The organism is Caballeronia sp. INML2 (genome assembly GCF_023631365.1).
Lineage (GTDB): Bacteria > Pseudomonadota > Gammaproteobacteria > Burkholderiales > Burkholderiaceae > Caballeronia > Caballeronia turbans.
The window spans coordinates 113,084-161,089 of the sequence record NZ_JALQDH010000002.1; the positions used below are offsets into that span (position 1 = coordinate 113,084).

At 63.4% G+C, this 48,006-nt stretch carries 45 protein-coding genes, 2 pseudogenes, 1 CRISPR repeat array and 1 riboswitch (1 of these 49 running past the window's edge); of the genes and pseudogenes, 25 read left to right on the forward strand and 22 right to left on the reverse strand.

Going from position 1 to position 48,006, the window contains the following annotated elements:
- Positions 1-121 carry the 3' end of a hypothetical protein gene (locus tag NCT32_RS00565; protein ID WP_250476168.1) on the forward strand. 122 nt of this gene lie to the left of the window's left edge, so the window shows 121 of its 243 coding nt (coding positions 123-243); its start codon lies beyond the left edge, outside the window; it ends in the stop codon at positions 119-121.
- 73 nt (positions 122-194) lie between these two features.
- Here NCT32_RS00565 and NCT32_RS00570 read toward each other — a convergent pair whose 3' ends face one another.
- From NCT32_RS00570 to NCT32_RS00585, 4 genes are read right to left on the reverse strand one after another with little or no spacing between them, the layout of a single operon-like run.
- A complete protein-coding gene (locus NCT32_RS00570) occupies positions 195-1,388 on the reverse strand; it encodes an acetyl-CoA C-acetyltransferase (RefSeq protein WP_061116778.1) in 1,194 nt (397 codons plus the stop codon).
- Positions 1,381-2,163: a carbonate dehydratase gene (gene can, locus NCT32_RS00575; protein WP_250489840.1), complete on the reverse strand. Its 783-nt coding sequence runs from the start codon at positions 2,161-2,163 to the stop codon at positions 1,381-1,383. Before can ends, NCT32_RS00570 begins: the two co-directional genes overlap by 8 nt.
- A 29-nt stretch (positions 2,164-2,192) precedes the next feature.
- Complete coding sequence (gene aceK / locus NCT32_RS00580) at positions 2,193-3,995, reverse strand: bifunctional isocitrate dehydrogenase kinase/phosphatase (protein WP_250476169.1); 1,803 nt, start codon at positions 3,993-3,995, stop codon at positions 2,193-2,195.
- A gap of 32 nt (positions 3,996-4,027) precedes the next feature.
- A complete protein-coding gene (locus NCT32_RS00585; protein WP_061116781.1) occupies positions 4,028-4,450 on the reverse strand; it encodes a MerR family DNA-binding transcriptional regulator in 423 nt (140 codons plus the stop codon).
- Between the two features lie 105 nt (positions 4,451-4,555).
- Between NCT32_RS00585 and NCT32_RS00590 the strand changes: the two are divergent.
- A pseudogene (locus NCT32_RS00590) lies at positions 4,556-5,228 on the forward strand (MBL fold metallo-hydrolase).
- 11 nt (positions 5,229-5,239) lie between these two features.
- On the opposite strand, the gene NCT32_RS00595 reads toward NCT32_RS00590, so the two are convergent.
- Positions 5,240-6,835, reverse strand: a complete 1,596-nt coding sequence (locus NCT32_RS00595) for an ABC transporter substrate-binding protein (RefSeq protein ID WP_250476170.1) — start codon at positions 6,833-6,835, stop codon at positions 5,240-5,242.
- Between the two features lie 208 nt (positions 6,836-7,043).
- Positions 7,044-7,219: riboswitch (yybP-ykoY riboswitch) on the forward strand.
- A gap of 88 nt (positions 7,220-7,307) precedes the next feature.
- Between NCT32_RS00595 and NCT32_RS00600 the strand changes: the two genes are divergently transcribed.
- A complete protein-coding gene (locus NCT32_RS00600) occupies positions 7,308-8,318 on the forward strand; it encodes a sodium:calcium antiporter (RefSeq protein ID WP_061116783.1) in 1,011 nt (336 codons plus the stop codon).
- Between the two features lie 79 nt (positions 8,319-8,397).
- Positions 8,398-9,585: direct repeats of the CRISPR family, unit length 28 nt; unit sequence GGTTCCTCCGCGTGTGCGGAGATAGACC.
- Positions 9,586-9,896: 311 nt separating this feature from the next.
- On the opposite strand, the gene NCT32_RS00605 is transcribed toward NCT32_RS00600, so the two are convergent.
- The 7 genes from NCT32_RS00605 to NCT32_RS00635 all read right to left on the reverse strand — a co-directional run bounded on the left by NCT32_RS00605 (position 9,897) and on the right by NCT32_RS00635 (position 18,913).
- Positions 9,897-10,748, reverse strand: coding sequence for a hypothetical protein (locus NCT32_RS00605; RefSeq protein ID WP_250476171.1), 852 nt, complete (start codon positions 10,746-10,748; stop codon positions 9,897-9,899).
- Positions 10,745-11,866 (reverse strand): hypothetical protein, encoded by a 1,122-nt coding sequence (locus NCT32_RS00610; protein WP_250476172.1) that lies wholly within the window; start codon positions 11,864-11,866, stop codon positions 10,745-10,747. The genes NCT32_RS00605 and NCT32_RS00610 overlap by 4 nt, the downstream gene beginning before the upstream one ends.
- Positions 11,867-11,899: 33 nt before the next feature.
- A complete protein-coding gene (gene vioA / locus NCT32_RS00615; RefSeq protein ID WP_061116787.1) occupies positions 11,900-13,048 on the reverse strand; it encodes a dTDP-4-amino-4,6-dideoxy-D-glucose aminotransferase VioA in 1,149 nt (382 codons plus the stop codon).
- Between the two features lie 2 nt (positions 13,049-13,050).
- A complete protein-coding gene (locus NCT32_RS00620) occupies positions 13,051-15,405 on the reverse strand; it encodes a tetratricopeptide repeat protein (protein ID WP_250476173.1) in 2,355 nt (784 codons plus the stop codon).
- Positions 15,406-15,668: 263 nt separating this feature from the next.
- Entirely contained in the window at positions 15,669-15,968 is a 300-nt protein-coding gene (locus NCT32_RS00625; RefSeq protein WP_061116788.1) for a flagellar protein FliT, read from the reverse strand.
- Between the two features lie 18 nt (positions 15,969-15,986).
- The gene (fliD, locus tag NCT32_RS00630) at positions 15,987-17,549 is read right to left on the reverse strand and encodes a flagellar filament capping protein FliD (RefSeq protein ID WP_061116789.1); all 1,563 of its coding nucleotides are present in this window, start codon (positions 17,547-17,549) and stop codon (positions 15,987-15,989) included.
- A gap of 203 nt (positions 17,550-17,752) precedes the next feature.
- Complete coding sequence (locus NCT32_RS00635) at positions 17,753-18,913, reverse strand: flagellin (protein ID WP_061116790.1); 1,161 nt, start codon at positions 18,911-18,913, stop codon at positions 17,753-17,755.
- A gap of 245 nt (positions 18,914-19,158) precedes the next feature.
- Between NCT32_RS00635 and NCT32_RS00640 the strand changes: the two genes are divergently transcribed.
- A complete protein-coding gene (locus NCT32_RS00640; RefSeq protein WP_250476174.1) occupies positions 19,159-20,109 on the forward strand; it encodes an aldo/keto reductase in 951 nt (316 codons plus the stop codon).
- Positions 20,110-20,457: 348 nt separating this feature from the next.
- Complete coding sequence (rpsU, locus tag NCT32_RS00645; protein WP_008351904.1) at positions 20,458-20,670, forward strand: 30S ribosomal protein S21; 213 nt, start codon at positions 20,458-20,460, stop codon at positions 20,668-20,670.
- Between the two features lie 114 nt (positions 20,671-20,784).
- Here rpsU and NCT32_RS00650 read toward each other — a convergent pair whose 3' ends face one another.
- The 3 genes from NCT32_RS00650 to NCT32_RS00660 form a co-directional block, all read right to left on the reverse strand.
- A complete protein-coding gene (locus tag NCT32_RS00650) occupies positions 20,785-21,162 on the reverse strand; it encodes a hypothetical protein (protein ID WP_250476175.1) in 378 nt (125 codons plus the stop codon).
- 16 nt (positions 21,163-21,178) lie between these two features.
- Positions 21,179-21,604: a hypothetical protein gene (locus tag NCT32_RS00655; RefSeq protein ID WP_061116938.1), complete on the reverse strand. Its 426-nt coding sequence runs from the start codon at positions 21,602-21,604 to the stop codon at positions 21,179-21,181.
- A 464-nt stretch (positions 21,605-22,068) separates the two neighbouring features.
- Complete coding sequence (locus NCT32_RS00660) at positions 22,069-22,674, reverse strand: DNA-3-methyladenine glycosylase I (protein WP_250476176.1); 606 nt, start codon at positions 22,672-22,674, stop codon at positions 22,069-22,071.
- Between the two features lie 114 nt (positions 22,675-22,788).
- On the opposite strand from NCT32_RS00660, the gene NCT32_RS00665 reads away from it, so the two are divergent.
- Positions 22,789-23,706, forward strand: a complete 918-nt coding sequence (locus NCT32_RS00665; protein ID WP_250476177.1) for a BadF/BadG/BcrA/BcrD ATPase family protein — start codon at positions 22,789-22,791, stop codon at positions 23,704-23,706.
- A gap of 33 nt (positions 23,707-23,739) precedes the next feature.
- On the forward strand, positions 23,740-24,579 hold the full coding sequence (locus NCT32_RS00670) for a Cof-type HAD-IIB family hydrolase (RefSeq protein ID WP_061116794.1): 840 nt from the start codon (positions 23,740-23,742) through the stop codon (positions 24,577-24,579).
- A 46-nt stretch (positions 24,580-24,625) separates the two neighbouring features.
- On the opposite strand, the gene NCT32_RS00675 is transcribed toward NCT32_RS00670, so the two are convergent.
- The 3 genes and pseudogenes from NCT32_RS00675 to NCT32_RS00685 form a co-directional block, all read right to left on the reverse strand.
- Positions 24,626-24,913 carry a hypothetical protein gene (locus NCT32_RS00675; protein ID WP_061116795.1) on the reverse strand — a complete coding sequence of 96 codons (288 nt, stop codon included), beginning with the start codon at positions 24,911-24,913 and terminating at the stop codon, positions 24,626-24,628.
- A 339-nt stretch (positions 24,914-25,252) separates the two neighbouring features.
- Positions 25,253-25,950, reverse strand: a pseudogene (aqpZ, locus tag NCT32_RS00680) (aquaporin Z).
- 261 nt (positions 25,951-26,211) lie between these two features.
- Complete coding sequence (locus NCT32_RS00685) at positions 26,212-27,276, reverse strand: glycosyltransferase family 4 protein (RefSeq protein WP_061116797.1); 1,065 nt, start codon at positions 27,274-27,276, stop codon at positions 26,212-26,214.
- A gap of 654 nt (positions 27,277-27,930) precedes the next feature.
- Between NCT32_RS00685 and flhD the strand changes: the two genes are divergently transcribed.
- The 15 genes from flhD to NCT32_RS00760 all read left to right on the forward strand — a co-directional run bounded on the left by flhD (position 27,931) and on the right by NCT32_RS00760 (position 42,232).
- Positions 27,931-28,248, forward strand: coding sequence for a flagellar transcriptional regulator FlhD (gene flhD, locus NCT32_RS00690; protein ID WP_250476187.1), 318 nt, complete (start codon positions 27,931-27,933; stop codon positions 28,246-28,248).
- Between the two features lie 17 nt (positions 28,249-28,265).
- Positions 28,266-28,841 carry a flagellar transcriptional regulator FlhC gene (flhC, locus tag NCT32_RS00695; RefSeq protein ID WP_061116799.1) on the forward strand — a complete coding sequence of 192 codons (576 nt, stop codon included), beginning with the start codon at positions 28,266-28,268 and terminating at the stop codon, positions 28,839-28,841.
- A 139-nt stretch (positions 28,842-28,980) separates the two neighbouring features.
- Positions 28,981-29,841, forward strand: coding sequence for a flagellar motor stator protein MotA (motA, locus tag NCT32_RS00700; protein ID WP_061116800.1), 861 nt, complete (start codon positions 28,981-28,983; stop codon positions 29,839-29,841).
- Between the two features lie 13 nt (positions 29,842-29,854).
- Positions 29,855-30,850, forward strand: a complete 996-nt coding sequence (gene motB, locus NCT32_RS00705; protein WP_250476178.1) for a flagellar motor protein MotB — start codon at positions 29,855-29,857, stop codon at positions 30,848-30,850.
- A gap of 67 nt (positions 30,851-30,917) precedes the next feature.
- Complete coding sequence (locus tag NCT32_RS00710; RefSeq protein ID WP_061116802.1) at positions 30,918-31,295, forward strand: response regulator; 378 nt, start codon at positions 30,918-30,920, stop codon at positions 31,293-31,295.
- Positions 31,296-31,356: 61 nt separating this feature from the next.
- On the forward strand, positions 31,357-33,627 hold the full coding sequence (gene cheA, locus NCT32_RS00715) for a chemotaxis protein CheA (RefSeq protein ID WP_061116803.1): 2,271 nt from the start codon (positions 31,357-31,359) through the stop codon (positions 33,625-33,627).
- An 82-nt stretch (positions 33,628-33,709) separates the two neighbouring features.
- A complete protein-coding gene (cheW, locus tag NCT32_RS00720) occupies positions 33,710-34,192 on the forward strand; it encodes a chemotaxis protein CheW (protein ID WP_086960815.1) in 483 nt (160 codons plus the stop codon).
- Positions 34,193-34,214: 22 nt separating this feature from the next.
- Complete coding sequence (locus NCT32_RS00725) at positions 34,215-36,047, forward strand: methyl-accepting chemotaxis protein (RefSeq protein WP_250476179.1); 1,833 nt, start codon at positions 34,215-34,217, stop codon at positions 36,045-36,047.
- A gap of 157 nt (positions 36,048-36,204) precedes the next feature.
- Positions 36,205-37,128, forward strand: a complete 924-nt coding sequence (locus NCT32_RS00730) for a CheR family methyltransferase (protein WP_061116940.1) — start codon at positions 36,205-36,207, stop codon at positions 37,126-37,128.
- The gene (gene cheD, locus NCT32_RS00735) at positions 37,125-37,847 is read left to right on the forward strand and encodes a chemoreceptor glutamine deamidase CheD (RefSeq protein WP_061116806.1); all 723 of its coding nucleotides are present in this window, start codon (positions 37,125-37,127) and stop codon (positions 37,845-37,847) included. The genes NCT32_RS00730 and cheD overlap by 4 nt, the downstream gene beginning before the upstream one ends.
- On the forward strand, positions 37,844-38,965 hold the full coding sequence (locus NCT32_RS00740) for a chemotaxis response regulator protein-glutamate methylesterase (RefSeq protein ID WP_061116807.1): 1,122 nt from the start codon (positions 37,844-37,846) through the stop codon (positions 38,963-38,965). Before cheD ends, NCT32_RS00740 begins: the two co-directional genes overlap by 4 nt.
- A 51-nt stretch (positions 38,966-39,016) precedes the next feature.
- A complete protein-coding gene (cheY, locus tag NCT32_RS00745) occupies positions 39,017-39,412 on the forward strand; it encodes a chemotaxis response regulator CheY (protein WP_035497920.1) in 396 nt (131 codons plus the stop codon).
- A 2-nt stretch (positions 39,413-39,414) separates the two neighbouring features.
- Complete coding sequence (gene cheZ / locus NCT32_RS00750; protein ID WP_061116808.1) at positions 39,415-40,119, forward strand: protein phosphatase CheZ; 705 nt, start codon at positions 39,415-39,417, stop codon at positions 40,117-40,119.
- Positions 40,120-40,370: 251 nt separating this feature from the next.
- On the forward strand, positions 40,371-40,901 hold the full coding sequence (locus NCT32_RS00755; protein WP_061116809.1) for a DUF2844 domain-containing protein: 531 nt from the start codon (positions 40,371-40,373) through the stop codon (positions 40,899-40,901).
- Positions 40,902-40,918: 17 nt separating this feature from the next.
- Positions 40,919-42,232, forward strand: coding sequence for a DUF3443 domain-containing protein (locus NCT32_RS00760; protein ID WP_250476180.1), 1,314 nt, complete (start codon positions 40,919-40,921; stop codon positions 42,230-42,232).
- 87 nt (positions 42,233-42,319) lie between these two features.
- Here the strand turns inward: NCT32_RS00760 and NCT32_RS00765 are convergent, their stop codons facing one another.
- The 4 genes from NCT32_RS00765 to argS all read right to left on the reverse strand — a co-directional run bounded on the left by NCT32_RS00765 (position 42,320) and on the right by argS (position 46,577).
- Complete coding sequence (locus NCT32_RS00765) at positions 42,320-43,093, reverse strand: SDR family oxidoreductase (protein WP_061116811.1); 774 nt, start codon at positions 43,091-43,093, stop codon at positions 42,320-42,322.
- Positions 43,094-43,107: 14 nt separating this feature from the next.
- Positions 43,108-43,755: a thiol:disulfide interchange protein DsbA/DsbL gene (locus tag NCT32_RS00770; RefSeq protein ID WP_250476181.1), complete on the reverse strand. Its 648-nt coding sequence runs from the start codon at positions 43,753-43,755 to the stop codon at positions 43,108-43,110.
- 151 nt (positions 43,756-43,906) lie between these two features.
- Positions 43,907-44,656: an SPOR domain-containing protein gene (locus NCT32_RS00775; RefSeq protein ID WP_250476182.1), complete on the reverse strand. Its 750-nt coding sequence runs from the start codon at positions 44,654-44,656 to the stop codon at positions 43,907-43,909.
- 136 nt (positions 44,657-44,792) lie between these two features.
- Positions 44,793-46,577, reverse strand: coding sequence for an arginine--tRNA ligase (argS, locus tag NCT32_RS00780; protein WP_250476183.1), 1,785 nt, complete (start codon positions 46,575-46,577; stop codon positions 44,793-44,795).
- 286 nt (positions 46,578-46,863) lie between these two features.
- On the opposite strand from argS, the gene NCT32_RS00785 reads away from it, so the two are divergent.
- The 3 genes from NCT32_RS00785 to NCT32_RS00795 form a co-directional block, all read left to right on the forward strand.
- The gene (locus tag NCT32_RS00785) at positions 46,864-47,190 is read left to right on the forward strand and encodes a DUF1840 domain-containing protein (protein ID WP_061116941.1); all 327 of its coding nucleotides are present in this window, start codon (positions 46,864-46,866) and stop codon (positions 47,188-47,190) included.
- Positions 47,191-47,286: 96 nt separating this feature from the next.
- Complete coding sequence (locus tag NCT32_RS00790; protein WP_061122038.1) at positions 47,287-47,814, forward strand: IS3 family transposase; 528 nt, start codon at positions 47,287-47,289, stop codon at positions 47,812-47,814.
- A partial coding sequence (locus NCT32_RS00795; RefSeq protein ID WP_250489841.1) for an IS3 family transposase occupies positions 47,814-48,006 on the forward strand: 193 nt, incomplete at its 3' end. The genes NCT32_RS00790 and NCT32_RS00795, both read left to right, overlap by 1 nt.

Sequence of the window (48,006 nt, forward strand, 5' to 3'; positions counted from 1 at the left end):
GCCGGACGATGACGATAACGCAGGCTTCATCAGAGCCCTCATGAGTTTTCCGAAAATCGACTGCGACGATTCCATTTTCGATCGTCACGCCAGCACCGGAGATTCCGATGTTTCTGGCTGATACGAACGTCATCAACTAGCAACCGCGCCGGCCCCGGCACCCGACACCCAACACCCGGACCGGCCCGCGGCACTCAAACCAGTTCCACGCCCATCGCGGTCGCTTCGCCGCCGCCGATACACAAACTCGCGACGCCACGCTTCAGCCCGCGCGACTTCAACGCGCCGAGCAACGTCACCAGAATCCGCGCCCCCGAAGCCCCGATAGGATGCCCGAGCGCACACGCGCCGCCATTCACGTTGACCTTGTCGTGAGGCAGATCGTGCTCGCGCATCGCGGCCATCGTCACGACGGCGAACGCTTCGTTGATTTCATACAGATCGACATCGCTCGCGCGCCAGCCGTTCTTCTCGAAGAGCCTGTTGATCGCACCGACGGGCGCCGTCGTGAACAGCGCGGGCTGCTGCGCAAACGTGCTGTGCCCGACGACGCGCGCAATCGGATACACACCGAGACGTTTCGCCGTCGACTCGCGCATCATCACGAGCGCCGCCGCGCCATCCGAAATGGACGACGAATTGGCAGCCGTCACCGTCCCGTCCTTGGCAAACGCGGGCTTGAGCGACGGAATCTTGTCGATGTTGGCCTTGAACGGCTGCTCGTCGCGATCGACGACCGTATCGCCTTTTTTGCCCGGCACGGTGACCGCCGCGATCTCCCACTTGAACGAGCCGTCTTCGTTCGCCCGTTGCGCGCGCCGCAGCGATTCGACTGCGAACGCATCCTGCGACTCACGTGAGAACGCATACGACGATGCGCATTGCTCCGCGAACGTTCCCATCAGGCGGCCCTTCTCGTACGCGTCTTCGAGGCCGTCGAGGAACATGTGATCCAGCACCTGACCGTGGCCCATGCGCATGCCGCCGCGTGCCTTCGGCAAAAGATACGGCGCGTTCGTCATGCTTTCCATGCCGCCCGCGACGATCGCATCGACCGATCCGGCGAGCAGCATGTCATGCGCGAACATCGCGGCGCGCATGCCGGAGCCGCACATCTTGTTGATCGTCGTGCAGCCGGTCGACAGCGGCAGCCCCGCGCCGAGTGCAGCCTGACGCGCGGGCGCCTGGCCCTGGCCGGCGGGCAGCACGCAACCCATGATCGCCTCGTCGATCTGCTCGGGTTTCACACCCGCGCGCTCGACTGCGGCCTTGACCGCCGCAGCGCCGAGCTCTGCCGCGGTCAGCGACGCGAAATCGCCCTGAAACGCCGCCATTGGCGTGCGCGCCGCCGATACGATGACGACGGGATCGGTTTGTGTCTCACTCATGTTTCAACTCCTTGATGACGCCTTGAATAACGGCGGGAATATCGCCCAGACGCGCCGCATCGGACGCGAGTACATCGTTCTCCGCGGAATGCGCGCCGCTTCGGCTCATCGCGGCAATGCACGACTGATACACCGGATCGATCACATCCGATGCGCCGATCATCATGCCCATGTTGCGCAGGCGGCCATCGTGCACGCCGTAGGTCCAGCCGTGCACGGTGAGTTCCTGACCGCGCGCCCATGCATCGTTGACGACGGTCGTGCGGCATACATTGATGGTCTGCTCGATCGTGTTCAGCTCCACGAGACGGCGATGCCGCGCGTCGCCCATCGGCCATTCGTCGAGCAGCCCGGCGTGCTTCTCGCGCACGTCTTCGACATGGCGCAGCCAGTTGTCCGCGAGACCGACGCGCCGCCCGACGAGTGCCGCGCCCACGCCTGAGCAACCGTAATGGCCGACGACCATGATGTGCTTCACCTTCAGCAGATCGACGGCGAACTGGATAACCGAAAGACAGTTGAGGTCCGAGTGCACGACCACGTTCGCGATGTTTCTGTGCACGAACACTTCGCCCGGCGGCAGGCCGATGATTTCGTTGGCGGGCACGCGCGAGTCTGCGCAACCGATCCACAGATATTCCGGCGTCTGCTGATGCGCGAGACGCTGGAAGAAGTCGGCGTCCTCGGCGAGCTTGCGCTGAACCCATTCCTGATTGTTGGCGAACAGGTGAGCAAGCGGAGTCGAGGTTTCGTTGTTGTCGGAAGTAGGGTTCATGTTCGAAAGTCAAAGCGGGACGGCGCGCGTCAGGCGGCGCGCGCGTCGTGTCGGCCGGACTCGTCGAAGCGCTCCGGATAACGGATGCAGAATCGGACGTCCCGGTCATAGGGAAAGAAATCGGCGAGTTCGCCGCGCTGCAGTTGTTCCTTGTAGCGCTGCCAGAGCGCGGGATCGAAAAAATCCGCGTGATGGCGCATGAACGCCTCGCGCACGCGCGGATCGCCGAGCAGAAATGTGCCGTACGTTTCGGGAAAGATATCGTGCGGCCCGACGGTATACCACGGTTCGCCCGACAGCTCGTCTTCCTCATTGCGCGGCGGCGGCACGCGGCGCACGTTGCAGTCGGTCAGATACTCGATTTCGTCGTAGTCGTAGAACACCACGCGACCGTGCCGCGTCACGCCGAAGTTCTTGTACAGCATGTCGCCGGGGAAGATGTTGGCCTGGATCAGCTGCTTGATCGCATCGCCGTATTCCTTGATGCCGTGATCGACTTCGTCATCGCTTCCGTCTTTCAGAAAGAGATTCAGCGGCACCATGCGGCGCTCGATATACACGTGCCGGATGACGAGATTGTCGCCTTCGTACTCGATCATCGACGGCGCTTCCTTCTCCAGTTCGCGGATGAGCGCGTCGTCGAGGCGCGCGACGGGCAGCGCGACGCTCGAATATTCGAGCGTGTCGGCCATGCGGCCCAGGCGATCGTGACGCTTCACGAGCTGATACTTGTCCTGGATCTTCTGCCGCGTGGTTTCCTTCGGCGGCGGAAACGCGTCCTTGATGAGCTTGAACACATAAGGAAACGACGGCAGCGTGAAGACGATCATCACGAGCCCTTTGATGCCGGGCGCGACGATGAACTTATCGCTCGAATGCGACAGATGATGCAGCAAGTCGCGATAGAAATCGTTCTTGCCCTGCTTCTGCAAGCCGAGCGACGTATAGATTTCGGCCTTCGGTTTGCGCGGCATGATCGTGCTCAGGAACTGCACATACGCCGATGGCACTTCCATATCGACCAGAAAATACGAGTGCGAGAAGCTGAAGATAATGAGCACCTGCTCGCGCGACAGCAGCACGGTGTCGAGCGCGAGCAGCCCGGGCGACGTGTGCCGGATGGCGATGGCGAAGGGCAGCAGCGCATCGCCGTTGATGACGCGCCCGACGATATACGCCGCCTTGTTCCGGAAGAACAGCGACGACAGCACATGAATCTGAAAATTCGGCGCGGGCGTGATATCGCCGAAAGCATCGCGCATCGCCTGTATCACGCATTGCACGTCGCGCTGCAAGTCTTCGAACGGCGGATCGAGCTGAAAATTCGTGACGATGCGCTCGAGCGTCGCGGCGAGGCCGTCCTTCTGCGGGTAATACGCGCGATAGGTGGGCTTCGCGGCGGGTTCATCGTTTTCGATGTATTCGGTCGAGATTGCCGGCCGGACGAAGATGAAATCGTTGTTGAAGTACGAGCGATGCAGGATCTTGCAGCACACGGAATTGAAGAACGTCTCCGCGCATTCGGGCTGGCGGTGCGTCGTCAGCAAGCCGATGTAGTGCAGCTTGATCTGCTGCCACACGTCGTCGTCGATGTTCTCGGCGTCGTATTCGTCTTCGAGCAGCGTCACGCATTCGGCGACGCGATCGTCATACGATGCAATGCGCTCGCGCGCCAGTTGCTGCACCGCGAGCCATTCGCCGCGCTCGAACAGGCCCTTCGCCTTGATCGCGGCGTCCCGGAACACGCGGTAGTGATGCTCGAAGCCTTCGAGTATCGTCTGCGCGACATCGAAGCCGATTTGCGACGAGAGCAGCTTGGGGAAATGATTCATGTCGACCCTGCGCTTCGGGTGGGGCAGTCACGTCATGCCGCTTTGGGTTTGCGCGCGCGCTTTTCCGTTCCTGCTGCGATCAGCGCGCGGCCTTGTTCCTCATACGCGGCGAGCTCGGTGAGCGTCGTGTTCAGGTCTTCGAGCTGACGTTCGAGCACCTCGCGATGCGCCGCGATCGTATCGACGAACGCTTGCAATTGCGTGGTCGAGCCGGTCGGCGAGTCATAGAGATCGAGCAGCGTGCGGATTTCCGACAGCGTGAAGCCGAGCCGCTTGCCGCGCAGCGTGAGCTTGAGGCGCGTACGGTCGCGCGGCGAATACACGCGCCGCAGGCCGTTCGAGCCTTCGCGCTTCGGCGCGAGCAGGCCCTGATCTTCGTAGAAGCGAATCGCACGCGGTGTGATGTCGAATTCGCGCGACAGTTCGGTGATCGTGTAGTGCGTCGGCTGAGTCATCGCGGGCCGGCAGCGCAAATGCGCGCGCAACGTTAGAATGGATGTTTACGTTATCGTCAACTTCGCTAAATTGCAACGCGGCGCAAACCCGGAGACACGGACCGAATGAACGCACTCGAACACCAGCTCGATTATGTTTTCGCCGACGCGCTGCCCGAATCGGGCGGTGTCAAGGAAGTGGCGCCGGGCGTTTTCTGGCTGCGCATGCCGTTGCCGTTCGCGCTCGATCACATCAATCTCTGGCTGCTGCGCGACGAGATCGACGGCGTGAAGGGCTGGACCGTGATCGACTGCGGCATTTCGAACGACACGATCCGAGCGAACTGGGAGCGTGTGTTCGACACCGTGCTCGATGGCCTGCCCGTGCTGCGCGTGATCGTCACGCATTGCCATCCGGACCATCTGGGCCTTGCCGACTGGATCTGCAACGGCGGCGACAAAAAGCGCTGGAACGTGCGCCTCTGGATCTCGCTGGGCGAATACGCGATGGGCCGCGTGATGGCCGCCGGCGACGGCTCCAACGCCGGCGGCGAAGACGCGCATCGGGCAATTACGCGAGCATCATCGCGCGCGGCTCGCGGAGGTGCGCGAGGCGTGCGCACTGAAACCGTGCAGCGCCGCGGATATCGTGCCGATCATGTTCAAGCGAAAGCTCGACATTCATCAGATGACATTCGCGCTCGGCGAAGCACTCGCGCATCTGAATCTGCTCTGGCTCGATGGCACGTTGAGGCGCGAAACCGGCGATGACGGCGTGATCCGCTTTTCGCCGGTTTGACATTGTGGTAGTTACTGCACGGAAACGCCGCCGAAGTTCACGCGCCCGAACGGACTCACGTTATAGCCGCTGACGTTCGCACGCGTGAGCGCCGCAGCCGTCGGATAGACGAGCGGAATCCACAGCGCCTGGTCGTGGATGATCTTCTGCGCATCGACATAGGCCTTGGTGCGCTGCGCGACATCGGGCGTCGATTTGCCGTCGGCGATGAGCTTGTCTAGCCGGCTGTCGCAGTAGCGCGCGAAGTTGATGCCCGACTTCACCGCATTGCAACTGAAGAGCGGCGACATGTAGTTGTCGGGGTCGCCGTTATCGCCGGCCCAGCCCATGAACAGCATGTCATGCTGACCTTGCTTCGCCTCCTTGATCAGTTCGCCCCACTCGATCACCTTGACTTGCGCCTTCACGCCGATCTTCGCGAGGTCGGCCTGCAGCAATTCGGCGCCGGCTTTCGGATTCGGATTCAGCACGCTGCCGTTCGGGCGCACCCAGATGGTCGTGTCGAAACCGTTCGGGAAGCCTGCGTCGGCGAGCAGTTTCTTCGCATCGGCGGATGAATACTTGTACGCCGCGATGGTCTTGTCGTAGCTCCACGTGTTGGGCGGATACGGATTCACGGCGGGCGTGGCCGTATTGTCGAACACGGTCTTCATGTACGTCGTGCGATCGAAGGCCATGTTGATCGCCTGACGCACCTTCGGGTTATCGAGCGGCTTCTTCTGCGTATTGAGCGCGACGAACGCCGTCATGAACGCGGGCGCTTCGCTGACTTTCAGCGACTTGTCCTTTTTCGCGTCGAGCACGTCCTGCGGCTTCGGCGAAAGCGCGATCTGGCATTCGCCCGCCTTGATCTTCTGCGCGCGCACGGACGCATCCGGCGTGATCGCGTAGATCAGGCGATCGACCTTCGGCTTCGGACCCCAGTACGTCGGATTGACGTCGTAGCGGATCACCGAATCCTTCGTGTAGCTCTTCAGCACGAACGGGCCGGTGCCGATGGGCTTGCTGTTCAGATCGTTTTGCTGGTTCGCCTTCAGCAGCTTGTCCGCGTATTCGGATGAATAGATCGATGCGAAGCCCATCGTGAGAATCGGCACGAAGGTCGCGTTCGGCTCGTTGAGCTCGAATTTCACTGTATGGTCATCGACTTTCGATACGGCCTTGATGAGCTTCACGAGGCCCATCGACTGCGCGTGCGGAAAGCCGCTCGCGCCCGCCACTTTGTGCCACGGATTGCTGTCCGACAGCATGCGCTCGAACGTGAAGACGACATCGTCGGCGCCGAGCGGGCGCGTCGGTTTGAAGTAATCGGTCGTCTGGAACTGGACGTTCGGACGCAGATGGAACGTGTAAGTCAGGCCATCGCTGCTCACGTCCCACTTTTCCGCGAGCGAAGGCGCGACCTTCTTCGCGGCTTCGTCGTAAGAGACGAGCGTATTGAAGACGACATCCGCCGACGCATTGGTCGTCACGAGCGAATTGAATTGCACGACATCGAAGCCGTCCGGGCTCGATTCGGTGCAGACGGTGAGCGGCTTGCTCATCGCGATTGTCGGCGCGGCGAGGATGGATACGGCCGCTGCCGCGGCGAGAAGTTTCAGGCGCATGAGATCTCCCGTGACCTTGCGGTCACACAACGTTTGGTTCTTGTTGCAGTCTTGTAGGATCGCTTGGGCGCGCAGCAAGCGACGCGCCCGGCGCGGCCAGATTACCGAATGCACTCGGCGCCGACAACGATTCGATCGGCATACGCATATTCATGACGGTTCTGTCCCGTGCATGCGCGGCTTGCCGAAATCGGGCGCAACGGGCTAAACTTGCGCCGTCTTTGGGGAGTAGCCTTCCTTCGCGAGCGAAGGAGAACGCGTCAACATCCTCGGCCCTGCTGCCGTGGCGCGTTCGACCGGAACGGTTTGGCGAGACCATCGATGCGCTATGTCGTTCTTGGTCGGACGGCGCGTGGCGCATCGTGGTTCGCTCGACGTCCGGCCGTGGAATTATCGTGTCCCTACAACTACAACATCCCTGTCTTTCGCGCACGCTTGCGCGCTTTTCGCATAGTTCGATGCGAGGTGCCGCATGACGATGCTCTTCCTCGAACTCGCGTTGATGCTTGCGATCATTCTGATCGCGTCAGAGCTATTCACGAACGCGCTCGAACATCTGGGCGAACGGCTCGGTATATCCGAAGGCGTGACCGGGTCGCTGTTCGCGGCGGTCGGCACGGCGTTGCCGGAAACGACGGTGCCTATCATCGCGCTGCTCGGCGGCACACCGAGCCGTGCGATCAATGAAGAGATCGGCGTCGGCGCGATTCTCGGCGCACCGCTCATGCTCGCGACGCTTTCCACTTGCCTGATGACGGTCGCGATTCTCAAGTCGCGCGGCTTGCGCGGGCGGATCACGCCGGAGCGCAGCGGGTTCACGCGCGATCTCAACTTCTTTTTGTTCGCCTTCCTGATTGCGTGCGCCGCGATGTTCGTGCCGCATCACGCGTGGCAGGTGCGTGCGGTGTTTGCGGCGGGTCTGGTCGGGGTGTACGTCGTTTATGTGATTTCGACGTTCAGGGCTTCGGCGAAGCTCGTCGAGGGCGGGCATGGGACGGAAGCGCCTGAGGCGCTGTTCGTGTCGCGTGCCGGGCTGAAGACGACATTCGGCACGATCATGCTGCAGTTTCTCGTCGGTATCGTGTTGCTCGTCGGCGGCGCGAAAGGGTTCATTCACGGCGTTGAAGGCGTGTCGCATGCGTTGGGGATTTCACCGCTGTTGCTGTCGCTCATCATCATTCCGATTGCCACGGAATTGCCCGAGAAGGTGAACAGCATTCTCTGGGCGCGCAGAGGGAAAGACACGCTCGCGTTCGGCAACATCACCGGGGCGATGGTGTTTCAAGGGACGTTGCTGCCGGGAATCGGCATCATGCTGACGCCGTGGGAGCCGCGGGTCGAAGTGCTGACTGGTGTGCTGATCACGCTCGCGGCGGCGGCGTGGCTGCGGTTCAATGCGAAGGAGAATGGGGTGGTGTTGTGGGCGTTGCTCGGCAATGGGGTGCTGTATGCGGCGTATCTCGTGCTGACGCTTGGGCGCTGATGTTCGTGTCTTTCGGCGATGCGCGCGCGGATGGGAGTTTTCGGGTTTTTCCTTTCGGGTCATGCGGTTATGATCGAGGGGTTCCTCCGCGTGTGTGGAGATAGACCGCGGCGGCGTGAACATCGAGCAGAAGCGGGCGAGGTTCCTCCGCGTGTGTGGAGATAGACCCGCTGATGGATTTGCGCGGCGGTGCAGTCGTCGGGTTCCTCCGCGTGTGTGGAGATAGACCCGTCTTCTCCCCGTTCGATTGGCCGACCGCACCGGTTCCTCCGCGTGTGTGGAGATAGACCCGCGTATCGACAGGCGGTGGAGTACGTGGAGGAGGTTCCTCCGCGTGTGTGGAGATAGACCCAGCCGCGCGCCCGGCCTCGAATGCCTGGGCCGGGTTCCTCCGCGTGTGTGGAGATAGACCGGTGCAGACGATCGTCACGAGCCCACCCTACTGGGTTCCTCCGCGTGTGCGGAGATAGACCCCAGCGAGCAGATCGACAAAATCGCCCCGGCACGGTTCCTCCGCGTGTGCGGAGATAGACCCGCGCCGCTCAATGCAGTCTTCACCGGCGCCGAGGTTCCTCCGCGTGTGCGGAGATAGACCCACGAGATGACCGATCTCATGGCAAATTGTGCTGGTTCATCCGCGTGTGCGGAGATAGACCCCACTGACTGATCGCCCGGTTGCCTACCACACGGGTTCCTCCGCGTGTGCGGAGATAGACCCATGATCGCCGAGTTGATCGGCCCGATCGTCGTGGTTCCTCCGCGTGTGCGGAGATAGACCGTGATGCCAGGCTGTCTTTAGTTTGCGGAACCAGGTTCCTCCGCGTGTGCGGAGATAGACCCGACTGGCGAGAAGCAAAAGCATGGACAGAACGGGTTCCTCCGCGTGTGCGGAGATAGACCCTGCTTTACCGAGACCGGGCCGGTATGCTGAAGGGTTCCTCCGCGTGTGCGGAGATAGACCCAGCCTCAGGCGATTACCTCACGGAGACGATGAGGTTCCTCCGCGTGTGCGGAGATAGACCTTAGTTAGCCTGTTTCATTGGAAGATCAGCACCGGTTCCTCCGCGTGTGCGGAGATAGACCCGGCCTGACGGTGACGCTGAAAAAACCGGGCGTGGTTCCTCCGGGTGTGCGGAGATAGACCCGCTATCGGTCATGACAATAGCAAATGTCAATTTGGTTCCTCCGCGCGTGCGGAGATAGACCCTACGCGCCGGCGGCAAACAGTGACGCGATGGCAGTTCCTCCGCGCGTGCGGAGATAGACCTAATCACGCTCATTTGCCGCAAATCTCGAACGGCTTCCTCCGCATACACAGAGATACACCCAATCGCGGCCGCGGCGACTGCATCTGCCGCAGGCTCCTCCGCGAACGCGGAGACAGACCCGGCGAGGAACTCGCCAGGACCACCGTCAAGGACCATCCCCGGCCCCTGCGGACCCCAAAAAACAAAATGCCCGCCGAAGCGGGCATCGAAGAGCGAAGCAGCGCGCCAAAACATCAGCGCGTCTTTCTTGTTGTTCTTGTTCAGATTATCGGCACGCGAGGCGCTAACTTTAGCGAAACCTTGCCGTCCGTCAGTCGACGATGTAGATCGCGCGCCGATAAAACTCGCCGATGTGCTGATCCAGCGCGTACGGCGCGAGCGCGTCGGCGAAGAGTCGCAGTTCGCGTTCTCCATGCTCCCCGTTGAGCGCCTCGATGACGTCCTTGCCGAGATCGGCATAAGCGATCGGCGCGTCCGGTGTCTTTCTCGCATAAGCCACATCGCGAATGCGCCAGCCGGCATCGGTCAGCAGCTTCGATACATAGGCGAGACGCTCGGCATCCGTCGCGCCCGGCTGCAGCGGATGCGACTTGTCACCCCACAAGTTGCAACCGAGCTGAAACACGAGCGAGCGCGCCGCGCTGCGAAGCTTCTTCAGATAAGCAACCGCATACGCAGGAAAGTCATGCGCGCCAGTCACATGCTCCCGGTCGAAGTCCGCGCCCGCGTGATGCAGCACGTTCAAGTGCAGAAGCACGTCGATGTCCGACAGCTTGTCGAGACCGTCGAACGGAAGCGCCTCGTGATGCACATCGACATTGCCGATCGAAAAGGCATCGCCGAGTTCGCCCAGGAACTTCGCATGTTCGGCGTTCGCTTCGATCGCCGTCACACGCGCATCCGGATATGCATGCGCGATCGTGTACGTGAAGAAGCCGGTGTTCGCGCCGAAGTCGGCCCAGCGTTCGCCGGCCCGAGGCGCGCGATGCGCGAGGATCCAGTCCAGACGGTTACGGTCGCCGCGCCACTGGCTCTGGATGGTCTCCTGATAGCCGAGCGTGCTCGCGACGAAGTCGGGGATCGTCTGATACCCCGAGTGCTTGGAGACTTCGCCGTAAAGTCGAGCAAGCCGCTCCTTGACTGCGATCGTGCCAGAGGTCATTTCCATAGTTCCTTGTAAAAGATTCGCCAGCTATCGCTCGCGAGATAGACGTCGCCCGCCAGAGCGCGCAGCGCAGCGCCCGCGAGGCGCATCTCGCTGCCATAGCGATGTACGATCGTCCGGCGCCGGCGCCACGTGTTCACGATGCCGCCCGTCCAGAGGTAGGTGGCGTTGCGTGCCCGCGAGAGGCGCCGGCTTTGATAGGCGCTTGCATCTTCTGTCGCCCAGTCGCCCACGAAGGCTTCGACGATGCCGCAGTCGTGGTTCAGGCACAGGTCGAGCGGGCCCCAGGGACGGGGATTCATTTCGATGAAGTACGCGCCGTCCTCGCCGACGATGCATTCGATCATCGCGAAGCCGAAATAGCCGCATTGCGAAAGCGTTTGCCGAAGCCTGACGCCGGCGGCGCTCTCGTGAAAATCGGCGGTACGGGCGAGCACGATCGACTTGCCGCCCGGCTGTTGCGCGAGGTTCTCCTGCGATGAGCAGAAGACCTCGCCCGTGCGCGCGAAGTAGGCGAGCAGATAGAAGCTGCGTCCCGTCACGAAGTGCTGGAAGAAGTAGTGCGACGGATCCTCCGCCGCTTTGAAGGCGGCGAGGTCCGCGTCGCTCTTCACGAGCACCGGATAAAGCACCCGCCGGCCCTCGACATTGCATTTCGGCTTGGCGACGAACGGCACCACGGCATCGTCGATGCCCGCATACTCGGGCGGTGACGCGACACCGGCGCGCGCGAAGAATTCGGTCGCGCTCGCCTTGTTGGTGAGTTTCGCGTAGAGCGACGAATCGACGAGCGGCACGCGCACGCCATCGATCGATTCCAGCGCTTCCTTGTGATTCAGAAGGAAGGTGTTGAAAAATTCGGAGATCGGCACGAGCGTCACCCGGTCGGCGCGATGCCTGGCCTTCGCCTGCTCGATATAACCGCTCAGAAGCGGCACCGAGAGCGCATCGCTTTCACGCACGGCGACCACGAGTTCGCGATACGCGCTCGAAAGAACCGGATCTGCGGCAGAACGCGCGACCACCGCCGCCCGTTGCCCGAGCTTGCCGATCGCGCGCAGCAGCGCGAGCACGGCGCGTTCGTTGGTGCCGCTGAAGAGAAGAAAGACGTGCATAGGTCGATCCCGCATGCGTCGAACCATTGCGCCTTACGCGTTGCCCTTGCGGATCACGTCCACGACCCGCTCCACATCACGGTCCGCGAGCGCCGGATAGATCGGCAGGCACAACACCTTGCGCGATGCTTCCTGTGCGTGCGGCAGACGGCTCGGTTGAGCCGAGGGCAGGCCGCGATACATCGGGAAATCCGAAATAAGCGGATAGAAGTAGCGGCGACCGAAGATGTCGTGATCGCGCAGGCGCTGGTACAACGCATCGCGCGTCAACTTGTAGTCGCCTTCCACAAGCACGGGGAAATACGAGTGATTCGTCGTGCCGGCCGCCAGGCCGGGCAGCGGCACGATACCGTCGACATCGGCGAGCAACGTGCGATACAGCGCGTCGATCTCCTGACGGCGCGCCAGCGCGCGGTCGATGTGCTGGAGCTGGAGCAGGCCGAACGCGGCATTGATCTCGCTCATCTTGCCGTTGATGCCGGCCGCGACCACGGTCGTCTCGTTGACGAAGCCGAAGTTCTTCAGATGATCGATCCGCTGCTTGACCTTCGCATCCGGACAGACGATCGCGCCGCCCTCGAACGTATTGAAGACTTTTGTCGCGTGGAAGCTCAGCACCGACAGGTCGCCGTGCGTCAGGATACTGCCCGCCTCGTTGCGCACGCCGAACGCGTGCGCGGCGTCGTAGATCACCTTCAGGTTGTAGTTGTCGGCGATGGCCTGGATCGCTTCGACGTCGCACGGCTGGCCGTAGCAGTGCACCGGCATGATCGCGGTGGTCTGCGGCGTGATGGCGGCTTCGATCTGGCGCGGATCGAGATTCAGCGTGAGCGGGTCCACGTCGACGAACACCGGCTTGATGCCGTTCCACAGCAGCGAATGCGCGGTCGCGACGAAAGAATACGGCGTCGTGATCACTTCGCCCGTGATGCGCAGCGCCTGCAACGCGGTGACGAGACCCATCGTGCCGTTCGAAAACAGCGCGAGGTGCTGGACGCCGAGGTATTCGCACAGCGCCTTTTCGAGTTGCTGATGAAACGGGCCGCCATTGGTCAGCGTCTTGTTTTCCCAGATCTTCTCGAGGTACGGAACGAATTCTTCGAGCGGCGGCAGGTGCGGCTGCGTGACGAAGATGCGTTCATCGACGGCGGGTTGCTCGCGAAAGAGAGGAATGGCGCTCATGATCAACCTTGCGTGGTGGCTGCTGAAGTCGCTGCGGCGGGCGCGGCGGCGAGAAGTTCGGTATCGAAGGATGCGGCGGGCAGGCCGGCGCACCAGCGCTGCCACATGTGACGAAGCGCATGGCTCATGCTCGTCGCGATCACGTCCGGACAAAAGCGCGCGGATTGCGAGCAGCGCTCGCGCATGCCGGTGCGCAGGGCGGCGAGCGCGTCGACATCGCTCGCGTATGCGACGCTCTTCGCGACGAATTCGTCCTTGTCGCGTGCGATAAACGCGTCCAGTCCGACCTGGCTCATCAGGGTGCCGCCCGCGCGGCCCGGCATCGTGTCGCCGAGCAGCGTCAGGGTCGGCACGCCCATCCACAGCGCATGCAGCGTCGTCGTGCCGCCCGCGTACGGGAACGTGTCGAGACACAGATCGACCTGATGGTGCTGCTGCAGATACACCGACACATTCGAGCGCTTGTGCAGCGACAGCCGGTTCGCGCCGATGCCTTCCTCCGCAAACCACTTGCTCAGTTCGGCGACGGCGCTGTCGTCGGGCATTGCGCCCATCAGCATCTTCGAGTCCGGCACGGCATGCAGCACGCGCGCCCACAGCGCGATCACCTCGCGGCGCAACTTAGACACACGGTTGAAGCTGCCGAAGGTGACGAAGCCCTTGTGGAGCGCGGGCAGCAGATTGACGGGCGGCGAATTCGGGTCGGGCAGGAACGGCGCGGCCGCCGGCAGAAAGGCGAGTTTCTCGACGAACTGGTCGTCGATCGGCGCGAAGTGCGGCGTGCGGTTCGCGAAGTAGTAGTCGATGGCGCCGACGCCCGTCGTCTGCGGATAGCCGATCCACGATGCCTGGACCGGTGCGGGCTTGCGCGCGAAGGCGCGCAGGCGGTTACGGCCGGTATGCCCCGACAGGTCGATCAGGATATCGATGCCGTCGGCGCGCACTTTTTCCACGAACGCGTCGTCCGAGACGCCCGAGATCACGTTCCAGCGCGGCGCATGTCCACGCAGACGCTGGGTCGTCGAATCCTCGCGCGCATGGGTGCTGTACACGTGAATCTCGAGGCTCGGGTCTTTCGCGAGCAGTGCCAGCACCGGTTCGAGGAACGAGGCGACGGCATGGCGGAACAAGTCGCCGGACACGAGGCCGACGCGCAGCGTCTTGTGCGGATCCTTCGCGTTCGTATGCGGACGCCACAGGCGGCGCGCGGGATCGCCATGACGGCGGTCGAATTCGCGATGTTCGTCGAAGAGTTCGACGGGCGTCAGATCGGTTCGGTGCGTGAGGCAGAACAGCAGGTTGCTGTGCGAAATGAAGTCGTTCGGGTTGTACTCGAGCGCCTTGCGGAAGCCGTCTTCGGCACGTGCGATCTGACCGTCGTCGAGCAGCACGACGCCGAGGGCGCTGTGCATGTCGGCGTTCTTCGGGGCCAGTGAGATCGCCCGCTCGCACACTTCGATGGCTTCGCCGTGGCGGCGCATCGCCGACAGGGACACGCCGAGCACGCGATGCGCTTCGGCGTGGTTCGGGTCGCGCGCGATCACCAGGCGGCACTCGCGTTCGGCGCCGACATTGTCGCCGCGAACCTGCAGCGCGCTCGCGAGCAGCATGCGTGAATGCTGGTCCGTCACCTCCAGTTCGACGGTGCGGGTGAGCGGCTCGATGGCTTCGACGTAGCGGCCGTTGGCGTAGAGCGCCAGAGCGAGCGAGCGCTGCGCGGCGACGTGATGCGGATAACGCTCGACGAGTCCGCGCGCCAGCTTGATCGCTTCTTCGTGGCGGCCCTTGTTGTAAAGCGACGCAAACTGGTTCATGTCCTGCGGCGTCGGATTGCCGCGCTTGCCGGCGGGCGTTTGCGCTGCGTCGCCTACGGCGTCATCGACGGTCTTGGGCGCGAGGCGCGCGAGATGCGCGGCCTCGGCGAGCACGGCCGCCGCGTAGCCCAAGGGATGCGACAGGCGCTCGATCAGGCCGTCCATCGCCGGACCGCGCACGCCGCGCTGCTGCGCCATTTCCACGGCGAACCAGGCAGCCTGACTCTGATTAGTGCGCGCGAGCGCGTCGATATACGAGACCCAGTATTGGCCGTTGTCCGGGCGCAGGCCGAGCACCGTCTCGAACAGCGGCACGGCGTCGCCCGGGCGCTGCGTCTGGACGAGCAGGACCGCGAGGTTATACAGCACGTCCGCGTGATCCGGCTTGTGGTCGAGAATCGCGCGATAGAGCGCTTCGGCGTCGGCATGATTGCCGGCGTGATGCTGCTCCAGCGCCGACTGCAGCACGGTCGCGATGTCCTGCTCGAACTGTTGCTCCGGCGTCAGCGTCGTGGCGTCCGGAAGCGGTGTGGAAATGCTCATGGTCTGGGCGTGCTCCTTGCGATTGAACTGATTATCCAAGCGAGGTCGCCAAACCGAAGCGCGGAGATGAACCCGAAAGCCGCCGCAATTCAGCGGATCGTCGGCGGGGGCGTTGACGGCGCTGCCGCGGCGCGGGCACGGGCAGGTCGTCCCCGAAGGAGGCGGCGCAATCGCCGTCACGGCCGCAGCCGCGTGCATCGTCGGGGCGTAAAAATGCCCGCATGAAGCGGGCACGGCGGAAACAAAACGATGCGCGGTGACGTCTAGAACCGTGCGCCTTGCTGATAACGGTTTGCCGCATTCACGCGCGTCATCGCCGCGTGATATTCGGTGGCGAGTCCGGTGCGGATTGCACTCGCGTGCGCGAGCACAGCGGCGTCGATGCCTTGAATCTCCCTGATCTTCGCGAGCGCCTGCGGGCCCTGCTCGCGCGTCAGCGCACGCAAGAGCGGCGTGCGCGCGGCATCGAGTTCCGCTGCGCGCGGCCAGTCCGCGAGCGTGGCCGCCGCCTCCATGTCCTTCGTCAGTGCGAACAGTTGTTCGACGAGTGCATCCTGGTTCATCGTGTCGGTTCCCGGGTCTTAGGACTTGTTGGTCGCCATGGCGCCCGCGCTGTTCGTGCCGCCGAAAAGCGCCGTCAGGTACTGCGTGTTCTGGTTCATGTTCGCCATCAGCGTATTGAGCGCCGTGAACTGCGCGTTGTAGTCCGACGTGAGTTGCGCCGCATAGTTGGTCAACGTCGTCTGCTGCGTCGAGATGTTGGCGAGATCCTTGTTGATCGAGTCGGTCTCGGACGTGAGCAGGCCGTTCGGTCCGAGATAGCTCGTGATCTTGTCGGTCAACTGCGCACCGACGCCGTTGATCGCGTTGAAGAGCTGCGACACGCCGGTCGCATTGTTCGTCAGCGCGCTGTTGAGCTTGTCGGTGTCGATGGTCAGGGTGCCGGCCGGCTGCTCCGCTGTTGCATCGAGCGACGAAACCTGGTTGATGCCGAGCGACGCCAGCGAGATCGAGCCGCTGCCTTTGCCGACCGCGCTGCCGATGATCGCGGAAAGCTGGTTCTTGATCGTGTTGACCGCGGAGTTGCCGAGCAGCACGCCGCCCTGCGAGCCGACCGACGCGGTGCTGTCGAACGAGGTATAGGAGCTGATCGTCGAGACGACCGTGTTGTACAGGTTGACGAAGTTCGAGATCGCGCTCGAAATCGACGACGTGTCCTGCGTGACGGTTACCGTCTGCGTGCTCGCGGGCGTCGTCACGGCCGCCGACGTGAGGTTAAGCGTCACGCCCTTGATCGCGCTCGTGACCGTATTGCTCGAGCTCGTGCCCGAGACGCCGCCGACCTTGTACATCGCGTCCTGCGCGGAGGCGCTTTGAGACCAGCCGTTGCTGACGGATGCGTCCGAGATCGTGGAAGCCGCGCCGTTCTGCCCGGCCGTCGATGAGACCGCGAGCTTGTTCAGGTCGCTGCCGTCCGCCGCGCCGCTGATCGTGGTCGAGATGACGTTCGAGGCGCCCGTCGTCGTGGAGTTGAGCACGAGGTGCTGGCCGTCGGTGCCCGTCACGATGGTCGCGCTCACGCCCGGGTTGCCCGACGCGTTGTTGATGGCGGCGGCGATGCCCGAGAGCGTGTTGTTGCTGCTCGTGATGTTGATCGACATCGACTTGGAGCCGACGGTGATCTGCATCGTGCCGGTGCCGAGGTGCTTGTCCGTCGTGAAGCCGGTCGAGGTCAGCGATTGCGCCTTCGCGATCTGCGAGACCGTCACGTCGTAGCTGCCTGCCACGGCGCCGGTGGCGCCCGTCGCGGTGATGCCCGTGCCGGTCACGTTGGTCGTGAACGTCGACATCAGCGAACCGTCGGTCAGGCTCGTCATCGTGGTCTGAAGCGTCGAAAGCGCCGACGACAGCGTGCCGATCGCCGAAAGCTTCGTGTTGTCGTTCGTTTGCGCGGCGGCCAGGGATGCGCTTTGGCCGGCCGTTTTCGCGTTCACCATCGCCGTGACAAGCGAATTGACATCCATCGACGAGTTACCGGTCGCGCCGCTGATGATGGATTGCGCTGCTTCGGCAAGCGCCGCGTTTGCAGCCGCCTGGGTCTGCGCGGCGGTCGCCGCCGTGGTGGTCGTACTGATCGTGGACATCGGGTAACTCCGTGTATCGCGCTGTCGATTGAATGCGCGTGATCGCAGTCAACTGCTCGTTGCGGGAAACAACCTCTTGCGTGTGCGTTCGTGAGTACGGGCGCACACGCAAGCGGTCGAAACGCGGCTTCGTCGCCGTGACGGCCCGACGCCGGATCTTCGAAATCGAAGATCCGGCGTCGGGTGCTGCCTGGGCGGATTGCTTAGCCGAGGAGCTTCAGAACTTGCTGCGGCAGCGAGTTCGCTTGCGCGAGCACCGAGATACCAGCCTGTTGCAGCACCTGCGCCTTGCTGAGGTTCGCCGTTTCCTGCGCGAAGTTCGCGTCGGTGATCTGCGATTGAGCCGACGACAGATCGGTCGATTCAGCCTGCTGCGACGACGCGATTGCGCTCAGACGGTTCTGGGCGGCACCCAGCGTCGCCTGGACGTTGTTGAGCGTCTGCAGCGCGTTGTCGATCGAGACCAGCGCGACGTTGGCACCCGTCGTCGTGCTGATGTCGAGGTTCGCCACCGTGTCCGGCGTGTTGATCTTGTTGATCGACTTCGTCAGGTCGGCGATCGCGGAGCTCACGGCCGCGCCCATCGAACCGGCGACGCCCGAGCTGAACGACAGCGTGTTTTCATGCGGCGCTGCAGCCGTGCCCGTGCCCGCGGTGCCCGTGCCGAAGATGGCCGAGACAGCGGTCGAGTTCAGCGCGACGTTGTTCTGGTCGGTGAACGTGAAGCCGCCCTTGCCGTCCGACAGCACGTTGATCGAGGTGATCGCCGCGCCGGAAGACGTGTAGCCGCCGCCCGTCGTCAGCGACAGGTTCGAGAACGTGCCGAGCGTGTTGCCCTTCTGAACCATGCCGCCGCCGAGCGAATTCGCGCCCATGTCCTGGCTCAGGTCCAGGTTGATCGTCTGACCGACGTTCGCGCCGACCTGGAAGCTCAGGCTGCCAGCGGAGCCGTCCAGAATGTTCCGGCCGTTGTACGTCGTCTGCGAAGCGATACGGTTCACTTCAGCGATCTGCTGCGACACTTCCTTCTGCAGCGAAGCCTGGTCGCTCGACGAGAGCGAACCGCTGGCGGCTTGCACGGCCAGCGTACGGATACGCTGCAGGCTGGAGGTCATCGACGAGAGCGCGCTCGAAGCCGTTTGCGCAATCGACACACCGTCGTTCGCGTTCGAAACGCCCTGGTTCAGGCCGTTGATCTGCGTTTGCATCCGGTTCGAGATCGCGAGGCCGGCAGCATCGTCAGCAGCGCTGTTGATGCGCTTGCCCGACGACAGGCGGGTGATGGCCGACGACAGCGCGCTCTGCGTGCTGTTGAGGTTCTGCTGGGCAACCAGCGAGTTGATATTGCTATTGATACCGATCATTTTTTGCTCTCCTGGGAGACTTTGTATGGCTTTGGCTTTGGCACCGAGTGTTGCCTGGCGGTCCTGCGCTCGGTGATAGCCGGCCGCCTACTTGTGGTTATCGGGCCCCTCGAAAAAAACTTAAGGCCCCGCGCAAACGATTTGTGTAATGAATGCGTTCGTAAGCCTGCGGAAGCTCGCCGGGCAAGGCACCGCTTTCCCGCGTATCCTTTTTCGTCCGTCCTTTTCGCGCATTCGGAGCACACATGCAGACACGCAGCATCGGCACATCGGAACTGAAAGTCGCGCCGCTCGTCTTCGGCGGCAACGTGTTCGGCTGGACCGCCGACGAGCGCACGTCGTTCTCGATCCTCGACGCGTTCGTCGATCACGGCCTGAATTTCATCGACACCGCCGACGTCTATTCCGCCTGGGTGGACGGCCACCAGGGCGGCGAATCGGAGACGATCATCGGCAAGTGGTTCAAGGAAAGCGGCAAGCGTCACAAAGTCGTGCTCGCGACGAAAGTGGGCAAGCTCTCCACGCGCGCCGGGCTGACGGCGGCCAACATCGCGGCGGCCGTCGACGATTCGCTGAGGCGCCTGAAGACCGATTACATCGACGTCTACTTCTCTCATTACGACGACGAGAACACGCCGCTCGATGAAACGCTCGCCGCGTATCAGCAGCTCATCAAGGCGGGAAAGGTGAGGGTGATCGGCGCGTCGAACTACTCGGGCGAGCGGCTGGACGCGGCGTTGAACCTCGCGAAGGAGTCGGGCTTGCCGGCCTATCAGATCCTTCAGCCCGAATACAACCTCTACGATCGCGAAGACTACGAAACCGGTCTGGAGCCGGTGGCGACACGGCACAAGATCGCGGTCGTGCCGTACTACGCGCTTGCGAGCGGCTTTCTGTCGGGCAAGTACCGGTCGAAGGAAGACACGCTGCACAAGACACGCGGCTCGCGCGTCGAAAAATATCTGAACCCGCGCGGCTTCAGGATTCTCGATGCGCTCGACGAAGTCGCGAAGCGCAACGACACGACGCCCGCGACCGTCGCGCTCGCATGGATGATCGCGCGCCCGAGCGTGACGGCGCCGATCGCCAGCGCCACGTCGGTCGCGCAACTGGAAAGCCTCGCCGCCGCGACGCGCCTGCGACTCGCCGCCGACGACATCCAGCTCCTCGACGAAGCCAGCGCGTGGCAGAAATAAATCTGTTGCATCAATGAGTTGGATGGATCGGGGGAGTTGGCAGTGGCGCGGTGTTCTGGTAACATCGCGCCCGAATCGAGAAATGTGCCCGATTTCCTGCCTTCGCCTCTGAAAATGACAACGTCAACGAGCAGCGGCGAACGGCTCCGAAACGCGCCTTCGTGTGGTTCTTTCGAAAGCGCATGCCGCTTCCGCGGCTGAATCCCAACGCTCTCTTTTCCGGCCTCCGTGGCCGCTTTGCTCGTGTCCGTCGCGCCGTTTCGTGTCCGGCGGACGATCGGAGTGCCGGGGCGCGGCAGCTCGTAACGTCGCGCGCTTGAAAATACGTTTAGCAAACTCAGGATTTACATGACCACTATCGTCCTCAAAGAAAACGAGCCGTTCGATGTCGCGATTCGGCGTTTCCGCCGCACCATCGAGCGCAATGGCCTGATCGCCGAACTGCGCGAGCGCCAGTCGTACGAAAAGCCGACCACCGAGCGCAAGCGCAAGAAGGCCGCCGCTGTCGCGCGCCTGCGCAAGCGCCTGCGCAGCCAGATGCTGCCGAAGAAGATGCACTAAGCGTCTTTCGTGGGCGAGGATTTTCGGGTCCTCACCCGCATGGCAAAACGGCGGTGCGACCCGTAAGGGCGCACCGCCGTTTTGTTTGTGCCTCGAACTACAGGATTGCAGGCGTCACACGAACGCGTGACGCTTTCCGAGCGCCGCGAGCTGATCCGGCCAATCGGAGATATCGGCGTAATCGTGCACTTCCTCCAGCTCGATCAGCAGATCGATGACGTTCGGATCGTAGGCATTCACGTTCGATGCGTACAGCGCGCGCAGCAGCTCGCCGTCGCGCGCGTGCCGATAGTACGAGATCCCGACGCCTTCCAGCTCCGGCTCATACAGATCGTCGCGCACGAGCGAGCCGATCGCGCACTTGCGGCCTTCCGGACTTCGGAGCCGGCACGACCCGTTGTCGTCTTCGGACACCGCACGCTGCGTCAGCAAGTGCTCGCTGACGCGCTCGTAAATCTCCTTCAGGCTCAACATCGTAATAGGGCTCAACATCACAGCACCTGCAATATCACGCAGCCGTTTTGAGAAGTTCGGCGGACAGCCCGAACTGACGCGCGATCGATGTCAGACGTTCGCGCCATTCCCATCTGCCGAAGACGTCATGCACGTTCTGCAGGCAGGAGAGCAATTCGACGGTGTTGGGATCGAACACGTTGATGCGCGCACGAAGGAGCGCGCGCCTGAGCGCCGCGACGCCGACATCCATGTACGCCGGCACCTGCTCGGGCGGCTTCGCGATGTAGCGAATGGGCACGCCTTCCATCGCGGTGATGTAGTCGCGCGGCTTGATGAAGCTCCCGACAGGACAGCCGCCGCAATATCCGCGATACGCGCCGCCGCCGCGCGGCAGCAGAGCCGCTTGCCCTTGCACGAAAAGATGCTGTACCGCGCCGTTGAAAATCTCCTGATGGGTCAGGAAGTTCAAGCTTTTCATGATCATCTCCCCTGCGCCCCTGCGCAGCGGCCAAGCGTTATGTATTCGAGAACCTGCACCTGCTTTCCGAATGCGGCGGCGTCGTTGCGAAAGTGATGCAACCTGAATCAACGCTTCGCCGCCCGGACACTGCCTCGAGCATGGCGGTTTCCCGGCCTGGGCCTGCGGTCTCACAAGGCCCCGTGTGCTCGCGTCGGATTTCTACACTCAGTGAACGGTCCGTGCACCGTCAGTTATAACGGTTCGATCCGGTAAAAAGGTGCGCCAGCGCACGCGAGGACGCCATTTTTACACGGGCCGCACGTTCGTGCAGTGCGGAAAACCCGGCCAAAATCCTTGCAGTTCGGGCGATTGCGCGTGCTTCACTGCAAAAAAATCGCCTTCCATCAGGATTTACCCTTATGTGTGCGTGCTGTGCTCAAATATGTTGTCAAAAAGCAAAAATTTTCCGCATAGGAATTGCCTCAATGTGCGGATTTGGCCACGACCTTCCGTTTGGTCTTGGGTTTTCCTCGCGAAAGGCAACTCGCGGCGTGATCGTTGACCATGCCCGTGGCCTGCATGAAGGCGTAGCAAATGGTCGTGCCGACGAACTTGCAGCCGTACTTCTTGAGCGCCTTGCTCAATGCATCCGATTCAGGCGTGGACGCGGGCGTGGGGTTCGCGGCATCGCGCGGCGTGTCGATGGTTTTGCCGTCGACGAATGACCAGACGAAGTCTGCAAACGAGCCGTGTTCCTGCTGGATCTGTTGCACGGCCCGCGCATTGAGCACCGCCGATTCGATCTTCGCCCGGTTACGCACGACCCGCGCATCCTGCACGATCCGCTCGATGTCCTTCTCGGTGAAGCGCGCCACCTCGTCGATGTCGAACGCCGCGAAGAGCGCCCGATAACCTTCGCGCTTGTTGAGGATCGTCGACCAGGAAAGGCCGGCTTGCGCGCCTTCCAGCACGAGCATTTCGAACAGATGCTGATCGTCGCGCGAGGGCACGCCCCATTCGTCGTCGTGGTACTGGATCATCGCGTCGGTCGTGGCCCAGGCGCAGCGGATGTGATCGGTGTCTGCCATTGCGAGTCCTCGTCATTGTTCTGGATCGCGCCAGCATAGCCGAACGTTCGCGCCGCGCCATCTATGCCATTCGGCCGATTGGCGCGCGCCGTGGCCACCGGTAAGCTTGCGCGCATGACTACATCTTCGACATCGGAATTCAAAGGCTTCCTGCTCGGCATCGACGGCGGCGGAAGCGGAACGCGCGTGGTCCTCGCAGACGCGCAAGGCACCGAACTCGCCCGCGCGAGCGGCGGGCCTTCGGGTCTCGGGCTTGGGGTCGAACGCGCCTGGCAATCCATCGGCGATGCGTGCCGGCGCGTGTTCGACGCCGCGGCGCTGCCCTTCGACTGGCGCAACTGCGTGCTCGGCTGCGGACTCGCGGGTGTGAACAACGCGGACTGGCTCGCGGCGTTTCATGCGTGCGCGCCGGACGTGCGCGCGCTGAGCGTCGAAAGCGACGCCTACACGACCGTGCTCGGCGCGCACGGCGGCAAATCCGGCGTGATCGTCGCGCTCGGCACGGGCAGCATCGCGGCGTCGCTGGACGAGGCGGGCGTTTGCCGCATCGCGGGCGGCTACGGCTTCCCGAGCGGCGATGAAGCCAGCGGCGCGTGGCTTGGTTTGCGCGCGGTCGTTCATCTTCAGCGCGTGCTCGATGGACGCGCGGCGGAAGACGAATGGTCGCGTGCGCTGCTCGCGCGCACCGGCGCGACGGATCGCGACAGTCTCGTCGTGTGGCTCTGCGCCGCGAACCAGACCGCCTACGCGACGCTCGCGCCGACCGTGTTCGAGTTCCACGATCATCCGGTCGCGGCGCGGCTGCTCAAACGCGCGGCACTCGAAATAGAGCGTCTGGTCTCGGCGCTGGATAAGTCGGGCGCGTTGCCAGTCGCGTTGTGCGGCGGACTTGCCGTGCCGTACGAGCCGTTCGTGCCGGCCGCGTTGCGGGAACGGGTACGAGCGCCGCGCGCGGATTCGGCGGCGGGCGCGCTCGAACTGGCGCGGCGCGCGGCGTCCGCATTCGGGGCTGCCTGCAGACCGGCGCGATAAAATACTGAGCTTTGCGGCACCACAAAGGCAGTCATGTACTCGGTCATCGCTACTGATCTCGACGGTACGCTTCTCAACAGCGACCATCAGCTGGACCCCTTCACCGCTGAAACCGTGCGCACGCTGGCGGCGCGCGGTGTGCCCATCATCATCGCGACGGGCCGGCACTACCGCGACGTCGCAGGCATTCGCGATCTGCTCGGCGTCGACGCCTATCTGATCACGTCGAACGGTGCGCGCGTGCATGCGCCCGGCGACGAACGCATCTACTCGCGCGACCTCGATCCCGCCGCCGTGCGCCGACTCGTGCAGCCGGATCTCGCGGGCGCGCATGGGCGCGTCATCGTCAATCTGTTCGCCGACGACGCCTGGCTCATCGACCGCCACGCGCCCGAACTGCTGGTCTTTCACCAGGATTCAGGCTTCAAGTACGAGGTGATGGATCTGCGCGAGCATGATGGCGAGAACATCGCGAAAGTGCTGTATATCGGCGATCCGGCCGATCTGAAGGAAATCGCCGCGAATCTCGAGCGGGAATTCGGCGACTCGCTCTACGTCACGTATTCGCTGCCGGATTGCCTCGAAGTGATGACGTCGGACGTATCAAAAGGACGGGCGCTGCGTTTCGTGCTGGAGCGGCTCGATGTCGATACCGCGCAGTGCGTCGCGTTCGGCGACAACATGAACGATATCGACCTGCTCGAAACTGCCGGGCATCCGTTCATGATGAACAACGCGAACCCCGATCTCATCAAGCGGCTGCCGAACGTGCCGCGCGTCGGGAACAACTTCGAGGCCGGCGTCGCGCACCATTTGCGCAAGCTGTTCAGTATCCGCGACGAGCTGGCGTCGCCGGGACAGACGCCCGACTGAGCGTCCGTGGCGCCGGGCCGCCGGGTTCGCCGGCGGCGCTTTGCGCTTATCCGCGGTGGCCCCAGTTGTTGCCGTAGCCGCGGTGGTTCCAGCCGGCGCGGTCATAGCGGCCATAGTCGTGGTCGTAGCCACGGTGCCAGCGCGGCGCTTCATGGCGATAGTACGGCGCGCCATACGCCGGCACCGCAGGACGCACGTACACCGGAGCCGGCGCCACGTAAGCCGGCGCGCCGAGCGAAACGCCGATGTGCAGATCGCTATGAGCCTGAGCCGCTCCCACAGCACCGATTGCAAGGCCGGTCGCGACGAGCATTTGGGTGACGATGCGCTTCATTGTCTTTCTCCTTTAAGGCGACGTGTGTCGCATGAGTTCAATGTAAGCGCCCGCCGTCTTACATGCTTCGAGGACTTGTTACGGTGTGCAAGGGCGGCGTAAGGGACGCGGGAAGCGGACTTGATCGGGCGATATCGCTGAACGCCTTACCGGGCGGCGCTTTCGCGTCATCCTGTTTCGTGGCGAAAAGGGCGCCGAGACAATTCATAAGCAGGCTGCGTAATTCGGCATTACATTTGTCGCGCCCGTTTAATCATTCGAAGGGGCGCCGTGGCGCAAAAACAAAAACGGGCGCCTGTCGCGCCCGTTTTCCTTTACTGCTGATTTTTCCGCCGACGCTTATTTCTGGCGCGTCAGAGCCGGATAAAGCACGCCCGCGAGAATGGCACCGACGATCGGCGCGATCCAGAACAGCCACAGTTGGTCGAGCGCCCAGCCGCCGACGAAGAACGCCTGGTCGACGAGCGCGCCGGATTCACCGACGTATTGGTGACCGGAATCGAAATCAGGTGAATGAGCGTCAGGCACAGGCCGATCGCGAGCGGCGCGAAGCCTTTCGGCGCGCGGTCGTCGGTGGCGCCGAGGATCACGAACAGGAAGAAGAACGTCATCGCGACTTCGCAGACCAGCGCCGCCGCCATCGAGAAATGACCCGGCGAGTGTTCGCCGAAGCCATTCGCGGCAAATCCGCTCGACGCGAATTCGAAGTTCGGGTTGCCCGTGGCGATCAGGTAGATGACCCATGCGCCGAGCGTCGCGCCGATCACTTGCGCGGCGATGTACGGCACGAGATCGCGCACCGGGAAGCGGCCAGCCGTCGCGAGACCGATGCTCACAGCCGGATTCAGGTGGCAACCGGAAACGTGACCGATGGCGTAGGCCATCGTGAGCACCGTGAGACCGAATGCCAGCGAAACGCCGGCGAAACCGATGCCGAGTTGAGGAAAGGCAGCGGCGAGCACGGCGCTTCCGCAGCCGCCCAGCACGAGCCAGAAAGTACCGAAAACTTCAGCGCCGAGACGCTTCGACAAATGCATGATTCTGCCTTCGTGAAAGAATGAAAAGCCGTTGATTTAAAACAAGAACGCGTGGCGCGCTTGCGCAGCGGAGTTTAAGCGCGGAGTCTTTTGCGAACTGTCAAAAATGGTCGATCGGCTCTCGATTCACGGGCATCGGACTGGACTTCGGATTCTTCCTTATGGGCGGGGAAAGCGCAGCGCCCGAAGGGCGCGTGCATAAAAAAATGCCGCCCGGCAGCGGGCGGCATTCGATGCGATTTTGGCAAACAGGCGGCGGTATCAGCCGACTGCAACCTGACGCAGCACCGGGCGCTTCGCGGCCTGGAGCATCGCGGTATAGCTCTCGACGTAGTTCTGCGCCATCGTGTGTGCGCTGAATCGGCGTTCGAACTGCGCGCGGATTTCGGTGCGCGACAGCTCATCGAGACGTTGCAGCGCGCCGACTGCGCCCGGCACGTCTTCGCAGATAAAGCCCGTCACGCCGTGATCGATCACTTCAGGCACCGAGCCACGGTTGAACGCGATCACCGGCGTACCGCAGGCCATCGCCTCGATCATCACCAGACCGAACGGCTCGTTCCAGTCGATCGGGAAGAGCAGCGCCTTCGCGCCCGACAGGAATTCCGGCTTCTGCGCCTCGGTGATCTCGCCGATGAACTCGACATGCGCCTGCGAGAGCAGCGGCTCGATCGTCGACTTGAAGTATTCCTGATCGGCCTTGTCCACCTTGGCGGCGATCTTCAGCGGCAGACCGCTCTGTGCCGCGATCCTGATCGCCAGATCGGCGCGCTTCTCCGGGCAGATGCGGCCCAGGAAGGCGAGATATTCCGGCTTCTTGTGCGGCTGCGGCGTCAGCAGTTCGTTCGGCAGACCGTGATAAACCGTGTTCAGCCAGTTCGCCTGCGGCAGCGGGCTGCGCTGGTTATCCGAGATCGAAATGACGTTCGCCTTGGTGAACGTGTTGAAGATCGGCTGCAGTTCCGGCAGGTCGAGGCGGCCGTGCAGCGTCGTCACGAACGGCGTGTCCATCTGCGTGAACAGCGGGAACGGCATGTAGTCGAGGTGAAAGTGCAGCACGTCGAACTCGTGGGCGCGCTGGCGGACGGTTTCGAGCAACAGCATGTGCGGCGCGAGCGCGTCGCGCACGGTCGGGTCGAGACGCAACGCACGCGGCCACACCGCGTCGAGCGTCGCCTTGGTTTGGGAATCGCCGCTTGCGAACAAGGTTACATCGTGGCCGAGCTCGACGAGCGCATCGGTCAGATAAGACACGACGCGTTCAGTGCCGCCGTAAAACTTCGGAGGTACTGCTTCGTGCAACGGTGCAATTTGTGCGATTCGCATAACGTGACTCTCCATGTAGGTAAGGCATTGCAGTCACGCTCCGGTCGAGCGCTCAACACATGCCATTCGGGCGGGCTGCGTGATGGTGTAGACGCCGCCCGAGATCGGCCCGGAGCTGAAAACCATCGCGACCGGGTTATCCCTTACTGCCCATTATCGGTATCGAGAGCGGCATTTCACGTCATTTTTCAATCGCTTATCGTTGTTACAGCGCGATACATGTGCTGTTACGAAGTCAAAAATTGCACCGAAAAAGACGTTGTCGACGGATTTGAAGCGTGAAACACACCGCGGGTTTTAGGAAGCAATTCCCGTTCCCGAGCGGAGGACGTTGCTCGTATTGTCTCTCCGGCACGCCCGGCCTCGATAAAACGAAATTACGGCATTAAGTCAGACGAATAAATGCCGATATTCCTGTCTGCCGATCGGCAATCGGCGGGCTCGGCGTGTAAGAAATATTCCTACATGAATCTTCGCGAAACTCCGTCTTCTCGTCGGAAGGTTTGTCCGACAGGCGCGGCCGCGAGCATCGGCGACAATCGAAGCGAAACCAGACAACGTGCGCGGGGCCGCATTCGCTGTCCTTTGCGAATTCGAGCAAACGTTCCCGCCGGGCCTGACCAGCCAAAGTATCGATTCGGGGAAAACATGACGATCAGCAATACGAGTACGCTCGCGGAAATCCGCGAGGTGAATCTGTCGTACTTGCTCCTCGCACAGCGGCTCCTTCAGGAAGACCGCGTTTCGGCGATGTATCGCCTCGGGCTTTCCGAGCAGGTCGCGCAAGTGCTGACCTCACTCACGCTCGCCCAGGCGGTGAAAGTCGCGTCGTCGAGCCATTTGCTGTGCCGCTTTCGTTTCGACGACCACACGCTTCTCTCATCGCTCGCCGACAAGGAGAAGAGCGCTGCGCTCGCGCACGCCCATGCAGCGATCCTGCTGGCCGACGGTCCCGTCGAGCAGATCGCCTGAATCGCCCGCGAAAATAGATGGCGACGAAAAGCGTGGTCGGGGAAGTCCGCGAAATCACCCTGGCGATCGAGTTGATTGAGCTGGGCGCGCGGCTGCAACTGCTCGAAGCGGAAACGAGCCTGTCGCGCGACCGTCTCATCAAGCTCTACAAGGAGCTCAAGGGCGCGTCGCCGCCCAAGGGCATGCTGCCGTTCTCGACGGACTGGTTCATGACCTGGCAGCCGAACATTCATTCGTCGCTGTTTCACGGCATCTACCGGTTCATCGACCAGCACGGCGGCGCCGGAGGCACGCAGAGCACCATCCAGGCGATCGTGAAAAGCTACCGCCTCTATCTGGAGCATGCCGCGCTTTATGGCGACGAGCCCGTGCTGTCGCTCACGCGCGCGTGGACACTCGTGCGCTACTTCGAATCCGGGATGTTGCAGACGAACGCCTGCACGCGCTGCGGCGGGCGCTTCGTCGCGCACGCTTATGATCTGCGCACGGGTTATGTCTGCGGTCTGTGCCAGCCGCCGTCGCGCGCGGGCAAGACGCGCAAGGCGGTTGCATCCTCCGGCGCTCAGGCGTCTGCGCCGCGCATCGCGGCCTGAAGCCGCTTGCAGCGCAGCCCCGCTTCCACGCGGGGTTTACCGTTTGCCGTCCCCGCCGATTTGCCCCCAAAGTTTTTCAGTCGAGTGCCGTAAACCACTTAACGGCGGTCTTACCGCATCAAAACGTGAGGACTCGACTGTGCTGATTTTCGTTGGATCGCTCGTGACATTGCTGTCCGTCTTTGGCGGTTACGCGCTCGAAGGCGGGCACCTTGGCGCGCTCATGCAGCCGGTCGAGATTCTGATGATCGGGGGCGCGGGCGTCGGCGCGTTCATCCTCGGCAATAACGTCAAGACCATCAAGGCGACCATTCAGGTCCTCCCGACGCTCTTCAAGGGCGCGAAGTACGACAAGAACATGTACATGGAGCTGATGGGCCTGCTCTATGTGCTGCTGGCGAAGGCGCGCAAGGAAGGCACGCTCGCGCTCGAGGCGGATATCGAAGATCCGTCGAAGAGCCCGGTCTTCAGCCAGTACCCCAGGATTCTCAACGATCACCACATCGTCGAATTTCTGACGGATTATCTGCGCCTCATGGTCAGCGGCAACATGAACGCGTTCGAGATCGAAAGCCTGATGGACGAGGAGATCGAGACGCATCACGTCGAGGGCGAGGCGCCCGCGCACGCGCTGACGAAGGTCGGCGACGCGATGCCCGCGTTCGGCATCGTCGCGGCGGTGATGGGCGTCGTGCACACGATGGCCTCCGCCGACCAGCCGCCCGCGATTCTCGGCGAGATGATCGCGCAGGCGCTCGTCGGCACCTTCCTCGGCATTCTTCTTTCCTACGGTTTCATCGGACCGCTCGCGAACGTCGCGGAGCAGCGCGTCGCGGAGCAGACCAAGATGTTTCAGTGCATCAAGGTGACGATCCTCGCGAGCCTGAACGGTTACGCGCCCGCGATCGCGGTGGAGTTCGGCCGCAAGGTGCTGTTCTCGACGGAACGTCCGTCGTTCTCCGAGCTGGAAGAACACGTGCGCCGGGTCAAGTCGAAGTGACCGGAGCACAGCGATGAGCAACGACAGCGAACGCCCCATCTTCATCAAGCGCGTGGTCGCCGGCAAGAAGGGTCATCACGGCGGCGCGTGGAAGCTCGCGTACGCGGACTTCATGACCGCGATGATGGCGTTCTTCCTGCTGATGTGGCTGCTTTCGTCGACATCGCCGGTGCAGCGGCGCGGCATCGCCGAGTACTTCAACATGCCGCTCAAGGCCGCGATGGTCGGCGGCAAGAGCGTCGGCATGGACAACAGCATCATCACCGGCGGCGGGCGCGACATCTCCAGCAACGAAGCGGGTTCGGCGCGCAGGTCCGATGGCAGCACGCAACTCGCGCAGCGCGCCTCGTCCGACACCGACGAGCAACTGCTCAAGGCCGCGCAAGGCGAACTGGAGCGACGCGAGCAGGTGCGCCTGCACGATCTTCAGGTGAAGCTGATGGCGGCGATCGAGGCCAATCCGACGCTGCACCAGTTCAAGCAGCAAATCCGCATCGAGTCGACGCAGCAGGGCTTGCGCATCGAAATCGTCGATACCCAGAAGCGCCCCATGTTCGCGCTCTCCAGCGACGCCGTGCAGCCTTATATGCGCGACATCCTGCGCGAGATCGGCAGAACGCTGAACGACGTGCCGAACCGCATCGTCGTGCAGGGACACACCGACGCCGTGAAGTACGCGGGCGGCGAAAAGGGCTACAGCAACTGGGAACTGTCGGCGGACCGCGCGAACGCGTCGCGGCGAGAGCTGGTCGCGGGCGGCATGGACGAAGCGAAAGTCATGCGCGTGCTCGGACTCGCCTCCACGCAGAACCTGAACAAGAAAGATCCGCTCGACCCGGAGAACCGGCGCATCAGCGTCATCGTGCTCAATCGCAAGACTGAAATGTCGATGCTGCGCGACGACGGCTCCCCGGGCGCCACGCTCGACAACGGCACGGATGCGCAAGGCAAGCCATCGGCCTCGTTCGGCTTCATCGGCGGTAGCGCGGCCAGGCCTGCGGCGCGGTGAGCAAATTCCCCGAAAAACAGGCTCAAGACTCGGCACGTTTCGACCGTCATCACGGCAAGAGACAAACATGATCAAAAACATTCTGGCAATCGACGATTCAGCCGCGATGCGGCAAATCCTCTCGGCGACGCTGGCGACGGCGGGTTACGAAGTGACCGTCGCGTCGGACGGCGACGAAGGGCTGGAGTGGGCGCTCGCGGAGCACTTCGATCTCGTCCTGACCGACCAGCACATGCCGGGCAGAAGCGGGCTCGATCTGATCGTGGCGCTGCGCGCGAACCGCGCCTACCGGGCGACGCCGATTCTGGTCCTCACGACCGAAGGCGGTGAGCCGTTCAAGGACGCGGCGCGCTCGGCGGGCGCGACGGGCTGGATCGAGAAACCGCTCGATCCGGACCTGCTGACCGAACTGGTTGCCGCGCTCTCTGAAGACACGCAGCACTGAACTGAACTGAAGCGAAAGCCAAAGACAACCCGCGCACGAACGCGCCGATGGTGACTCAAGCATGACACTCGACATTACCCAGTTCTATCAAACCTTCTTCGACGAAGCGGATGAACTGCTCGCGCAGATGGAGCAACTGCTGCTCGTTCTGGACATCGCGAATCCGGACCCGGAAGATCTCGCGGCGATCTTTCGCGCGGCGCATTCGATCAAGGGCGGCGCGGCGACATTCGGCTTCACCGCGCTCACCGAAACGACGCACATCCTCGAATCGCTGCTGGACCGGGCGCGTAACAACGAGCTCGTCCTGCGCCGCGACATGATCGACACGTTCCTCGCGACGAAGGACGTGCTCTCGGATCAGCTTGCCGCTTATCGCGCGAGCGCGGAGCCGGATGCGGCCGCGGCCGCGGCGATCTGCGCAAAGCTGGAACGCCTGAAGAACGAGCACGCCGAAGGCGGCCAGGCGAGCCAGATCGAGCCGCCCGCGCTGCCGGGCACGGAGAACGAAGCGGCAAGCAAAGCGGCGACCATGAACGCCGCGCCCGCCTACGAAGGCCCGAACGCGCCGCCCGTGCATGTGATCGCGCAGGCGACGGACGCGATCGAGGACGACGGCAACTGGGACGGCGCGTTCGAGCTGACCGATGGGAACACGAATGCAGGAGCCGCTGCCGGCACGCCGGCGGCGGAAGCAGGACCCCACCTGAAAATTACGCTACGGGGGGTGGGCGAGAAGGACCTGGCGACTCTGATCGAGGAGCTGGGGAATCTGGGAAGCATCGTCGGAGACAAGAAGACGGACGCCGAGTATGTGGTTTGGCTCGACTCGGACGTCCCGGCCGACGATATCGTCGCCGTGTGCTGCTTCGTGATCGACGAAACGCAGATCACGATCGGCCGTGGCGACGCGGCGGCGCAATCCGCCGAAGCAGCGCCAGCAGTACCGGCAGTGCAACCCACGCTACACGAGGAGCCGAAGCAATCGCAGGCGCACGCAGCGCCCGCATCCGCGGCTGGCAAGGAAGCAGTGAAAGAAGAATCGGCGGCGGCGGCGGGCTTGCAGGTCCCGTCCGCTGCCCAACCGACGAAATCCGCGGCGAGCGACGCCGAGAAGAAAGGGCGCCCGCAGGCCGCCGCATCGGCGGAAGGCAGCTCGATTCGCGTCGGCGTGGAGAAGGTCGATCAGCTCATCAATCTGGTGGGCGAGCTCGTCATCACGCAGGCGATGCTCGCGGAAACCACGAGCACGTTCGATCCCGCCTTGCACGACCGTCTTTTCAACGGCATGGCGCAGCTCGAGCGCAACGCGCGCGACCTGCAAGAGGCCGTCATGTCCATCCGCATGATGCCGATGGATTACGTATTCAGCCGCTTCCCGCGCCTCGTGCGCGACATCGCCGGCAAGCTCGGCAAGGAAGTGGAGCTCGTCACGTTCGGTCAGGCGACCGAGCTCGACAAGAGCCTGATCGAGCGCATCATCGATCCGCTCACGCACCTCGTGCGCAACTCGCTCGATCACGGCATCGAGACCGTGGAAGCGCGCCGCGCGGCGGGCAAGTCCACCACCGGCCAGCTCGTGCTGTCGGCGGCGCATCACGGCGGCAACATCGTCATCGAAGTGAGCGACGACGGCGCCGGCCTGCGCCGCGACAAGATTCTCGCGAAGGCGCAGAAGCAGGGCATGCAGGTTTCCGAGTCCATGAGCGACGAAGAAGTCTGGCAACTCATCTTCATGCCGGGCTTCTCGACCGCCGAACAGGTGACCGATATTTCCGGCCGCGGCGTCGGCATGGACGTGGTGAAGCGCAACATCCAGTCGATGGGCGGCCATGTCGAAATCATGTCGCGCCAGGGCGCGGGCACGACGACGAAGATCGTGCTGCCGCTCACGCTCGCGATTCTCGACGGCATGTCGGTGAAGGTCGGCAACGAGATCTTCATTCTGCCGCTGAACTTCGTGATGGAGTCGCTGCAGCCGGTCGCCGAAGACATCTACACGGTCGCGAACGGCGAGCGCGTCGTGCGTGTGCGCGGCGAATATCTGCCGCTCGTCGCGCTGCATCGCGTGTTCGACGTCGAAGGCGCGCGCACCGAGCCCACGCAGGGCATCGTCACCATCATGCAGACGGAAGGACGCCGCTTTGCGATGCTGATCGACGAGCTCGTCGGCCAGCAGCAGGTCGTCGTCAAGAACCTCGAAACGAATTACCGCAAGGTGCACGGCATTTCCGCCGCGACCATCCTGGGCGACGGCAGTGTGGCGCTGATCGTCGACGTGGCCGCGCTCAACCGCGAATCGCGCGCACAGCACGGCGCGCACTCTCACTAACACCATCAGACCAACGACAGGCCAAAAGGGAGCTCTCGTGGCAGACATTCAATCGATTCAAAACGCATCGCAGACCGGCACCATGCGTCGCGACGCCCAGCACGCCGAAGCCGCCGGACAGGAATTCCTCGTGTTCACGCTCGGCGCCGAGGAATACGGCATCGACATTCTGAAGGTGCAGGAAATTCGCGGCTACGACAACGTTACACGCATCGCGAATGCGCCCGCGTTCATCAAGGGCGTGATCAACCTGCGCGGCATCATCGTGCCGATCGTCGACATGCGCATCAAGTTCAATCTGGGCCGCGTCGAGTACGACAACCAGACGGTCGTGATCATCCTGAACGTCGCGCATCGCGTGGTCGGCATGGTGGTCGACGGCGTGTCGGACGTGCTCACGCTCACGCAGGAGCAGGTCATGCCCGCGCCCGAATTCGGCGGCACGCTGGCGACGGAATATCTGACGGGCCTCGGCACCGTCGACGGCCGCATGCTGATCCTGATGGACATCGAAAAGCTCATGACGAGCCGCGAGATGGAGTTGATCGACTCCGTCGCCGCATAACGAGCGAAGCGAGAAAGAAGCCATGCTGAAGAAGTTGTCGATCCGCACGACGCTCACGCTCGTTGCCTTGCTGTTCACCGGATGCGCGGCGCTGATCGGCGCGCTCGCGCTCACCGGGCTCAACTCCGCCGGCGCATCGCTTGCGTCGCTCGCGCAGGAAGACCTGGTCGCGATGCGCGCGCTGTCGGAAACGTCGTCGTATTTGTTGCGCTCGCGCATCACGCTCGACCGCGTGCGCTCGCTCACCGAAGCGGGCAGCACGGAAGAAGCGAAGAAGGCGATCGATCGCGGCCAGTATCTGCTCGACAAGAGCAACGAAAACTGGAAGCTCTACCTCGACACGCCGAAGCCGATGCTGCCGAAGGAAACGCTCGACGCGCTCGTGACTCAACGCGACGCGCTCGTGAAGACCGGCGTGGAGCCGGAATTCGCCGCAATCCGTGCGAACGACATGGCCGCGTATCACGCGATCGCCGACACGAAGATCAGCCCGATGTTCGTCTCGTTCGATCAGGCGGTGACGGCCGCGGTGGCGTCGCATCAGGAGCACGCGGAACGTTCGCGCACGAGCACGGCTTCGCATATCGCGGCGCTCAACATGGCGATCGGCGCGGTGCTCGTGCTCGCGGTGCTGATGCTGATCGGCACCCGCATGGCGCTCTCGAGCCTCATCGTCAAGCCGATCAACGATGCCGTCGATCACTTCGACCGCATCTCGCGCGGCGATCTCACGCAGTCCGCGCACACCGACCGGACCAACGAAATCGGCCGCCTGTTCGCGGGCATCGAACGCATGCGCGGCAACCTGACCGCGATGGTCGGCTCGGTGCATCGCGGCGCGGAATCGATCGATGTCGGCGCGCATGAAATCGCGAGCGGCAACACGGATCTGTCGCAGCGCACGGAGGAGCAGGCGGCGTCACTGCAGGAAACGGCGTCGAGCATGGAAGAGCTGACGAGCACCGTGAAGCAGAACGCCGACAACGCACGCCAGGCGAGCCAGCTCGCGGTGAGCGCATCGGATATCGCGTCGCGGGGCGGCGCGGTCGTGGAGCAGGTCGTCGAGACGATGCACGCGATCGCGTCGAGCTCGAGCAAGGTCGTCGACATCATCGGCGTGATCGAAGGCATCGCGTTCCAGACCAACATTCTCGCGTTGAACGCGGCCGTCGAAGCGGCGCGTGCGGGCGAGGAAGGCCGCGGCTTCGCGGTGGTCGCAGGTGAAGTGCGCTCGCTCGCGCAACGCAGCGCGGCGGCGGCAAAGGAGATCAAGGCACTGATCGGCGATTCGGCCGCGAAGGTCGACAGCGGCACGGAACTCGTCGCGCGCGCCGGCCAGACCATGGGCGAGATCGTGCAGGCGGTGCGCCGCGTGACCGACATCATGGGCGAAATCAGCGCGGCGTCCGAAGAGCAGTCCGACGGCATCGAGCAGGTCAACCGCGCCGTCACGCAGATGGACAGCGTGACGCAGCAGAACGCCGCGCTCGTCGAGCAGGCGGCGGCGGCCGCGGCGTCGCTCGAAGAGCAGACGCGCCAGTTGAAGGACGTGGTCGCGCAATGGCGCCTCGAAAGCGCGGCGCCGGTGCGCGCGAGCGCATCGACGGCGGCGGCGCGCATCAAGGCGTCGGCACCGGCGGCGCGCATCGAGCCTTCGGCTGTTCCCGCGCCGACAGTCGAAAAGCGCGTGACGCCCGCAGGAAACGCGAAAGTTGCGCCGGAAGCGGCCGTTATCAAGGAAGCAGGCAAGCCCGCCAGCAAGCCGACGGTCAAGCCCGCCAGCGTCGTGAAGTCCGCACCCGCGCCGCGCGCCAAGGCGACGACCGCCGACGACGGCGACTGGGAAACCTTCTAACCGAATCCGAAACGAACACGGCCATGCAGGCATCGCGCATCAGGATCGAAAGCCGGCGTTTCATCGAAACGCACGGCGCGCGCGAGTCCGCATGGCCACGCGCGAAGAACGCGCCCCATCCGGCGCCGCTAAGGGTGTCAAGGAAGCACGAAACATCATGATGGCAACGCGCAACCCGCGCATCGAGCTGGCCGCCAGTGTGCGCGGTCCGGAAGTCGAGCGCGATTTCGAATTCACGACGGCGGACTTTGCCCGCATCCGCGAGCTGATTCATCGGCGCGCGGGCATCTCGCTGTCGGATCACAAACGCGACATGGCGTACAGCCGCCTCGCGCGCCGACTGCGCGCCTGCGGCATCGACACGTTCAGGCAGTATCTCGATCGCCTCGAAACGAACGACGACAACGCCGAGTGGGAAGCGTTCGTCAATGCGCTCACCACGAACCTCACGGCGTTCTTTCGCGAGTCGCATCACTTTCCGATTCTCGCGGAGTTCGTGAAACGTCGGCAGCAGCCGTTCTCTGTGTGGTGCTCGGCGGCATCGACGGGCGAGGAGCCGTATTCCATCGCGATGACGCTCGTCGAAGCGCTGGGCGAGCACGCGGCGCGCCAGTGCACGGTGTTCGCGAGCGACATCGACAGCCAGGTGCTCGCGAAGGCCGAAGCGGGCGTGTATTCGCTCGATCAGGTGAAGGCGTTGTCCGTCGAGCGGCTCAAGCGTTTCTTCCTGAAGGGCACGGGTTCGCACGCGGGGCTCGTGAAAGTGCGCCCCGAACTGCGCGCGATGGTGAACTTCGGCCGCGTCAATCTGACGGATGCGCGCTACGACGTGAAAGGCCCGTTCGACGCGATCTTCTGCCGCAACGTGATGATCTACTTCGACAAGCCGACGCAAGGGCAAGTGCTTTCGCGCTTCGAACCGCTGATGAAGCCGGGCGCGCTGTTGTTCGCGGGGCATTCGGAGAACTTCACGTATGTATCGCAGGCGTTCAGGCTGCGCGGGCAGACCGTGTACGAGCTGTCGCGCGACCTGAAGCCGACGGCAAAGCCGCAGCGCGCGCTCGCTGGGGAGGCGGCATGAGCGGACTGCCGATCGCGTCGAATCTCTATTTCGACAATCATTTCAAGAAGCCGGGCGTAAAGCTCCTGCCGAACGAGTTCTACATGACGAGCGAGGACATGGTGCTCGTCACCGTGCTCGGGTCGTGCGTGGCGGCGTGCATCAATGACCGCACGGCGGGCATCGGCGGAATGAATCACTTCATGCTGCCCGACGACGGTTCCGACGCGTCGCATGCATCGTCCGATTCGATGCGCTACGGCGCCTACGCGATGGAAGTGCTCATCAACGAGCTCATCAAGCGCGGCGGCCGGCGCGAGCGCTTCGAAGCGAAAGTGTTCGGCGGCGGCGCGGTGCTCGCGGGCATGACGACCATCAATATCGGCGATCGCAATTCGGAGTTCGTGCGGCGCTATCTCGCCCTGGAGAAGATTCGCATCGTCGCCGAGGATTTGCAGGGCATGCATCCGCGCAAGGTCGCGTTCATGCCGCGCTCGGGCCAGGTGATGGTCAAGAAGCTGAAGACCGCGCACGATCCGATCGTGGTCGAACGCGAGCAGGCGCTCGTGCAGCGCACGCCGGAAGAGCGCGCCGAGCGGCTTGCGAAGGCGCGTGCGCGCGTCGAATTGTTTCAGTCGAACGCGACGGTCGCGAAGCCGCGCGCGGAGTTGTTCACGGCGCAGGGCAAGCCGCGCGCGGAACTGTTCACATCGCGCATGAAGACCGTGGAGGAAGCATGACACTCACCCACGCAACGAATACGAAGGCGCAGGCCGTGCCGACGATCAAGGTGCTGTGCGTCGACGACTCGGCGCTCGTGCGCAGCCTGATGACCGAGATCATCAATTCGCAGCCCGACATGCACGTGTGCGCGACCGCGCCGGACCCGCTCGTCGCGCGCGAGCTGATCAAGCTGCACAACCCGGACGTGCTCACGCTCGATGTCGAAATGCCGCGCATGGACGGCCTCGATTTTCTCGAGAAGCTGATGCGCCTGCGGCCGATGCCGGTCGTGATGGTGTCGTCGCTGACCGAGCGCGGCAACGAAATCACGCTGCGCGCGCTGGAGCTCGGCGCGGTCGATTTCGTCACGAAGCCGAAGGTCGGCATTCGCGACGGCATGCTCGACTACGCCGAAAAGCTCGCGGACAAGATTCGCGCCGCGTCGCGCGCCCGCGTGAAGCAGACCACGCACGCGGCGGGCGCGCCGTCGAACGCGGCTGCGCACAAGCCCGCGCCGCATTTCAACAATCCGCTCGTGTCGACGGAAAAGCTCGTGATCGTCGGGGCTTCGACGGGCGGCACGGAAGCCATCCGCGAAGTGCTCGTGCCGCTGCCGCCCGATGCGCCCGCGGTGCTGATCGCGCAACACATGCCGCCGGGCTTCACGAAGTCGTTCGCGCAGCGCCTGAACGGCCTGTGCCGTATCACCGTGAAGGAAGCGGAGCACGGCGAGCGCGTGCTGCCGGGTCACGCCTATATCGCGCCGGGCCACGCGCATCTGGTGCTCGCGCGAAGCGGGGCGAACTATGTCGCGCATCTGTCGGATGCACCGCCGGTAAACCGGCATCGGCCGTCGGTCGACGTGCTGTTCCGCTCGGCGGCGCAGCACGCGGGCAAGAACGCCATCGGCGTGATCCTGACCGGCATGGGCCGCGACGGCGCCGCCGGTCTGCTCGACATGCAGCAGGCGGGCGCATACACGCTCGCGCAGGACGAAGCGAGCTGCGTGGTGTTCGGCATGCCGCGCGAAGCAATTGCAATGGGCGGCGCAAGCGAAGTCGCGCCGCTCTCTGAAATGAGCCGGCGCGTGATGGCGCGCCTTGCCTCGATGGGCGAACGCGTGCAGCGCGTCTGAACTTTTTGGATTTAAGCGGCGCGGCCGCGTTGAGAACTCAAGGGAGTAAAGATGGACAAGAACATGAAGATCCTCGTCGTCGACGATTTTCCGACGATGCGCCGTATCGTGCGTAACCTGCTCAAGGAACTGGGCTACGGCAACGTCGACGAAGCCGAAGACGGCGCGGCGGGTCTCGCACGCCTGCGCGGCGGCGGCTTCGACTTCGTGATCACCGACTGGAACATGCCGAACCTCGACGGCCTTTCGATGCTGCAGCAGATCCGCGCGGACGCGGCGCTCGCGCATCTGCCGGTGCTGATGGTGACGGCGGAGTCGAAGAAGGAAAACATCATCGCGGCGGCGCAAGCGGGCGCGAACGGTTATGTGGTGAAGCCCTTCACGGCCGCCACGCTCGACGAGAAGCTCACCAAGATTCTCGAGAAGATGGCCAAAGCCGGGAGCTGATCGTGAACGATCTGACCACTGAATTCGCAGCCGCGGTTGCCGAAAGCGAAGGCGATCCGTCGAGCGATCGCATCCTCGCGCGCATCGGGCAACTGACGCGCACCTTGCGCGACTCGATGCGCGAGCTCGGCCTCGACAAGCAGGTCGAAGCCGCCGCGCAAGCCGTGCCCGACGCGCGCGACCGGTTGAAATACGTCGCGACGATGACGGAGCAGGCCGCCGAGCGCGCGCTCAACGCGATCGAGCTCGCGAAGCCCGTGCAGGAAGCGATGCAGACGGAGGCGCAGTCGCTCGATGCGCGCTGGGCCAAATGGTACGAGGCGCCGCTCGCGCAGGGCGAAGCGGGCGAGCTTCTCGCGCAGACGCGCACGTTCCTGCAAAGCGTGCCCGAGCGGACCCAGGCGACCAACGCGCAGCTGCTCGAAATCATGCTCGCGCAGGACTTTCAGGATCTGACCGGGCAGGTGATCAAGAAGATCACGGACGTCGTGTATCTGATCGAGCAACAATTGCTGGGTGTGTTGCTCGAAAATATCGCGCCAGAGCGGCGCGAGCAGTTCGCGGCATCGGCGGCGGCGTTGATGTCATCGGCGACCGGCAGTCCGGAAGGCCTGCTCAACGGACCGCAGATCAATCCGGAAGGGCGCAGCGACGTCGTGCAGGATCAATCGCAAGTGGACGATCTGCTCGCGAGTCTCGGCTTCTGAGGCGTTTCGTAAGTAGCCGTCAATTCGACGTACGCAGCGTTGCAAGTCACGCGAAGCGCATACCATTGCGCTTCGCGTTTTTTATTGTGTGCGCTCGCGAACGTTTGGTCTATTCCTCGTGGCTGGCATACTGGCGATATCCCGTGCTCGAAAAAACAGGGACGAATTCCAGTGGCGCATCTGTCACTTAATCGTCAAGAGCCGGCCGCGAGCAGAGGCGCGCGGGCAATCAGTAACCCAGAGGAGGCCCAGTGAAGGCACCGAAGCAATCCCGTCATGGGCATCTTGTAAGCGCGCTCGCGTTCGTCGCCGGCGCGTTGAGCGTGTGCGCAGCCGCACCCGCCTATGCAGTGCTCGGCGGCGAGCCGATGAACGCGCCGCAGGGCGCCACCGCTGAATCCACGAAAGCGGTCGCGCGCGCAGCGGTCGCAAGCGGTGCGTCGAACGCATCGGCGACATCGGCGTCGAACTACACCGTTCGCTCGACCACGCTCGCGAGCGGCACGATCGTCAATGAATACCTGTCCGCGCAGGGCGTCGTGTTCGGCATCGCGTGGCATGGGCCGCGCGTGCCGGATCTCGCCAGCCTGCTCGGCAACTATTTCCCGCAGTATCAGCAGGGCCTGAAGGCGCAGCGCGCCGCACGCGGCGGCCGTGGGCCGGTGAGCGTGCAGGGTTCCGGGCTCGTCGTGGAATCGGGCGGTCACATGGGCTCGTTCGCGGGCAGCGCGTATTTGCCGCAATCGTTGCCCGCCGGCGTGTCCGCCAGCGATATCCAGTAAGCGACGGGAGTCTCAGTATGCATCGAACGACAAGCGGTGATCCCGCCATCTCTTCCTCCCGACGCGGCGGCTTCGCCCGCTGGCTCGGCGTGCTCTGTCTTTCCGTCATGCTCGCGGCGTGCGGCGGCGGCGGCGGCGACGACTCCAGTTCCAGCAGCGGCGGCTCGTCCGGCGGCGGCTCCGGCGGCGGCTCGGGTGGCGGCAGCTCGAGCACCAGCAGCGCGAACGCGCAGCCCATCGCGCCCAACGGCACGAACGCGGTGCCGATCAACGTCAACTCGGGCGTCGCGGGCTTCGTCAACATTCCGAACGTGTCGGTGACGGTGTGCGCGCCGGGCTCGTCGGTGTGCCAGCAGATCAACAACATTCAGCTCGATACAGCGTCGTTCGGCCTGCGCATTCTCGGATCGGCGGCGCAATCCGTGCTCGGCAGTCTGCCCGGTTCGCGCGCATCGAACGGCGGTCAACTCGCCGAATGCGCGGGCTTCGCCGACGGCTATACGTGGGGCACCGTGCGCACCGCCGACGTGAAGATGGGTACGGAAGTCGCGTCGAACGTGCCGATCCAGATCATCGGCGACCTCGACGCGTCGGCGGCGCCGACCGGCGATAACGGCTGTCCGTCCGGCAGCGACGAAAATACGATCGACGACATCGGCGCGAACGGCATTCTCGGCATCGGCCCGCAAACGTACGACTGCGGCAACGGATGCGTAAGCACGTCGCTCAACGCAATGTACTTCTCGTGCAATAACGGCGCGAATTGCTCGCCCGTCGCCGTGCCGCTCGCGCAGCAGGTGACGAATCCCGTCACGAAGTTCGCGGTCAACAACAACGGCGTGATCGTGCAGTTGCCGCCGGTCCCCGATAACGGCGCGGCCAGTGCGACCGGCGTGCTGATATTCGGCATCGGCACGCAGAGCAACAATTCGGTGAGCAACGTGACGAAGTACGGCACGGACCCCTACGGCGACCTGAGCGGCACCTACAAGGGGAAGACGTACAAGACGTTCTTCGACACGGGATCGAACGGCAACTTCTTCCAGGACAGCTTCCCGCTGTGCTCGAGTTCGAGTGCGTTCTATTGCCCGAGCTCGCAGCAGTCACTGTCGACGACGATCGCCGGCACGGAAGGCAACAGCGCGGTCGTGCCGTTCCTGCTCGCCAACGCGAGCACGCTGACACAGGGCAGGAGCAAGTTCGCCTTCAATAGTCTCGGCGGCCAGTTGGGCATGTCCAACTTCTTCGACTTCGGCCTGCCGTTCTTCTTCGGCAGGCATGTGTATGTCGGATACGAGTTGCCGAACAACCGGGCTTATATCGCGTTCTGATGTGCCGATGACCTGACCGGGATGATTCCGGTCAGGCGCTCCGCCAAATGAAAGACCGGCTGCGTTTTGTGCGCAGCCGGTTTTTTTTCACTCGCCCGCGCGCGGCTTGCGCGGGGCGCGCTCGGCGAGCGCGTCGTAGAGCCAGCGCGGCAACGCGTGCATCAGCGCGCCTGCTATGCGCATCTGCCAGGGAAAGGTCGCATAGCGCACCTTGCGTTCGATCGCGTCGGCGGTTTTCTCGGCGAAGCGGTCGGCGTCCATGAGAAAGGGCATCCGATACGGATTGTGCGCGGTCATCTCCGAGCGCACGTAGCCCGGCGCGATCGTGACGACGGCTACGCCAAGGGGTCGCATCTCGACGCGCAAGGCTTCGAGATATTTCGCCACCGCCGATTTCGACGCGCTGTACGCACCGCCGCCCGGCAATCCGCGCACGCCCGCGACGCTCGCAATGCCGACGAGCGTCCCGTGCCGCGCGGTTGTCATCGACGCGACGAAGGGCTCGAATGTCGCGACCATGCCGAAGTAGTTCACGTCCATCACGGCGCGGAAGGTGTCGAGATCGCCGTGGCCTGTCAGCGCGCCGCGGCTCATGCCGGCGTTCGCAATGACGATATCCGCCGCGCCGTGCTCCGCGATGAAGCGGCGCGCGGCATCGGCGAGTGCGTCGGCGTCCCGCACGTCGGCGGGGTAAATCGAGATGGTGCTTTGAGGATGGCGGGCCGCGAAGGCGGCGAGGGAATCGGCGCGGCGGGCAACGAGGCCGAGCACGGCCCCGCGCTTTACATATTCCTCGGCCAGTGCGAGGCCGATGCCGCTCGATGCGCCGGTGATGAAGACCTTCAGGCGAACTGCAGTCATGCCGGCGAACGGGATTACAGCTTCTTGTCGCGGACTTGCTGAACGAGGAAGTCCATCACCTGCGTCGTGCCCGGCAGGCTGTTGGTCATCGCCGGACCGGTTTCGTACTTGCCCTGCACGACGATCGTCGGCACGCCGTCGATCTTGTAATCCTGCAGCAACTTGGCGTCGCGCTGCACCGCGCTTTGCGTCGAGAACGAGTTATACGCGTCCATGTACTTCTTCGGATCGACGCCCTGCGTCTTGAGGAAGTCCGCCTGCGCCTGCGGCGTCAGCAGATAGTTCTTCTTCACGTGGATCTCGTTGAACACGGCCGGCGTGACCTTCTCGGCGACGCCGAGCGCATCGAGCGCGTGATACATCTTCGAGTGCGGGATGAAGTCGTCGCGGAACGCCACCGGCACGCGCTTGAACACCACGTCCGGGCCTTGCTTCTTCGCCCATGCCTCGATGTACGGCTCGAATTCGTTGCAGTGCGGGCAGCCGTACCAGAAGAATTCGATGACCTCGACCTTGCCTGCGGGCGACGCGATCGGCTGAGCCGCCTGCAGCACGGTGTAGTCCTTGCCTGCGGTGGGCGCGGCCATCGCCGAACTCGCGACGCTCATCGATGCGGCTGCGATGCCAAGGGAGAGAGCCAACGCGCTAAAGATTTTTTTCATGATTGAGGAGGGTACGCAATGGATACGCGACGGAACAAAAAGCAGGTGCATAAGTGGGACATACGACGCTTAAGCCACACTTAAACGCCCGGGCGCTTGCGCCTGCGCGGCCGTCTCGCGGCCGCGCACACACGCGATTTCGTTTGCTGCGTTATTGCTTCGAGAAACGGATCACGGCCGTATCGACGCCCGCGTCGGACAGCCGCTGACGCGCGGTGTTCATGTCCTCGAACTTCGCGAACGGCCCGATGCGCACGCGATAGTACGTCACACCGCCCGCATCGCGCTGCGTGACCTTCGATTCGAAGCCCTGGAAGCCGAGACGCGCGCGCTGCTGCTCGGCATCCGCCTGGGTCTTGTATGCGCCCACTTGCAGGAAATAACCGGTGTTCGGTTCGCCGGGCGCGGGCGGCGTGGCCTTCGCCGTAGCGGGCGCCGAGCCGCCCTTCGGCGGCGTGGCGTTGGCGTTGCTCGTTGCGTTCGGCGCGCTTTCGGGCTTCTTCGCGGGCGTCGTGCTCGCGGTCTTCGGCGCGGATGCAGTACCGCCCGACGGCGGCACCTCGACGATTTGCGGCTCGTCGAGCACGCCCGACGACTGCGTCTGGTTGTTGGTCTGGCCCGGCGCGGTGTTCGGCGGCGCAGGCTGCGCGGCTTGCGGCACGGCCTGGCCCGGCGACTTGCCTTGCAGCGGACGGTTCGGGTCGTACGGCTGCGCGGCGGCGGGTGCGGAGTTGGCGTCGGCAGGCGGCGCGACCTTTGCCACGAAGGGCGTGGGCGCGCGCGTGATGTAGAGCGCGACGATCACGGCGATCGCGAGGCCGACGATCAGGCCCAGCACGATGCCGATAAACGTCCCCCCGGTTTGTTTCGACTGCTTCGATGTACGGCGTGGTTGTGCCATCGTATGAATCACCTGCGTGAAAGTCTTCTGGTTGGGCGACGATTATAGCCGTGGGTCAAGACACGCCTGCGCCAGGCTCCCGTCCGCGCACGCCGAAAATTCCGAATTTCGGTGCGCGTAGCGGGGCAGCGGACGATTACATCTTTCGAGGAGCGGAAACGCCGATGGTCGCGAGACCGTTTTCGAGGACCTGGCGCGTGGCGGCCAGCAGCGCGATGCGCGCGGTGCGTTCCTTCTCTTCGTCCACGAGCACGCGCTCCGCATTGTAGAACGAGTGAAATTCGCCAGCGAGGTCGCGCAGATAGAACGCGACCGCGTGCGGCGCGAGCTCGTCGGCGGCGTGGGCGAGCATCTCCGGAAATTCAGCGAGCTTGTTGAGCAGCGCCATCGCACGGTCGCTCGACAGCGGCGAAAGGTCGGCCTGCGCCGCCTTCGACACGTCGCCCGCGTAGCGTTCCTTCCAGTCGCTGAGAATCGTGCAGATGCGCGCGTGCGCGTACTGCACGTAGTAGACCGGGTTTTCGTCGTTCTGCTTGAGCGCGAGGTCGATGTCGAACACGAATTCGGTATCCGCCTTGCGCGAAATGAGGAAGAAGCGCACGGCGTCGCGGCCGCGGCGGATGGTGTCCTCGTCGATCTGGTCAGGCGCGGTTTCGTGGCCCGGCGTGAGGCCGCCCGACCATTCGATCAGATCCCGCACCGTCACGTAGCTGCCCGCGCGCTTGGAGATCTTCACTTCCTGGCCGTCGCGCATGACGGTCACCATCTTGTGCAGCACGTAGTCGGGATAGCCCTTGGGAATGCCGACGCCGAGTCCTTGCAGGCCGGCGCGCACCCGCGCGATCGTGCCGTGATGGTCCGAGCCCTGGATGTTGATGACCTTCGTGTAGCCGCGCTCCCATTTGGTCACGTGATACGCGACGTCCGGCACGAAGTACGTGTAGGTGCCGTCGGACTTCTTCATGACGCGGTCTTTGTCGTCGCCGTCGTCGGTGGTGCGCAGCCACAGCGCGCCGTCCTGCTCGTAGGTCTTGCCTGCATCGACGAGCGCCGCGACCGTCTTCTCGACGCGGCCTTCCTTGTACAGCGACGACTCCAGATAAAACTGGTCGAACTTCACGCCGAACGCGGTCAGATCCATGTCCTGTTCGTGACGCAGATACGCGACCGCGAAATGACGGATGGCTTCGAGATCGTCGACGTCACCTTTGCCCTTGACCGGCTCGCCATCTTTCGCCGCGACGGTTTCGCCCGCCATGTAGTCGCGCGCGATGTCGGCGATGTACTCGCCGTTGTATGCGGCCTCGGGCCACTCGGCGTCGCCCGGCTTGAGGCCGCGCGCGCGCAGTTGCGTCGAGACGGCGAGGTTGTTGATCTGCACGCCCGCGTCGTTGTAGTAGAACTCGCGGTGCACGTCGTAGCCCTGCGTTTCGAGCAGGTTCGAGAGCGCGTCGCCGAGCGCGGCCTGCCGGCCGTGGCCGACGTGCAGCGGGCCGGTCGGATTCGCCGACACGAACTCGACGAGCACGTGCCTGCCCGTGTCGCGCGTCGAGCGGCCGAACGTTGCGCCATCGCCCAGCACGGCCGGGATCACCGCTTGCTTCGCCGTGGCGGCAAGACGCAGATTGATGAAGCCGGGACCCGCCACTTCGGCGCTCTCGACGAGACCCTTCGCGGCCGGAAGACCGAGCAGCGCATCGACGATTTGCTGCGCGAGCTGGCGCGGATTCGCGCGCAGCGGCTTGGCGAGCTGCATCGCGACATTCGATGCCACGTCGCCGTGCGCCGCGACCTTCGGTCGTTCGAGGACGATCGAAGGCGTGACGAAGGCCGCTTCGCTGGCGCCTTGAGTGGCTTGCGCGACCTGCTGGACCGCGTCGGTGATGAGCGTTTCGAGAGTGTGTTTATGTGCGGGCAGCATGCTGAATGTGATCCAGTGGAGCGAGTCCGGATGGGTATGGCGATTGGATTGAGGATGGCGCGCGCTTGCGGCCCGGTTGCGGCTCGTTGCGGACGCCATTCGCCATGTCTGCGAGGCCTCGCAGACATATAACGGACTAAGCCCGGTTATATACCTACAAAGTGGGGATTTTAGCAGGTGCTAATATGTCGAATCAGGGTGTCGTCATGTTGTCAGGGAGACCGGCTCGTCTGCGCGTTTGGTTTGCAAACCGCCCATGACCCAACATAAACAAAAGGACCATGCCATGCTCATCACATTCAAAACTCCTGCCGCACCGGATGTCATGATGCTCGAAGACCTCGCGGAGTACTTGCTCGGCATCATCGGCAAACAGCTCACCGAGAGGGGCGTCGTCACGCACGAAGAACTGCCTTCGGCCATTCAGAAACTCGAAGCCGCTATCGTCACCGACAAGAAAGTGCGCGCCGAGCACGACGGCCATTTCCACGAAGGCGAGGAAGGGCACGAGCCGCACGAGATTCCCATCGGGCTCGCGCAGCGCGCTTATCCGTTCCTCGACATGCTGCGCCTCGCGCAAAAGCACAACACGGATATTCTCTGGGGCGTCTGATTTCACGGATCCGCCGCGCCGGCAAACAAAAACCCGCATCGTTGTGAACTGCACCCCAAAAGTTGGACAACCGTCCAACGACTTGGGGTGTTTTTTATGAGCAAGCACAGCGCGCAATTTAAGCGAGCCGTCGTCGAAGACTATCTGTCAGGCAAATATGGTGGTAGTGGAGCAGTGGCGTATCGGCATGGTGTAGACCACGGTACAGTGCGGATTTGGGTGGCGGCATGGCGCGCGCACGGCGAGGCGGCGTTGCAGAAGAAGTACAGTCGCTACGACGGCCAATTCAAGCTGAAGGTGCTGCAGTTCATGCACACGAAGGCACTGTCGTGTCGAGAGACGGCTGCAATCTTCGATATCCGCAATCCGAGCGTGATCAGTGTCTGGAAGCGCCGGTATGATTCGGGAGGTATGCAGGCCCTTGAGCCGCGCCCCCGAGGACGCTCCGTGAAGCAACCCAAGTCATCTGCGCCGCCTGTGTCGTCGAAATCCGACGAGGCGCGCACGAAGGAAGAGCTCCTGAAGGAGCTGAACTATCTGCGCATGGAGAATGCGTACCTAAAAAAACTCGATGCCTTGATCCGCTCGGAAAGCCCCACAGCGCAGCGCAAAAAGCGCAAATAGTGGCCGGGTTAAGGCATGAGTTTCCGCTCGACGGCTTGCTGAAAGTGGCGGGCCTTGCGCGCAGCACGTTCTATTACCAATGCAAGGCCTCGCAGAAGGCGGACAAACACGCGCAGCTCAAGGCGCGTATCCGTTCTGTCTTCGAGCAGCACAAAGGGCGTTATGGCTATCGGCGCATCACCAGCGCGATCC

Bases quoted from the DNA above. Each gene is read 5' to 3' on its own strand.
- motB (WP_250476178.1), top strand. From the start codon at position 29,855: ATGAGCAACGACAGCGAACGCCCCATCTTCATCAAGCGCGTGGTCGCC.
- NCT32_RS00600 (WP_061116783.1), top strand. From the start codon at position 7,308: ATGACGATGCTCTTCCTCGAACTCGCGTTGATGCTTGCGATCATTCTG.
- NCT32_RS00595 (WP_250476170.1), bottom strand. From the start codon at position 6,835: ATGCGCCTGAAACTTCTCGCCGCGGCAGCGGCCGTATCCATCCTCGCC.
- NCT32_RS00765 (WP_061116811.1), bottom strand. From the start codon at position 43,093: ATGACTGCAGTTCGCCTGAAGGTCTTCATCACCGGCGCATCGAGCGGC.
- rpsU (WP_008351904.1), top strand. From the start codon at position 20,458: ATGACCACTATCGTCCTCAAAGAAAACGAGCCGTTCGATGTCGCGATT.
- fliD (WP_061116789.1), bottom strand. From the start codon at position 17,549: ATGTCCACGATCAGTACGACCACCACGGCGGCGACCGCCGCGCAGACC.
- NCT32_RS00570 (WP_061116778.1), bottom strand. From the start codon at position 1,388: ATGAGTGAGACACAAACCGATCCCGTCGTCATCGTATCGGCGGCGCGC.
- aceK (WP_250476169.1), bottom strand. From the start codon at position 3,995: ATGAATCATTTCCCCAAGCTGCTCTCGTCGCAAATCGGCTTCGATGTC.
- NCT32_RS00660 (WP_250476176.1), bottom strand. From the start codon at position 22,674: ATGGCAGACACCGATCACATCCGCTGCGCCTGGGCCACGACCGACGCG.
- NCT32_RS00785 (WP_061116941.1), top strand. From the start codon at position 46,864: ATGCTCATCACATTCAAAACTCCTGCCGCACCGGATGTCATGATGCTC.
- flhC (WP_061116799.1), top strand. From the start codon at position 28,266: ATGGCGACGAAAAGCGTGGTCGGGGAAGTCCGCGAAATCACCCTGGCG.
- NCT32_RS00640 (WP_250476174.1), top strand. From the start codon at position 19,159: ATGCAGACACGCAGCATCGGCACATCGGAACTGAAAGTCGCGCCGCTC.
- NCT32_RS00605 (WP_250476171.1), bottom strand. From the start codon at position 10,748: ATGACCTCTGGCACGATCGCAGTCAAGGAGCGGCTTGCTCGACTTTAC.
- NCT32_RS00610 (WP_250476172.1), bottom strand. From the start codon at position 11,866: ATGCACGTCTTTCTTCTCTTCAGCGGCACCAACGAACGCGCCGTGCTC.
- cheY (WP_035497920.1), top strand. From the start codon at position 39,017: ATGGACAAGAACATGAAGATCCTCGTCGTCGACGATTTTCCGACGATG.
- NCT32_RS00790 (WP_061122038.1), top strand. From the start codon at position 47,287: ATGAGCAAGCACAGCGCGCAATTTAAGCGAGCCGTCGTCGAAGACTAT.
- NCT32_RS00585 (WP_061116781.1), bottom strand. From the start codon at position 4,450: ATGACTCAGCCGACGCACTACACGATCACCGAACTGTCGCGCGAATTC.
- NCT32_RS00740 (WP_061116807.1), top strand. From the start codon at position 37,844: ATGACACTCACCCACGCAACGAATACGAAGGCGCAGGCCGTGCCGACG.
- NCT32_RS00725 (WP_250476179.1), top strand. From the start codon at position 34,215: ATGCTGAAGAAGTTGTCGATCCGCACGACGCTCACGCTCGTTGCCTTG.
- NCT32_RS00760 (WP_250476180.1), top strand. From the start codon at position 40,919: ATGCATCGAACGACAAGCGGTGATCCCGCCATCTCTTCCTCCCGACGC.
- NCT32_RS00620 (WP_250476173.1), bottom strand. From the start codon at position 15,405: ATGAGCATTTCCACACCGCTTCCGGACGCCACGACGCTGACGCCGGAG.
- NCT32_RS00655 (WP_061116938.1), bottom strand. From the start codon at position 21,604: ATGAAAAGCTTGAACTTCCTGACCCATCAGGAGATTTTCAACGGCGCG.
- NCT32_RS00775 (WP_250476182.1), bottom strand. From the start codon at position 44,656: ATGGCACAACCACGCCGTACATCGAAGCAGTCGAAACAAACCGGGGGG.
- NCT32_RS00770 (WP_250476181.1), bottom strand. From the start codon at position 43,755: ATGAAAAAAATCTTTAGCGCGTTGGCTCTCTCCCTTGGCATCGCAGCC.
- NCT32_RS00710 (WP_061116802.1), top strand. From the start codon at position 30,918: ATGATCAAAAACATTCTGGCAATCGACGATTCAGCCGCGATGCGGCAA.
- NCT32_RS00675 (WP_061116795.1), bottom strand. From the start codon at position 24,913: ATGAAGCGCATCGTCACCCAAATGCTCGTCGCGACCGGCCTTGCAATC.
- cheA (WP_061116803.1), top strand. From the start codon at position 31,357: ATGACACTCGACATTACCCAGTTCTATCAAACCTTCTTCGACGAAGCG.
- NCT32_RS00730 (WP_061116940.1), top strand. From the start codon at position 36,205: ATGATGGCAACGCGCAACCCGCGCATCGAGCTGGCCGCCAGTGTGCGC.
- NCT32_RS00685 (WP_061116797.1), bottom strand. From the start codon at position 27,276: ATGCGAATCGCACAAATTGCACCGTTGCACGAAGCAGTACCTCCGAAG.
- NCT32_RS00650 (WP_250476175.1), bottom strand. From the start codon at position 21,162: ATGTTGAGCCCTATTACGATGTTGAGCCTGAAGGAGATTTACGAGCGC.
- NCT32_RS00625 (WP_061116788.1), bottom strand. From the start codon at position 15,968: ATGAACCAGGATGCACTCGTCGAACAACTGTTCGCACTGACGAAGGAC.
- NCT32_RS00670 (WP_061116794.1), top strand. From the start codon at position 23,740: ATGTACTCGGTCATCGCTACTGATCTCGACGGTACGCTTCTCAACAGC.
- NCT32_RS00635 (WP_061116790.1), bottom strand. From the start codon at position 18,913: ATGATCGGTATCAATAGCAATATCAACTCGCTGGTTGCCCAGCAGAAC.
- cheW (WP_086960815.1), top strand. From the start codon at position 33,710: ATGCGTCGCGACGCCCAGCACGCCGAAGCCGCCGGACAGGAATTCCTC.
- cheD (WP_061116806.1), top strand. From the start codon at position 37,125: ATGAGCGGACTGCCGATCGCGTCGAATCTCTATTTCGACAATCATTTC.
- argS (WP_250476183.1), bottom strand. From the start codon at position 46,577: ATGCTGCCCGCACATAAACACACTCTCGAAACGCTCATCACCGACGCG.
- can (WP_250489840.1), bottom strand. From the start codon at position 2,163: ATGAACCCTACTTCCGACAACAACGAAACCTCGACTCCGCTTGCTCAC.
- NCT32_RS00665 (WP_250476177.1), top strand. From the start codon at position 22,789: ATGACTACATCTTCGACATCGGAATTCAAAGGCTTCCTGCTCGGCATC.
- vioA (WP_061116787.1), bottom strand. From the start codon at position 13,048: ATGAGCGCCATTCCTCTCTTTCGCGAGCAACCCGCCGTCGATGAACGC.